The following is a 56,470-nucleotide window of genomic DNA, read 5'->3' on the forward strand; positions in this document are numbered from 1 at the left end:
ACATCAACGTCGCACCCGACGGCACCGTCACGGTGCTCGAGGGCACCGCCAAGACCGACTCGATCCGCGGCAAGATCCGCATGGCTGCGTTCGACGATCCGGCGAAACTGACCAAGCTCGGCGCCAACCTCTACGACGTAGGCTCCGCGACCCCGCAGGCCATCACCAAGTCGACCGTGCGCCAGGGCTACATCGAGAAGTCCAACGTGAACTCGGTCGGCGAGATGAGCCGCATGGTCGAGGTCATGCGCAGCTACACCGCCATCGCCAACCTGCTTCAGCAGCAGAGCGACCTCCACAAATCGGCGATCGAGAAGCTCGCCGACGTTCCGGCCTGATTAGGGGATCACTGACATGCAAGCGCTCCACACCGCTGCGACCGGAATGGCGGCCCAGGAACTCAACGTCCAGGTCATCTCCAACAACATCGCCAACCTGCGCACCACCGGCTTCAAGAAGCAGACGGCGGCGTTCCAGGACCTGATCTACGAGCACGTCCGCCGCGTCGGCGCGCAGGCCTCGGACCAGGGCACCATCGTGCCTGTCGGCGTCGACATCGGCGGCGGCGTCAAGACCGTCGGCACGCCGCGCAGCATGACGCAGGGCACGCTGTCGCAGACCGGCAACGACCTCGACCTCGCGATCTCGGGCGAAGGCTTCTTCAAGATCCTGATGCCCGACGGCACCTTCCAGTACACCCGCGACGGCACCTTCCAGATGGACAACCAGGGCCGCGTCGTCACCGCGCAGGGCAACCCGGTGCAGCCGACCATCACCATCCCGAACAACGCCTCCGGCCTCGCCGTCAACGAGCAGGGCCAGGTCTCGGTGACGCTGCCGGGTTCGTCGACGTCGGCCGTTCAGGGCCAGATCGGCGTGACCCGCTTCATCAACAAGGCGGGCCTCCAGCCCGTCGGCAACAATCAGTTCGTCGAGACGCCCTCTTCCGGCCCGCCGCAGGACGGCACCGCGAACTCCGAAGGCTACGGCAAGGTCACGCAGGGCAGCCTGGAGCAGGCCAATGTCGACGTTGTCTCGGAGATGAGCGACCTGATCGCTGCGCAGCGCGCCTACGAGATGAACGCCAAGGTCATCAGCGCCGCCGACCAGATGATGCAATCGACCACGGCGTTGTTCCGCTGAGGTAATGACGATGATCCGCACCACCCTCGCCACGATCTCCGCTCTCCTGCTGCTGGCGCTGCCGGCGCAGGCCGCCGACGATTTCATCGCAGCGCCGACGCTGCGCGCGAGCGTCACCGTGACCTCGGACGTGGTGCGGGTCGGCGATCTCATCGACAATGCCGGCTCGGCGGCGCTGATCCCGGTCTACCGCTCGCCCGATCTCGGCACCACCGGCGCGCTGCCGGTCGCACATGTGCTGTCGGTGCTGCGCGCAAAGCAGGTGATCGGCGTGATGACCGGCGACATCAAGGAAGTCCAGGTCAGCCGCCTCGCCCGCACGCTCGCCAACAAGGACCTCGAAACCGCGGTGGCCTCGGCGCTCGAGCGCCGCTTCGGCCTTGGGGAAGCCGCCAACATCGCCGTCACGTTCGACCGCGGCGTCGCCGACATGCGGCTCGACGCCTCCAACACCGGTGCGCTCCAGCCAGTCGCAACCCGCTATGACGCCCGCAACGGCCGTTTCGACATCGCCTTCGAGATCAACAACGACAACAATCCGACGCCGACCAAGCTGCGCTTCACCGGCACCGCGATCGAGACGCTGGAAGTGGCCGTGCTGACGCGCGACATCGACCGCGCCGATCTCCTGAAGTCATCCGACATCACGCTGGAGCGCCGGCCCAAGGCCGAAATCACCGGCGAGCCCGCCTCGCGCGAGCGCACGCTCGGCATGCAGCTCCGCCGGCCGATGCGGGCGGGCATGCCGATCCGCGTCGCCGACATCGTCAAGCCGGACTTCGTGTCGCGCGACCAGAGCGTCACCGTCATCTACCAGGTCCCCGGGATCTACCTCACCACGCGCGGCAAGGCGCTCGAGAGCGGCGCCGACGGCGACACCGTGAGCGTGCTCAATCTCCAGACCAAGCGCACGCTGGCAGGCATTGTCACCGGTCGCGGCCAGGTGACGATCCAGGGCGCGAGCCAGTCCGCGCCGATGGCGCCTGCGGTCGAGCAGACCTCCTCGCTCAAGCGCGACGAAACGCCCACCCCCGCGGCCGCTGCTGCAGCGCTCGCACAGAGCCTGGTCCAGGCCCCCGCGTCTCCTGCTCAGATCGCCCAAGCCCATATTCCGCAAGTTCGGGTCCCGCAAGCTCCAGCCAAGTCAGAGTAAGTTATGTCCAGGTTCAGTTCGGCTTCCCGTCTTCGTCGCGTCGCGATCTCTGGTCTGCTGCTGGCAGTTTGCGCGCTGGCGAGCGGCTGCTCCTCGATCGACCGCCTGTCGCAGATCGGCGAGCAACCGAAATTGTCGGCGATCGACAATCCGACGACGCAGCCCGGCTACAAGCCGGTGCAGATGCCGATGCCGAAGCCGGAAGTCGCCTCCTACAATCCGAACTCATTGTGGCGCAACGGCAGCCGCGCCTTCTTCAAGGACCAGCGCGCGACCCATGTCGGCGACCTCCTGACCGTGACCGTGAACATCACCGACAAGGCCAACATCGCCAACGAGACCCAGCGCAGCCGAACCGCCAAGGAGGATTCGGGGATTACCGATTTCATCGGCAGCAAGACGGTCACGCAGCCGCTCAAGATCCTGCCCGGCCGCCTTCTCACCACCGACTCGACATCCTCCGCCGACGGCAAGGGCTCGGTCAATCGCACGGAGGCCTTGCAGACCAACGTCGCCGCGGTCGTGACCCAGGTGCTGCCGAACGGCAACCTCGTCGTCGAAGGCAAGCAGGAGATCCGCGTCAACTACGAGATCCGCGAACTCATCGTCGCCGGCATCGTCCGCCCCGAAGACATCCAGAGCGACAACACCATCGATTCCAGCAAGATCGCACAGGCCCGCATCGCCTATGGCGGCCGCGGCCAGATCACGGACGTGCAGCAGCCGCGCTACGGTCAGCAGGTCATGGACGTGCTGTTGCCCTTCTAAGCCTCTCCCGAGCTCCCACATCGTGTTCGCGAACCTAGGCGCGAACGACGATGTACTACGCGGCCCTCGCTAGCTCCCCTGGCGAGGGCCGCATGTATTTTGTAAAGCCGATTGGGACGACTGACGGCGGGGATTGCCGTGGGAGCCTCACGTAAACTCCGCCTCCACCACGCCCAGCCCGTCCAGCTCCATCCGCACCTTGTCGCCGGCCTTCAGCCACAGCGTCTTCACCAGGCTCCCCGTCAGCACGAGTTGCCCCGCGTGCAGACCCTTGCCTTCGGCGGCGAGGTGGTTGGCGAGCCAGGCGAGTGCATTGTGGGGATGGCCGAGCACATCGGCGCCGGTGCCGTGGCTGACCTCTTCGCCATTGACGATGGCGCGGCCCTTGACCGCCTTCAGATCCGGCACCGACGAGCGCGGCACCGCCTCACCCAGCACGCAGCCGGCGGCGAAGAAATCGTCGGCGATCAACGTCGGCGCGCCCATCGATTCCCACTTCACATAGCGGTCGTCGACGATCTCGATCGCGGGATGATAGGCCTCGACGGCCTCGCCGACCCATTCGGCCGTGAACGGCGCCTCGCCGGCGGCGAGGTCGCGCTGCAATCGCACCGCGATCTCGCACTCGACGCCGACACGGACATAGTCGGCAGCCGCGAGCTTGGCCCCGCTCTCGTGCACGCCCTTCTGGAACACGCCGCCGCCGCAGGGATGCGGGATGCCGATATAGTCCTGCATCACCTGACTGGTGCAGCCGATCTTGTAGCCGACCAGCGGCCCGACATGCGGCAGCAGCAGATCGTGCAGCGCGCGCTGGACCTGATAGCCCTCGGCTTCGTCGGCCGGCGGATGGTCCAGGGCCGCGAGCGGCGCGCGGTTACGGCGCGCGAGCGCAATCGCCTTTGCGGCTTTGAGAATCTTGTCCATTGGCGCCGGCTCCCACGCTACGCAATTGAGGTCGGCACTTCAGCATTCCCGCCGGGGCGTGACAAGCGCGGGCCAAGGGACGGCCCACGGGGCGCCTCAGCCCTTGACGAGGCCAAGCCGGATCAGGCTTTCGGCCGTCGCGAGGATCGCCTCGTCGTTGGAACGGGCCTGCCAGCCGAGCAGCGACCTCGCCTTGGCGCTGGTGGAATGCCGAACCCTTCCAAGCATCGGCACGACCGCGCGCAGCAGCGGAATCCGGTTGGCGGCCAGCCGCACCAGCCAGTCCGGGGCCTGGAGCCGCGGAACCCGGCGCGCCCTGGGTCCGAGTTCCCGCCGCAGCACCCTGGCGATATCGAGGATCGACATCGTCTCACCGGAGACCGCGATAAAGCGCTCGCCTTTCGCTTCGGGCGCCGTCATCGCGCGCAGGTGCAAATCGGCCACGTCGCGCACGTCGACCACGCCGAAATAGACCCGCGGCACCGCCGGCATGGCGCCGTCGAGCAGCGATTTGACGATCTCGATCGAGCCGGAGAAGTCCGGCCCCAGCACGGGGCCAAAAATGCCGGCGGGATTGACGACGGACAATTCGAGCCCACCGCCCTCGCGCGCAACGAAATCCCAGGCCGCCCGCTCGGCCAGCGTCTTGGATTTGATGTAGGGCTGCACGTCGGCGCCGTCGAGATTGGTCCAGTCGGTCTCGTCGAACGGCCTGTCGCGCGCCGGATGGCCATAGCCGATCGCGCCCAGCGACGAGGTGACGACGGCCCGCCTGACGCCGGCCTCGCGTGCGGCACGCAGCACCCGCAGCGTGCCGTCGCGGGCCGGGATGATCATCTCGTTCTCGTCCTTGGGAACACTGGTCGACAATGGCGAGGCGACATGGAGCACGTAATCGCAGCCGGCGACGGCGTCGCGCCAGCCGTCGTCCGCGGTGAGATCGGCGGTGAAAAAGGACAGGCTTTCCGGCGACGCAGCTCCGCCCTCGTGCAACATCGCGAGCACGTCGGCCTGCCGGTCCGGGCGGCGCACCGTGGTCCGCACCTGATGGCCGGCGGCCAGAAGCTGCAGGACGACATGGACGCCGACGAAGCCGGACCCGCCGGTGACCAGAACCATGCTCATTGCCGAATTCCCCTCATTGCGCGGGCTGGGCGAATTGGTTCCGCCACCCTGCTCAAGGCCGCATCTGGTCACTATCTCCCGGGGAACAAGTAGAATGGATTTCGAGACCGATATGGAAAACCTGACCAGCGTTTGCGACGGCGACTGCGATTGCAGCCCCGACCCTGCCCTGCTCGCCGACTTCAAGCGCGCCATCCATGCACTTGGTGGCAAGTGGAAGCTGGAGATCCTGTTTGCGCTGATGAACGGCGCCGTTCGTTTCGGCGCGTTGCGGCGATCGATCGGCGGCACCACCCAGCACATGCTGCCACGCAGCTGCGCGAGCTCGAGCAGGACGGCCTGGTGTCGCGAACCGTCTTCGCGGAGAAACCCTTAAGAGTCGAGTACGAGTTGACGAATGCGGCCTACGGCCTGTTGCCGGCGTTTAAGGAAATATTGAGCTGGTCCAGGCTTTATGGCGATGCGCGCCTTGTGGCGTCGCAGCAAGCCTGATTGCAGCCGAGCCTGATTGCAGCGATGTGTGAAGCTGCCGGATCGTTGCCTCAGCCTTCGAGTCGATCTCGTTGATGCGACTCGCAAAACCTCCCGCACCTGAAGTGAAGGCTGTTTCTCATCCGAACTTACGTGAGCTCGGAGGAAGTGACTCTAGCCCATTGATCGCGATTCACTTTTCGTGATCGCGCCTGCGCTTATGCGCATCACGGCAAGCGGCAGACAAAATGCTGATCACGGCGCTCAAGCGGCACCGTGAGTCCAAAAACAAAGAGCCGCATCGCTGCGGCTCGGACTCTATTCGTCGCGGTAGACCTTCTCGCGTTTCTCGTGGCGCTCCTGCGCTTCCACCGAGAGCGTCGCGATGGGCCGGGCTTCGAGCCGCTTCAAAGAGATCGGCTCGCCGGTGTCCTCGCAATAGCCGTAGGTGTTGTCCTCGATACGCTGGAGCGCGGCGTCGATCTTGGCGATCAACTTGCGCTGGCGGTCGCGGGCGCGGAGTTCGATGGCGCGGTCGGTTTCGGACGATGCCCGATCGGCGAGATCGGGGTGGTTCACGTTCTCCTCCTGCAGAGCCTGCAGCGTGAGCTTGGACTCTTTGAGGATCTCATCCTTCCAGGCGAGGAGCTTCAAACGGAAGTACTCCTTCTGCCGGTCGTTCATGAAAGGCTCTTTTTCGGTCGGTCGGTAGTTTTTCAACTTTTCCAAGGGCGGCCTATCTGTCTAAGCAACGACTCGCAACGGAACGGGGTCCGTTAAGCCGGGCTTATATAGCGGCCTCCTGTGACAGACAATATTTCCCTGATCGTTCGGTTAGCGCCCCCAAGCCCTTGCACAGGAAGGTTTATCCTGGAGAACCCGGGGGCGGCCGAAGGCCTAGTAACCGACCGTGAAACGCTGCCTCGGATGGGCCGGCCGCTCGATCTCGTCGGCGAGCGCAATGGCGTAGTCGGCGAAGCTGATCCAGCTTTTCCCGTTCGCATCTGCGAGAAGCTGATCGGTCCCGAGCTGGAACTTGCCGGTTCGTTCCCCCTCGATGAAGAGGGCCGACGGCGAGATGAAGGTCCAGTTCAGGTCCTTTTCCTGTCGCAGCAGCTCAAGGAAAGCCCCGCCCGCCTCCGCTTCGGCCTTGTATTGGGCGGGAAAACCGGGGGTTGTAACCAGTTTGACGCCGGGAGCGACTTCCAGGCTGCCGGCACCGCCGACAACGAGGTAGCGACCAACGCCGGACGCCTTCGCCGCGCCGATCAGCTTGAGCGGGTCGCTGGCCAGGAAGTGCACGGAACTCACGGCGACGTCGTGCCCGGCCCACAGCCTGGCAAGGCCGGCCTGGTCGAGCACGTCGCCCTTGGTGGACGTGACGTTCGGCAGGGTCGCGATCTTCTCGGGGTTCCGGGCGATTGCCGTGACGGCATGGCCGCGGCGCGACAGTTCCTTGGTGATCTCCGACCCGGCCCGGCCCGAGGCGCCGGCGACTGCGATTTTCATGGAAGGCTCCTTTGCTTCTTTTGGTAACTATCGGTTACTAGATATCGCAAGGGATGCTGGTGTTAAGAGAGCACTTTGTGCTTACCTGATTACGCAAGAGTAACCGGGACCCGTCACCGGCGCACGAGCCGGCAAGGGGCCAAACGGATCGTGAGGAGTTGACGATGAAGCCAGACGTCTATGCTGCGAACTGCCCCACGCGCCAGATCCTCGACCGCGTCGGCGACAAATGGGCGGTGCTGATCCTGCTGCTGCTGCGCGAGGAGCCGATGCGCTTCAATCAGTTGCGCAGAACGATTGAAGGCATTTCGCAGAAGATGTTGAGCCAGGTTCTCAAGTCGCTCGAGCGCGACGGCCTGATCAAGCGTCACGCCATCGCAACTGTACCGGTGACGGTGGAGTATTCGATCACGCAGCTCGGGGTGACGCTCGCGGCCGCCGTCGATCCCCTGCGCGATTGGGCCGAGCAGAACCTGAAGGACGTGCTCGCCGCCCAGCGCCGCTACGACACGCAGCAGAAGGACGAAGCGGCCTAAGCCTGCCCGGCCTTGGCCAGCTCGACCTCGACGCGCAGCTCGATCTCGGACAGCAGGGAATCCAAACCAGGATCGCCCGAGGATGATTTCAGGTTCGCCGCGGCATCGCGCAGCCGCATCACGGTCGAGGCGTCAAGATTCCCGGACAGTAGTCCCATCTTGAGATCGTCGAGCACGTCGAGCGCGGTCCTGCCACGGGCGACCGAGCGCTTGCGGCGCTCGACCGGATCTTCCTCGATGCCTTGCAGTGCGAGCAGCCCGTCGATGTTCGCGGCGGCCTTCGGTGCGGCAGCGCCCCGCGTCTCCTGCGCCGGCGAGGTGTCGGGCAGCACGAAGGTGCCGGAGCTCGTCCGCCTGGCCTGGCTGGCCGGCGTACCAAGCGTGGTGCCGTTCGGTCCATAGATGCGCATCGCAGGAATCCGGGTGATCGATGCCGTCACCTTCGCCGTCTTATGGTTAACGGCGCGTAAACGGCCCGGCAAAATCTGCCGACAGGCGGCAGTTTCGCTCCTCAGGGAGAACGCTCCCTGACACCGGTGGAAACAGGTTTATTCAACCTATTCAATCGCATAACCCCGCTGCCCCGCGTTGGCACAGCACTCGCAAGGAAAGCGTCGGACCAGCTCGTCATGGGAGTGTCGTGGATGGTCCGAGATGTGAGGAGCCTCGGGGAGCAGAGGATGCCAGGCGTTCGTTGGGTGAGGATTGTTGGGGTGGCCTGCGCCGCGCTGTCAGCGCTGGCGCTCTCGGTCACGTCTGCAAGCGCGACATCGCGCATCAAGGACCTCGCCAATATCGAGGGCGTGCGGCAGAACCAGCTCATCGGCTACGGCCTCGTCGTCGGCCTCAACGGCACCGGCGATACGCTCAACAACATCCCCTTCACCAAGCAGTCGCTGCAAGCGATGCTCGAGCGCATGGGCGTCAACATCCGCGGCGCCACCATCCGCACCGGCAACGTCGCCGCCGTGATGGTCACGGGCAATCTGCCGGCCTTCGCCACCCAGGGCACGCGCATGGACGTCACCGTCTCCGCGCTGGGCGACGCCAAGGATCTGCGCGGCGGCACCCTGCTGGTCACGCCCCTGCTCGGCGCCGACGGCAATGTCTACGCGGTCGGACAGGGCTCGCTCGCGATCTCCGGCTTCCAGGCCGAAGGCGAAGCCGCGAAAATCGTGCGCGGCGTTCCGACCGTCGGCCGCATCGCCAACGGCGCCATCATCGAGCGCGAGATCGAGTTCGCGCTCAATCGGCTGCCGAACGTGCGGCTCGCGCTGCGCAACGCCGACTTCACCACAGCCAAGCGGATCGCGGCTGCGATCAACGACTATCTCGGCGTCAAGACCGCCGAACCGATCGATCCCTCGACGGTGCAGCTTTCGATCCCGCCGGAGTTCAAGGGCAACGTCGTCGCCTTCCTCACCGAGATCGAGCAGCTCCAGGTCGATCCTGATCTCGCCGCCAAGATCGTCATCGACGAACGCAGCGGCATCATCGTGATGGGCCGCGACGTTCGCGTCGCAACCGTCGCGGTGGCGCAAGGCAACCTCACCGTCACCATCTCCGAGAGCCCGCAGGTCAGCCAGCCCAACCCGCTGTCACGCGGGCGCACCGTGGTCACGCCGCGCACCGGCGTCAGCGTCGTCGAGGACGGCAAGAAGTTCGCCGTCGTCAAGGACGGCGTCTCGCTTCAGCAGCTCGTCGACGGCCTCAACGGCCTCGGCATCGGCCCGCGCGACCTCATCAGCATCCTCCAGGCGATCAAGGCCGCCGGCGCGATCGAAGCCGACATCGAGGTGATGTGATGCAGACCAGCATGATCAACACCCCGCACGTCGTCACCTCCTCGGCCTTCTCGGTGGAGAGCCGCAACGGCCGGCCCGACTTCGAGCTCGCCGCCGCGTTGCAGAAGGTCTCGCCGCAGCAGCAAGCCAAGGCGCAGAAGACCGCCACCGATTTCGAGGCGATGTTCCTCAACAGCATGTTCTCGCAGATGACCTCGGGCCTGAAGGGCGAAGGCCCGTTCGGCGACACCCCGGGCACCGGCGTGTGGCGTTCGATGCTGACCGAGCAATATTCCAAGAACTTCGCCAAGGCCGGTGGCGTCGGTGTCGCCACCGAAGTCTACCGCACCCTCATCATGCAGCAGGCGAAAACGATCCGCACGGCATAAGGTCAACCAAGATGAACCATTTCAACGCCTCACGTCAGCCGGTGCAAGCGCAGCGCCCCAACACCGCACCCGGCAACGCCGAGGCGCGCAAGGTCGCGGAGCAGCTGATGGATGCGATGAACGCCCTGCTCGGACTGGTCGAGCGCGAGACCGAGCTCGTCCGCGCCGGCCAGGTCCGCGAAGCGATGACGCTCGAGAGCAAGAAGCAGGAGCTGTCGCGCAACTATGTCAGCGCCGTCAGCGAACTGAAGACGAACCAGGCCCAGCTCGCGAAATCCGCGCCCGAGCTGCTCTCGACGCTGCATCGGCACCACGATGCGTTCCGCGCGATGCTCCAGGTCAATCTCACCGTGCTCGCGACCGCACACGCCGTCTCCGAGAGCGTGGTGCGTGGCGTCAACGCCGAGATCCAGAAGCGCAACGTGCCCAACACCTACACGGCGGCGGGACGCCGCGCGGCTCCAGGCCCACGCCACATCACCCCGCTCGCGGTCAGCCGCTCGCTCTGAGCGTGCGCGAAAACTCCCCGCAATTTTACGAAAAACCGCGCGGCGATATCGTCGCGCGGTTAGGCACGTTTGCTTACCCGGTCTTCAATCCTGGTGTTCCATGGTTGCGTATTGAGAGGGGTTGGGATTTGACTCAGACGAGGCAACCAGGAGGCTGCCATGAGTACAGATTTCAGCATCAGGCCGGTGGGGATACCGGCCCCCGTGCAGATCATAACGACGTCCAATGCGGCGGCGAACGAGGCCGTGCAAACTGATCTGCCGGTGAGCCAGACGGTCGCCGCGAGCGATACGAGCGCGGCTACGCGCAATGATTTGCAGAGCACCAACGACAGCGTTTCACGCCAGGTCGTTTTCAACCAGCCCGCCGCGTCCTTCGTGTTCCAGGTCGTGAACGAAAGGACCGATGCGGTTGTCGATCAGTTTCCGGACGAAGCGATGCTGCGGCGGCGGGCCTATTTCCACGCACTGGACATGAAGTCCGAGCCCCCGCGTCCACTCAGCACCGATCGCAGCGCCTGACGTTTACGCCGCGGGTCGCGACGGCCGTATCGAGGTCGCTCGAACCGGTCGCGTTACGACCGTCCCGAAAGACCGGCGGCGATATTGCGATTGATCTCGATCAGCGGGCGGAAGTGATCGAGCTGCGGGCTCATCAGCAGCGCCGCAGTCTGGCTCAGCACGAACACGCTGATGTTGGCGATCCTCTGCCGAACGTCGAGCGGCTGCGGATTGGTGTCGCGCATCGCCTCGCTCAGGAAGATGGTCCAGAGCTTGCGGTTGAACATCAACGCCTGCGTCGTCTGCTCGTTGAAGGGATCGGCACTGTTGATGGCGTCCTGCAGCTTGTTGGCGGCCTTCAGGAGCGTCTGCGCCTCGATATCGCGAGGAGACGCAGTGGTCGTGGCTACACGCGCGTAGGCCGAAGCAGCAGAACTCGACATCGATCACCCTGGAGGTTTCCTCGCCCGTTGTACAGGCTTAAGGATTTCTTTCCCAACCCTAGGCAGCACCGCTTAAGATTTGCTTACGTGAGAGTGCGGACGAGCTCCGGACAAGTACGGGTCGCGGCATCCACCTTCACCTCAAGGCTAAATCCGAGTGCGCGCACTGTAAACGATTGCATCCATCATGCGCTGATCTGAGCTAATCGACAGTTAGCGATCTCGCTCAAAACAACGGCGAAGCCTAGGCTTCGCCGTTGAATGATTCATCGTGTACGTCAGCGTCGCGGTTAGCGGAGGAGCTGAAGCACGCTCTGCTGCGACTGGTTGGCGAGCGACAGCGCGGAGACTGCGATCGACTGACGCGTCGAGAGCGCCTGGCTGTTGGCCGCTTCCTCGTTGGTGTCCGCAAGCGTCAGGCTCGACGAGCCGGTCTGCAGCACGTTGATCAGGTTCTTGCTGAAGTCCTGACGGATCTGCACGATCGACAGGTTCGAACCGAGCGTCGACGCCTCGGCACGCAGCGTGGTGCTGGCCGAGTTGAGCGAAGTCAGAATAGCGTTCGCCGATTTCGAGTCCAGGAAATCAACGCCCGAGGTCAAGGGAGCAAGGTTGAGGCCGGCGTCGTTGAAGGTGACGCCCTGAATGTTCAGCGTCGAACGCCCGGTTTCGTTGAACACGAGCTTGAGCGTATCGCCGTTCAGCAGATTCACGCCGTTGTAGGAAGAGTCCTGCGCCGTGGTGTTGATTTGCGCGAGCACGTTGTTGTACTGCCCGACCAGATTGGCGCGCGTGGCTTGCGAATCCGGGTCGACGGTGGGCGCCTGCGCGATCAGGCCATAGAAGGGCTGGCCGCTCGCCGCGGCCGTGCCGCCGATTGCGCCGATCGTCGAGGACGCCGAGTCGTTGGAGGTCACGATGTTGAGATGACCGGTCGTGTCGATCGTTGCCTGCAGGTTGTTCGCCGCCAGCGCCGCGTTGAGTTGATTGAGCGTGGAAACCTGCCCGACGCCGGCACCGAAGGTGATGCTGGTGGCGGTGCCGCCGCCGGTCGGACCGATCGTCAACGTCTTGCCGCTGAGCGGGGGCGGAACGCGGGCGGTGGTGCCGGCAGTGAGGCCGAGCGCCGTGAGCACGTTGCCCGAGCCGGAGATCGCCAGATCCTGGCTCGTGCCGGTGCTGAGCACGAGCTTGCCGCCGGAAACTGTCGAGGCCGTGCCCGTACCCGTGATGCCGTCGATCGCGCTCAGTACCGACTGCACCGTGAGTGTGCTGCCCGCACCGATGCCGATCGTGACGTTGCCGAACGAGTCGGTGGTCGAGGTGGTTTGCGCGGTCGAGAAGGTGATCGTCTTGCCGTCGACAGTCAGGACCGAACCGTTGGTGATGGTCGTACCGAGATCGTCCGAACCTGCACCGGCGGTACCGACCAGCTTGGTCGCGCCCGTGATCGGCGCCGCGCCGCTCGTATCGTCATTGTTGACGACGGTGCCGGTGACCGTGTTGTTGGTGTATGCCGTGCCCAGCAGGTTGTTGGCGGTCGCACCGGGGACCGCGGCCGACGTCACGTTGGATTTGGGCGAGTACCCCGTCGGGCTCTGCAGTACCTGGCTGGCGATCGATTTGGCGCTGTCGACCAGCTTTTGCAGCGAGGTGATGCCGGTGTTGGCGGCCTGCAGCACCTGCACGCCGTTGCTGATGCCATCCAGGAGATTGCTGATGTCGCTGGCGCGATTGTCGAGCCCCTGTGCGGTGAAGAAGTTGGTGGGGTTATCAAGCGCCGTGTTCACCTTCTTGCCGGTCGAAAGGCGTCCTTGCGTGGTAGCGAGCAGGTCGGCTGTCGACTGCAGCGACAACAGGTTCTGGCGGACTGATGCCGAGAGAACGATGTTGGACATTGGCAGATCTTCCTCTTGGAGCGCGACGCGTACGGATCGGAGCCCGCCGGTCTGGCAAATGGGCTTTTGTCTAGTTCTAGACGCACTCCTTTAAATTAAGGTTAATGGCGGCTTAAGCCACAGGGTTAACAAGGTATTAACCGGCCAGGGTTCCCTGAAACCCGGCTCACGCCGCGTCACGCGCAAAAAAACGGCGGGGCAAAAGCCCCGCCGTAATGCCTTGTTTGACGATTTTCGTCGCGTATCAGCGCAGGAGCTGCAACACGCTCTGCTGCGACTGGTTGGCCAGCGACAGCGCCGAGACCGCGATCGACTGGCGGGTCGACAGCGCCTGGCTGTTGGCCGCTTCCTCGTTGGTGTCGGCCAGCGTCAGGTTTGACGAACCGGTCTGCAGGACGTTGATCAGGTTCTTGTTGAAGTCCTGACGGATCTGCACGACCGACAGGTTCGAACCCAGCGTCGATGCTTCCGAACGCAGCGTGCTGCTGGCGGCATTGAGCGAGGTCAGGACCTTGTTGGCCGAAGCGTTGTCCAGGAAGTCGGTGCCCGAGGCGAGGGTCGAGATGTTGAGACCCGCGGTGTTGAAGGTCACACCGGTGATGCTCAGCGTCGACTTGCCGGTTTCGTTGAACGTCAGCTTCAGCGTGTCGCCGTTGAGCAGGTTGACGCCGTTGAAGGAGGCATCCTGCGCGGTCGTGTTGATCTGCGCGAGCACGTTGTTGTACTGCGCAACCAAGCCTGCACGCTGCGTCTGCGAGGTCGGATCGGCAACCGGAGCCGCGATGGCAGCGCTGTGGAACGGACCGGTGGCGGTAAAGGCCGAGCCGCCGAGCGTGCCGATCGTCGAGGAGGCCGCGTCGTTCGTGGTCGTGATGGAGATCACGCCGGTCGAGTCGATCGAGGCCTGCAGGTTGTTGGCCGCCAGCGCCGAATTGAGCCCGTTCAGCGTCGAGACCTGGCCGGTGCCGGTGCCGAAGGTGATGCTGGTGGGCGTGCCGCCGCCGGTGGCTGCGATCGTCAGCGTCTGGCCCGAGATGGCGGGCGGGACGCGGGCGGTGGTGCCGGCCGTGAGACCGAGCGCGGCGAGCACGTTGCCCGAACCCGCGATCGTGAGATCCGAGGTCGTGCCGGTGCTCAGCGTGAGCTTACCAGCCGCGACGGTCGAGGCGGTGCCGGTGCCGGTGATGCCGTCGATCGCGCTCAGCACGCTCTGCACCGTCAAGGTGCTGCCCGTGCCGATGCCGATGGTGACGTTGCCGGCGGTGTCGGTGGTCGAAGTGGTCTGCGCGGTCGAGAACGTGATGTTCTTGCCGTTGACCGTCAGGACCGAGCCGTTGGTGATGGCCGTAGCAAGGTCGTCGGACGTCGCGCCCGCGGTGCCAACCAGCTGGGTGGAAGCGGTGATGTTGACCGCAGTGCCGGTGTTGTCGTTCAGCACGGCGGTGCCGGCGACGGTGCTGTTGGTATAAGCGGTACCCAGCAGGTTGCTGGCGGTCGCGCCGGTGATGGCGGTCGAGGTCACGGTCGACTTGGTGGAGTAGCCCGTCGGGCTCTGCAGCACCTGGTTGGCGATCGACTTGGCGCTGTCCACCAGCTTCTGCAGCGAGGTGATGCCGGTGTTGGCTGCCTGGAGAACCTGAACGCCGTTGCCGATGCCATCGAGCAGATTGCCGATGTCGCTGGCGCGGTTATCAAGGCCCTGGGCGGTGAAGAAGTTGGTGGGATTATCCAGAGCCGAGTTCACCTTGCGGCCAGTCGACAGACGGGACTGGGTGGTGGCGAGGAGGTCGGCGGTGGACTGGAGGGAGAGCAGGTTCTGGCGAACCGATGCGGAGAGAACGACGGACATACTGTTACCTTTCTGGTAGCTACGCGTCCTATCTGACCAATTGATCAGACGACCGCCGGACCGTGCGTCCAAGCCTCTAACAATCCGTGAAATGAAACCCGCAGTTTTTCCCGCCGCGACGCCGGAAGCCCCCTTCGAGGCCGCGGCAGACGGCTGGACATGCCGCTATCGGCCTTGAAATTGTTGCATTTTCCGTCCCCGGCGCCGTCGTTTACGACCTGTTAACCATGTTGCGCAAGGATCGGCTCCAAATCACGAACGATCGCCCTCATCGCACGAACGCCGCGACGGATCGTTGTAAAAGGGTTGATGGAGAACAGGCATGGCTCTCAAGGTTGAGCTCAAACCGCACGAACGCATCATCGTCGGCAATTCGGTGATCACCAACACCGACCAGCGCGCCCGCCTCCTGATCGACGGCGACAACGTGCCGATCCTGCGCGAGCGCGACATCCTCACGCCGGAGACCGCCGACACGCCGGCCAAGCTCGTCTATCTCGCGGTCCAGCTCATGTACATCTCGCCGGATCCGCAGAGCCAGCACGGCACCTACTTCAACCTGGTGCGCGACATCGTCACCGCGGTGCCGAGCGCCTGGCCGATCATCGAAAGCATCAACAACAACATCATGAGCGGCGATCTCTACCGGGCGCTGAAGGATGCCCGCAAGCTGATCGCCTATGAAGAGAAGCTGCGGGACCAGTACCAAGCGACGCATCCCAAGGGCGACGTCAGCTCGGCCGCCTGATCGGCACGCATCAACCTGCCCAAATGACAACGGCCCCGGATCATCTCCGGGGCCGTTGTCGTTTCGGCTGCGCTCCTGGTCACTGCGCCGCCAGCGGCGGCGCCTCGACCTCGATCAGACCACCGCCGGTCCGCCGCGCGCCGAACTCGAGCACCGCGGCCACAAGCGCGTCGATGTCCGTCTCGTCGGTACGGTGATTGACGATGGCAGCGCGGATCGCGAACCTGCCGTCCAGCGTCGTGCTCGAGGGCGCCGCAACGCCGGACTCCTGGACATCGGCGACGATCTCGCGATTGACCGCATCGTCGGCGCGGTAACGGAAGCAGACGATGTTGAGGTTCACCGGTGCCAGCAATTCCAGCCGCGGCTCGGCCAGCACGCGCGTCTCCAGATACTTCGCCAGCGCGCAGCTTCGCGCGATCACCGCACCCAGCCGGTCGGTGCCGAACGTCTTCAGCGTGAACCAGGTCTTCAGCGCGCGGAAGCCGCGCGACAGGTCGGGGCCGAGATCGCAGGGCCAGACTGCACCCGCCGCAAGCCCCCTCGCCTCGCGGCGCAGATAGGCCGCCGGCTGCGCAAAGGCCTGCCGGTGCTGCTCGCCGTCGCGCACCAGCAGGAAGCCGGCGTCGTAGGGCACCTGCCCCCATTTGTGGAAGTCGAGCGCAATGGAATCGGCGAGCTCCATGCCGCCGAGCATGGGCGCGAGCTCGGGCGAGAAGATCGCGAGCGCCCCGAAGGCGCCATCGACGTGAAACCAGATTCCTTCCTCGCGGCACAGCGCAGCGATCGCCTTGAGGTCGTCGATCGCGCCGATATCGACCGTGCCGGCGGAAGCGACCACCAGGAACGGCTTGAAGCCGACTTCGCGATCGATCGCGATCTGCGTCCGCAGCGCAGCGACGTCGATGCGATGATCGGCATCGACATCGATCTTGCGCAGCGCATCGGTGCCGATCCCGGCGATGTCCATCGCCCTGGAGACACAGCCATGCGCGGCCCGCGACGTGTAGGCCGTGAGCAGCGCGCCGTCATTGCCGATGCCGTGCTGCCGCGCCAGCGTGCCGAGCGCGCTCGTGCGCGCCACCAGCACCGCCATCAAATTGGCCATCGACGTGCCCGTGACGAAGATGCCGCTCGCACTCTCCGGGAAATCAAACAGGCGCCGCATCCACGCGACGATCTGGCGCTCGACTTCGATCGGCATGTGATCGCGTCCGCCGAGATTGGCATTGAGGCCAGCTGCGAGCATCTCCGCGAGCATGCCGACCGCGGTGCCGCCGCCATGCACCCAGCCCATGAACCCGGGATGGACATTGCCGGTCGCATAGGGTGCGACATGCTCGGCGAATTCGCGATAGACATCGGCAAGGTCGCTCGCCTCGCGCGGCACGTCGGCCTTCAATGCCGCGCGGATGCCGTCGGGAATCGGCTGCCACACCGGCCGCGTGCGGACATTGGCGATGCCGTCGATCGCCTCGTCCAGCATGCGATGGGCGAGCGTGCGAAATTCGCTCCAGTCCTGCGGATCGAGCGAAGCCTGCGCGACGGAGCTTTGCGCGTTGCGGATGATCTCGTTCATGCTGCGCTCGCCTTGCCCTCTCCTGCGTGCCGCGACAGCATCGCCGTGAACGCGGCAAAGATCTTGCGCATCTGCGGCGGCTTGTACGGAAACACGACCGGCGGATCCATGTTGTGCACGACGGCGGTGTTGTCGGCTTCGAAGACCAGCAGCTCGCGGTTTTGGTTCTCGGCGCAATCGACGATGAAATAATCGAGGCCGACGCGCCGGCTCATCTCGTCGAGCGCGGCCTTGTGGCGCGCGGCGAAGGCGTGGTCGAAGTCCAGCATGAAGACGGCCTCTTCAGCCCGCTTCTCCTCGCTGAACGCCATGTAGGCGTTGAGATACCAGATGTCCCAGCGATCGGCGATCGCCATGTGGCAGGCGTAGGGCTTGCCGTCGACCATGGCGAGACGATATTTGCGATAGAGCCCGTCGGGGCTCGCATAATCGACGAAGCGCGCGACGAAGAAATCCTGCTCCTTGCGCTCGGCGAGATAGGCCGCGAGTGCCGGCGCATCGTCGAGCTTCGCGAGCCCGACACCGGCATGCGTGCCGCGCGGCCGCGCGATCATCGGAAAGCGTAATTCGCCGGCGATGTCCTCGCAAGCGACCCGGCCCTGCGCGAGATCCGTCAATTGCGCGCGCGTCGCGTGGATGGTCGATGGAATCTCGAGACCAGGGATGCCCGCCAGCAGCCGATACAGCTTGTCGCGATCGAGGTTGCCGATGAGATCGGGGCGATTGAGCAGCGGCCGCGGCCAGCGCGGCGCCGCCTTTTCGATCACGGCCAGTGTTTCCCGGCATTCCTCGGAATCGGATGCAACCACGATGGCAACGTCGTGATCGGGCAACGTTTCAGGCAAGCCGACATCCTTGGTCACATAGAGCGTCAGCAGCTCGAAATCGGAGCCTTCGAGCAGGAATTCGATCGGCGTGTTGCCGCCCATGTCGATGTCGGCCGCAAGGGCGAGCACGCGCAAGCCGGGCTTCGGAGCCGCAGCGGGCGTGCGAAACAATTGATGGAAGGTCAGCACCTCCGACTGGATCGCCAGCCCCGCCGCCTTGTCGCCGAGTAGCTGGACGATCAGCGATAGGTCAAGGCCTTCGCCCGCGTGCGCCGTTCCTTCCGTGATCCGCGTGACGAGCTGATCGCGCAGTGGCTGCAGATCGACACCTTCGAAGGCCTGGCGCGTCAGCTGCGCGAAGCCGATGCGGTCGGCATAGTTCGGCACGGTCACGTCGATCGGCGCGGAAACTGGATGCTGCATCTCATACCTCGAACGCGGACTTTTCCGGTGCGGTTGCGGCTGCGCCGCGGTCAAGCAGCAGCTCGATCTTCACCAGGACATGGGCGATGCGATCGAGCAGGTGCTGCACATTGCGTCGCGCCTGCGCCATATCCGGCGACCAGGCCTCGGTCACGAGCCGGGCGCCGACGCAGAGGCGCAGCACGGCTTGCGGCGCATCGTCCTGCCGCTCCAGCCGGACCGGCTGGCCGATCAGGCTGCGCTGGACGGCGATCTGCCGGTCCGCCGCGCTGCCACTGATTTCGTCGTTCATGTCACGCCGCAGCGCCCGGTGGACGGCGCTGGTCTCGGCCATCGAGACCGGCTTGCCGTCGCGCAGCAGCATGAACGGAAAGATCGTGGCGTGCGTGAACTCCTCGTCGTCATCGGCAGTCTTCTCGGTTGCCGTTGGAACGGACTGAAGCGACGGCGACAGCGCGATCATGCTGTCGATACCGGCGGCAAGCTGGGCCAGCGCCCTGACGCGGAAAGCTCCGGGCACGGCGTAGTAGCTGCCGATCTCCGCAAGCGCCGCCTCCCAGCGCAGCCATTGTCCGAAATTCGGCCGGCGCTCGAAACGTGAGCGCAGCGCCGTCCAGGCCACCGGCCAATCGCAGCGGCCGGCATAGTCGAAGAAGCCCGGCGCAATCCCCTCAATCCGGTCGAGCGACCGCGAAAACCCCTTCGGCACCAGCAGCGCGCCGCTGAAGGCAGGGCCGCCGAAGAATTTCGAGCCGGTGATCAGCACCATATAGCCGCGGTCGAGATAGGAGCGCAGCCGGCGGCGGCCGAGCCGCGCCTGACAGGCGTCGACGACGACCTGAACCTTGCGCGGCCAGCGCCGCGCGATCTCGTCGAGACAGGCCACGCCCGGCGCGCGCCAGCCGAGCTTGGAGGAATCCATGATCTGAAGCAGCACGGGCGCACCTTGCGCGATCGTCGCTTCGATCGCACCCAGCACCGCGGCATCGGTGTCGGCGCGCATCGCGATCCCGGGCCCGGCCCGAAGCAGCGGCAACGTCACGCTGGCGCCGGCGAGTCCGGCAACCGCGCCATCCTTGCGCACGGCAAGGCCGCTCGCCGTCATGGAGCTGAAATGGTGACCGCGCGCGGTATGGGCCGTGCCGCTACCGGTCTGGTCGGCGCCGACCACGATCGTCACTGGCGGGGCGCCGAGCACCGCACGCGCCAGGAACAGGGCGTGAAGCTGGGAATCGGTGCCAGACGGCGAGAACACGACGTCGACCCGCGGCGAGAGCTGGAGATGGCCGCGCAACTCCTCGCGCATGTCCTCGCAGCGCGCATCGAAGGCGATCTCGACCTCGTCGAACAGGCACCTGTGCATCAGCTCTTCGCGCGCCAGCGCGGCGCGGTCATAGGCGAGTTGCGAGATCGTCGATGCCGTCGATGAGGCGAAATTCCAGATCTCCGGTTCCGGCGAGGCTGCGCAGCCATAGGCGTTGACGCGATCCCCAGCGTCGAGCGCCAGCCGCGGATCTCCACCGGAGACGAGCAGCGTGTCCAATGGTGTGAAGAGATCGCGCAGGCGGTAGCGCGAGCCGCCGTCGAATGTGCGCTCGGGGACTGACAGACCGGATGCGCCGGCGCTCATCCCGGAAGGCTCACGCCGCATCGGCAGCTGCCGCGGTCGCGGCTGCGAATTGCGAGGCGATGTCGCCGTGGAACACCGACGGCCCGACGTGATCCAGCGAGCTCTCGATGTCGGCCCAGATCTCGCCGCCGATGTCGGTCCAGCGCTTGCAGAAGGCGAAGTCCTCGGAAAGATAAGTCCCCGTCGCCGGATCGATCATGCATTCGAACAGCGCGAAGCGGTTCTGGCTCGCCGCCAGCGTATCGTGCGAATGCTCGCGAAAGAATTGCAGACCGACATAGTTGGGATGGCGGCACATCGCCTCCAGCACGTGGCGGCGGATCATCAGGAAGCCGGTGCCGGCGTAGCGCACGCGGGTAAAACCGTTGACCACCACGATGCGGTCGGGATCCTCGATCTCGAGCACATAATCGAGCGAGGCCGCCGGCACATCTGTGCGGCCGGACTCGATCGCCCGCCTCGCCTTGTCCCAGTTGACCCGCTTGATCGGATAACAGCCGGCGACGACATCCGCGCCGCATTCGATCAGCCGGAACACCTGCTCGGGCTTGAAGCCGATGTCGGCGTCGATGAACAGGAAATGGGTCGCCTTTGGATCGTCGAGGAACATCGCGGCCAGATTGGCCCGCGCGCGCGTGATCAGCGCGTCGCCGTCGCGCAAGACCACCTTGAGCTCGAGGTTGGACATGCCGTGCACGGCGCGCTGGAGCGCGAAGATCGAGCTCGCATAAATGCTCGAGACCTGCCCGCCGAAGCACGGCGTGGCCACCACCAGCTGCATCTTGTCCGACATCGACGGCCCCCGCCCCGCTCAACTCCTCACCAAAAGGTAAAGAGGCATGGTTAACGGCGTCTTAATGCGCCGTTACAGGAACTTGACGAGCGACAGCTGCGCGAGTTTCGAGGTAACCTGGTAGGACGCTTGAAGCGCATTCTGCAGCGACAGGAGCTCGCTCGCCACCTGATCCGGCGAGGCCGATTCCGCCTGGTCGATGATGGACTGGAGCTGCGCCTTGGCCTGGGTCTGGCGCGTGCCTGCGTCCTTCATCGTGTTCTGGGCCATCGCGAGGTCCGTCTGGATGTCCTCGATGTGCTGCTGGCCGGGCTGCTTCGTCAGCGACTGCGTCACCCGCAGGCTCAGCGCGGAGACCTGCCCGCCCGCATACTGGCTGGTCGGCGAGGTCGAGAACGTCCCGAACACGGCGATCGCCTGCAATTGCTGGCGGATCGCGTCCTCGTTGGCCTGCGCGCCATATTGCACCGTGACCGAATCATCCACCCGCGCCATCGCCGTGGAGCGCGGCGAGCCGGGCCCGTCATTGCCGGTGTACCATTTCACGGTATTGGCCGAGCCGTTGACCAGCGTCGTCGCCGAACTCGCCGGTGAAGAACCGACACGCAATGGCGGCTGCGTCGCGGTGACCGGGGTCGAGCCGAAACCGAGCGCGTTGAGTGCGCCCGAGTTCGAGGTCGTGATGTTGAGGCTCGCCGCGTCGTCCGTGTTGATCGTGATCGAGCCGCCATGCACGGTCGAAGGCTTCGACGTGCCCGTGATCTGGTCGATCTTGCTCATCAGCGTCTGGATGCTGTCGCCGACATTGAGCTGGTTGCCGGTCGCGCCCGAATTAACGAAGGTCAGCGTGGTGCCGTTCACGGTGATGGTGTCGCCGGCGGCGAAGCCCGGCGAGATCGAATTCGAGGGGCTCGCGCCGGACAGCGCCGTTGCTCCGCTGATCGGAGCCGGCGGGGCCGCCTGGTTGTTGACGGGCGCACCGATCGCGGAGCTTGCGGTGTTGAAGAAATTGTCGCCAGCCGTGATCGCGGATGCCGCGACAAGCGAGGTGTTGGCGAGCTTCGTGATCGCGGTGTTCAATGCCGTGTTAAGATTCGTGGCGGTGTTGCCGGGAGTCGTCGCGTCAATCGCGAAGCTGCCGATCGGCGTCGGCGTGGCCGAGGACGCGGTCAGGTCGACCTGCCCGGTGGTGCCGTCCGGCAGCGTGAACTGGACGCTCAGCTTGTCGCCGTCGTTCGGGTTGAGGCCGTTGAGATCGACCGAGAACGACACCGGCGAGCCGCTCGGGCCGGTGACCGTCGCACCCGTCAGCGTCGAGGACACCGCCGCGATCTTCATTCCGAACGGCGATCCGGCGACGTCCTCGGATACCCGCACCGAGCTCGGCGTCGGCTGCGTCTGCACCAGCCGTCCCATGCCGTTGGCACCGAGGTCGGCGGCCTGGCGTTCCGCCATGACGGTCTTGAAGCCCGCCTGCGTGGTCGTGCCGTTGATGATGTCGCCGGCATTGGCAACCGACTGCGTGTTGAACGCCGTCCCGGAGAACAGATAGCGGTTGCCCGACTGCGTGTTGAGAACACCGACCATCGAGCCGAATTGCGAAGCGGCCGTGTTCTGCGCGACGGTCTGTCCGTTGACGTTGAGATCCTGCGCGGTGCTTGCGGAGCCGGTCTGCACCGTGTTGCGGATCGTCGTGAGCGACTGGAGCGCGGTATTGGCGAGGTTGATGTTCACGTTCACGTTCGTGATCGTGTCGGTATAGGCGGCGATGTTGGAGAGCTGCGAGCGCCCGGCGATCGCAAAGCCCTCGTTGGTGCCCATCCCGGAATAGTTCTGCGACAGCTTGCCGGTCGCGAGCTGCGTCGACAGGTCGGTAAGCTGCTGATTGATGTTGCGGATCTGCGCGCCGAGGACCGACGAGGAGTAGTTGATGCTGCTGATCGACATCTTTCAGAACCCTGTACTGGTTACACTTGAGCCTGGATCAACGTGTTCATCATGCTCTGCACCACCGACATCACGTGGGCGTTGGCGGCATAGGCATTCTGGAGCTGGATCAGGTTCGACATCTCCGAGTCCAGATTGACGCTGGAGGTCGAGTCGAACTTGGCCTGGAGCGTCGAGACCACGACGCTCTGGCCCTGCTGGAGCTGGGTGGCCTGGGTCGAGGCGTTGGCCTGGATGCTCAGGAACTGCTGGAGGTAGTTCGAGACGCTGCCGGTGAAGGGCTGGTTCGCCGAGCCGAGGCCGGTCGTCGGCGAATAGGAAAACACCGCATTGGTGAGCTGCGAATAGAGATAGTCCGAGCGCGTGGTGTCGCCGGCGGGCGTCACCGGCGACGTGTTGTAGACGGACAGCCGTGTGGGATCGCTGACCAGCTGCGTGTTCACGGCGATGCGCCCGGCAAGGCCGGTCATCTGCGAGCCCGAGGCGGTGATCGCACCGGTGTAGAGCGCCTGCCCGCCGTCGGTGAACACCGCCAGCTGCGGGCTGCCCGAGGTCAGCGACGAGATCGTCTTGGTGGTCGAGGCCGAATTGACCTGGGCAAGGCCGGTATTGTCATCGGTCACCCGCAGCGTCGTGGCCGTCGCCGGCGACGGAGCGGCGGAGAACGTCAGGTGCGAGCCTGAGAGCGCGGTGTTGAGCGCAGCGGCGATCGCATTCATGCCGCCGGAGAAATTGACGCCCACCCGCATCGGGTTGGCATTGGTGGCGTTCTGGAGCGGCAGCGCCGCCGGGTCGGTCACGTTGACGAGCGTGATCTGGCGCTGGGTGTTGGTCGCCGTGTCTTTGTAGGTGATGTTGACCGTATTGCCCGGCTGCGCACCGGCAAGGTCGAGATCGAATCCGGCCGGCGGGCCCGAGACCATGCTGCCGGCCGTGGTCTTGTCCGACAGCGCGCTCGACATCGTCGCGGCGAGTTGGTCGATCTGGTTCTGCGCCTGCACCAGCGTCTGGTCGCGCAGCTTGAGATCAGCCGCGATCTGGCCGGAGGAGACCACGTTGTTGGCGACGACGTCGACCTGCGACCCGTTCGGCAGCTTGATGTTGAGCGCGCCGACGCCGGACTTGGCCGGGTCGGCGTTGTAGAGCGAGGTCGCCGACAGCGCGCCGGCGGAGGCAAAGGAGAATTGCGAGGCGAGCCCGGCGCCGACCAGCTGGACGCCGGTGGTCGTATAGATGTTGGCCTGGTTCGAACCGTCGGTGGTAACGCGCACGTCGACGAATTTCGACAACGTGTTGATGGCCTGGTCGCGCTGGTCCATCAGCGTCGCGGCGGACGGGTCGTTTGCCGACAAGCCCTGAAGCTTGGTGTTGATGTCGGCGACCTGCTGCATCGCCGCGTTGGCCTGCTGTGCCGAGGTGCCGAGATCCTGCTCGACGTTGGAGCGCAGCGACTGGATGCCGTTGGTGGTGACGTTGAGCTGCTTCGCCAACGCCTGCGCCGCGCCGAGGGCAACCGTCTGCGCCGACGACGAGCCGGCGCTGGTCGACAGCGCCTGCAACGCCGTGGTGAATTTGTTCAGCGCGGTTTCGAGCGTGCCGCTGTTGCCGGGCGTGCCGTAGACACTCTGAAGCTGCTTCAGGATGTTGGCCATCTGGTCGGCGTAACCGCTGCCGCCGGTCTCGGTGCGCAGCTGGTTCTGCACAAAGGTGTCGAGCTCCCGGCTGACGCCGGTCGTCATCGCCGTCGAGCCGAAATCGCCGGTGGTGACCTCGATCTGGTTCGGCCTCTGGACGACGTAACCCGGCGTCTGCGAGTTGGCGACGTTCGAGGAGACGATCGAGAGCGCGGCCTGGTTGGCACGCAGACCGCTCATCGCACTGGCGAGGGCTGAACTCAAACCCATATCACTAGCCGCCTTTGGTTACGTCACGCGCCGATCAGCGCAACACGTTCAAGAGATCCTGCACCATCGAATTCGCCGTCGTGATCACCTTGGTGTTGGCCGAATAGGCCTGCTGGGTCACGATCAGCTTGGTGAATTCGTCGGCGATGTCGGTGTTCGAGCCTTCCAGCGACGAGCCGCTGATGCTGCCCGACGCGCCGTCGATCGCTGTGCCCGACTGTTCGGTCGCGGCGTAGGCGCCGCCGTCGAGGGCCTTGAGGTAATTGGTGCCGTTGAAGTGCGACAGCGTCACCTGGGCGAGGTTGAGGTTCTGGCCGTTGGAGAAGGTGCCGACCACGAGGCCGCTGTTGTTGACGGCAACCGAGCGGAGCTGACCGGCGGCGTAGCCGTTCTGCGTGATGGTGTTGATCGTCACCGCGCCGCTGGTGCTGGCATATTGCGTCAGCCCGCCCGAGGACATGTTGAAGGCGACCGAGCCGAGCGACTGGCCGCCGACGCTGACGTTGTTGATGGTGATGCCCGATCCGCTCGGCGAGGTCAGCGAGCCGTCGCTGGCAAAGGTGAAGGCCTGCCCGGTGTTGACCCAGCCGACCGTCGTGCCGGTCGCATTCGGATCGGTCTGGTAGAACAGGTTCCAGGTGTCGGAATGGCCGGTGCCCAGCGAGACGCTGTCGGTCTTGGCCCAACGCAGTTGCAGGTTCACCGGCGTGCCCGCGGCGTTGTAGGCGGTGACCGCACCGCCGCTGATCGATTCCTTCGTGAACGTGGCGATGTCGTTGCCGATCACGCCGCCGGTGCCGGCAGTGCCGCCACCGCCGCGGTTCTTGGAGATGGACGACGTGAAGCCGAGCGCGGCGAAGGCGCTGCTGTTGTTGGGGCTCGTCACCGTCAATGTGGGATTAGCGATACCAGTATTCAGGGTGATCACGCCGTTGCTGATCGAAGAACCGCTCGCACCGCTGAGCGTGTCGATCTGGCTGAGCAGAGTCGCTATGGAGTCGGTGATGTTGATCTGGTTCGGAGGGGTAGCGTTGGAGGCCACGAAGGTGATCGTATTGGCAGCTCCCGTGCCGTTGACCTGGATCGTGTTGCCGACCACGAAGGGCGTCGAGAGGACTTCCGCCCCGCCGGGCGTCGCGGTGCCGCCGAGCTGTGTACCACTCGTAATCGCGGGAGTGGACAGCACGTTACCGCCGCGCGTCACGCTGCTGACGCCGAGCAATCCTGCCGCGGTGCCGCCGATCGTCACGTCGGCCGTGGTGCTGGTCGTGATCTGGATGTTGCCGCTGGCATTCATAGTCACGCTGGAGGCGGGAACGCCGGCTCCAGACGCGATCGCGCTGAGGACATCCGACATCAGTGCGCTGGTGGGCGACTTCAGACCAATCGTAGTGACCGCCGGGGGGCCCGCAACCGTCGAAACGCCCGAGACGGTGTTGTCGAAGTTGATTGTTTGGCCGTTGACCGTCAACGACTTGCCGGCCAGGTTGGTGAGAAGGCTGGTGTTGAGATGCGTGGCCAAGCCCGCATCGAGAGACGTGCTGCCAGTTGCCACCGCCGAAGCGTTGTCCTGCAGCGCCACCGTGCCGGTCGCAGTCGTCGCCGTATAGGCCGAGCGCAGATTGCCGGTGGCCGCCGCGCCGGAGACCGTCGCATTCGAATAAGGCGGCGGCGGCGTGCCGACGATCAGCGGGTTGGCGGCGAAATCGGACGGGTTCAGGCCGCCGGCCGCCAGCAGCGTGCCGCTCGCCGCGGTCGAGCTCGCCCCCGTGTTCGGCACGCTCGGCAGGTTCGCGGCGTACTGGATCGAGGTTGTCGCCTGTGCCGGGATGAAGTTGTTCTGGAATTTCAGGACGGACGCCACATTGCCGGTCGGGTTGCCGGTCTTGGGGTCGACCGTGACGCCCATCAGGTAGTAGCCGGCGCCATTGACGAGATTGCCGTTGGAATTGAGCTGGAAGTCGCCGCGGCGGGTGTAGTAGGTGACGCCGCTGAACTGCGGCAAGTTGTCGACGACGTTAGTCGCCTTCTGGATCGAGAAGAAGCCGTCGCCGGTGATCGCCATGTTGGTCGCGACGGAGGAGGACGAGATCGTACCCTGGGTGGTGATGGTCGCCTTGGCGTTGGCCGTCACACCGCCCGCGACCTGCTTGCTCGGGACCGAGGCGTCGGGGATGAGATCGACGAAGCTGGTGCCGATGCCCTTGTAACCGGTGGTGGATGAGTTCGCGATGTTGCCTGAAATGTTCTGCAGCGCGTAGGACTGCGCCTGCAGGCCACCCACCGAGGTGTTCATTGCATCGAAGATACCCATAACTTTGTCTCCAGATCCGATCTCGGCGGCCGGTCGACCATGGCCGCAGTCGGAAGAGACAGTCGCAAGGGCTATGCCAATGCGGGTATTCTCAGGAAATCAATGACTTGAATGGGCAAGCCCAGGTCCGATGACCGGGGCACAATTGCCGGGCCGGCAACAATTGCCGGGGCATCGGGTCATTCTGGGGCGGCCCGCAGCACCGAACTCAGGTGCGCAATTGCGCACCTGAGAAGCTCGAGATTCCGGATTCGATGCTCACGCTTCGCTCCGGAATGTCTCCAGCGAGACCTACGTTGCCGACGCGGCGGCCGGGTGGAAGACCAGCCCGAAACCGTCGATGCAATAGCGCAATCCGGTCGGCTTCGGACCGTCGTCGAAGACGTGGCCGAGATGGCCGCCGCAGCGCCGGCAATGCACTTCGGTGCGCATCATGCCGAAGGTGCGGTCCTCGGTCTTGCCGACATTGCCTTCGATCGGCTGGTAGAAGCTCGGCCAACCCGTGCCGCTCTCGAACTTGGTGTCGGATGCGAACAGCGGCAGGTCGCAGCCGGCGCAGGCGAAGATGCCCTTGCGGTGTTCCTTGAGCAGTGGGCTGGAGCCTGGCCGCTCGGTGCCCTCCTTACGGAGGATTTCATATTGCTGCGGCGTGAGCTGGGCGCGCCACTCGGCGTCCGTCTTCTCGATCTCGAATTTCTGCGCGGCCTTCTCTCCAGCCTCGGCAGGCGTTCCTCTCAGCCAGCGGAAGGCAGAAAGGCCGAACAGGCCGGCAACAGTCGTCAGCAGGATGCGGCGGTCAAACATCTGATTCTCCGTGCGCGGGGGAGTCCACGCTCTGAGATACGGGCTCTAATGGCCGACGTTACACGTCCGGGCAGGGTTTTTCTCAACTTATCGCGAGACACCCTGGTCCTACGAGGCCGGTTCCACATCCTCGGCCACAGGTTTCGGCGGAGGGGCCGGCCGCGGCCGGACGCCGGGCGGCGGACGGCGAGGACCAGTGCCGGCGGCCCGGTTGGCTTCGGCGAGGCGCGCCTCGCGTTCCCCGTCCTTGACCCGCGCACGCTCGCGGTAGCGGGCGAGCGAGCCTGCGGCGGCGGAACTCGCCCTGCCCCAAACTCCCACCAATTGGCCCGCGACCCGCCCGGTCGTGCCGCCCGCCCAGACCAGCTCGAATGGCGAGAACAGCTTCCAGCGGTCGTCGCCCCACAAAATGCTGCGCGCGATCAGCTGCCCGGCCATGGCCGAGGTGTTCATGCCCTGGCGGCCGAACCCGCTCGCCACCCACAGGCCTTTGCGCAACTGGCCGATCTGCGGCATGCCGTGCACGGTCTGGCCGGTGGCGCCGCCGAACATGTCGGTGATCTCGACATCGCCGAACTGGGGGAAAATCGATCTGATCCGCCGCCTGACCGCGCCCGCAAAGCGCTGCGGACGCGCGGCCCAGGTGGTCTCGGGGCTTTCCCACATCAGGCGGTCACCGTCGACGACACGGAAATGGTCGACCCCGTCGGAATCCATCACCGATCCCTTGAACGCCACGATCTCGTGCACGCGTTCGCCGAGCGGCCCGGTAATCCCGGCATAGCGCCAGACCGGCAGCAGCGTCTCCGACAGGCGCCTCAAGGGCGCGCCGAGGTGGATGTTGCCGGCAAGCACGATGTGGGTGGCGCGCAGCCGCGCCGAGGGCGTGACGATGCGCTTGCGGATGCCGGAATGATCGATGCTGACGACCGGCGTATCCTCGAATATGCGCGCTCCCGCTCGCCGCGCCAGCGCTGCGAGGCCGTGCACATATTTGCGGCCGTCGAGCTGGAATGCCCGGGGATAATAGACGCCGTGGAAGTAGCGGTCGGTCTTGAGCGCCTCGCGGACGCGATCCACCTGCCAGCCCTCGACCTCCGTGTCGAAATCCTCGTGGAGCATCTGCAACCGGCTGATCAGCCGGTCGCCGGCATCGACGTTGGAGACCTCCAGCACGCCATCGCTCGGGCCAATGCCGGGCATGTTCTCTTCGGTGGCGTTGGCCCGGACGAACTCGGCGCCCTCCTTCGCCAGCGTCCACAATTCGCGCGCGTCCTCGAAGCCGATGCGCTCGATCAAATCGGCGAGCGGCAGCGCAAAGCCCGGCATCACGGTGCCGAGCTGGTTTCCGGAGGCGTTCCAGCCGACATGGCGGCCCTCGAGCACCGCGACGCTGGCTCCGAGCCGGGCTGCCTCCAGCGCGATGGAGAGCCCGGCAAGCCCGGCCCCGATCACGCAGATGTCGGCATCGAGATCAAACGACAGTCGCGTGCGTTCACGAAAGCCGGCTTCTTCCTGGGACACGCTTGTGAAAGTCTCGCTCATGTCGTTTCCTTAAAGGACCGATCGGGCCCTTGTCACCTTGTCCTCAACCGGCGCCTGTAGATTATTCTGGACGCGTAACGATTCGAGAATGCCATGCGCCGTTTGATGCTGCTGCGTCACGCCAAGACCGAGACTGACGCGCCGAGCGGCCGTGACCAGGATCGTCGCCTCGACGACCGCGGCCACAAGGACGCCGCGCAGATCGGGGATTGGCTCGCCACCCATCCCCCCTTCCCCAAGGCCGTGCTGGTGTCGCATGCCGTCCGGGCCCGGCAGACCTGGGACATTGCCTGGGAGACGATGAAGGACCGCGTCGCAGCGCCGCAGGTGGAGGTCCTGCCCGAACTCTACGGCGCCGATCCCGCCCAGATCCTGGAATCCATTCGCACTGCAACCGTTCCGGCCAACCCGAAGCAGTTGCTGCTGGTGGGCCACAATCCCGGCATGCACGAGGCCGCGCTGATGCTGATGGGCGGCGGCGATCCGGCCGGCGCCAAGGCGCTCGCTCACAATCTGCCCACGTCGGGGCTTGCGATCTTCGACTTTGACGTCAAGGATTGGGGTGACGTGGCCTACCGCCGCGGCAAACTGGTGCTGTTCGTCAGCCCCAAGCTGCTTCGATCGGGTTGAGACGCGCGGGGCGCGCCGTCTCGACCGGTTGATCCCAGCTTGGTCAATTGGGAGGCGCAGATGTTCAAGTCCATCCTCGTGCCCATCGACCTCGCCGACACCGATCTGGCCAAGCCGGCGCTCGCGACCGCGATAACGCTGTCGCAGACCTGGAGCGGATCGATACGACTGCTCAACGTGCTGCCGATGACGCCGGTGATGCTCGCCGAATACGTCCCGGCCGATTTCGACGAGCAGCAGCGCCAGACCTCCGAGGAAGCGCTCGCCATCGTCGCGCGGGAGTCAGGCATCGAGACGGGGCGCATTTCCAGCGTGGTGCGACAGGGCGGCATCTATCATGAGATCCTGGAGGAGGCCATGCACATGAAGGCCGACCTGATCGTGATGACCTCGCACCGGCCGGCGATGCGCACCTATTTCCTCGGCTCGAACGCCGGGCACGTCGTGCGCTACGCCAAGTGCTCGGTGCTCGTGGTCAGGCACTGAGCGCCACAACAAACGCTGTCATTGCGAGCGCAGCGAAGCAATCCAGAGTCTTTCCGCGGTGGCAGTCTGGATTGCTTCGCTCCGCTCGCAATGACGACGCGGAGGCATTGTCACCACGCCCGGACTTGCGGGCGTGGCGGCCGAACAAACTCACAGATACCGCGTCAGCTCGGCCTTGAACTGCCCGTAGACGGCGTCCTCGATCTGGCTGCGCGTGATCCCGATGTCGCGCAAGGCGTGGTCGTCGAGCTCGTTCAGCGTCTTGACGGCAGAGCGGCGCTCCAGGCGATCGAACAGCGCATGGGCGGCGTTGGCGAGCGTGCTGAAAAATCCGCCCGACGAGGATGGGCGTAAACTCCGCCCGGCAGTTTGCGAGATCGTGGTCATTTTTCTTCTCCGGCCTATTGTCCGCGCAGCGAAGCAGGTGCCGTTGGCGCGGACGCTGTGAGCGCCTGCACCTCATTTGCCGTCGGATTGCTCTCGCTCTCCTCGGCTCAATCGCGGAACTTGATGGAACTTAAATGCTCCAGTACACTACTCGGAGCAAGTAAAACATTGCTCTCGGTGCAATAATGTCCAAGTTCGAATACGTGAAGCTTGCCGATGCCATTGCGGCCGATATCACTAAAGGCACGTTAAGGCCCGGCGACCGGCTGCCGCCACAGCGCAACTTTGCCTATGACCGCGGCATCGCGGTCTCGACCGCGAGCCGGGTTTATACGGAGTTGCTTCGCCGCGGGCTCGTCGTCGGCGAGGTCGGCCGCGGCACGTTCATCTCCGGCGACATCAAGCGCGAGGTCGAGGCGTTGAGCGAGCCGCGCGACGCGCGGATCGATTTCGAGGTCAATTATCCGTTATTGCCGCAGCAATGGGCGATGATCGCCAAGAGCCTTGCCGGGCTCGAGCGCGTCGACGCGCTCGAATCCGCCCTGCGCGTCTCGACCAGCATCGGCACCAAGAGCGCGCGCAATGCGGCCGTCGCCTATCTCGCGCGCAAGGATTTTACGCCGCAGGCCGAGCAGATCGTCTTCACCGCCAACGGCAAGCAGTCGCTCGCCGCCGCGCTCGCCGCCCTCGTTCCCACCGGCGGCCGCTGCGGCGTCGAGGCGCTGACCTACCCTTACGTCAAGAGCATCGCCGCGCGGCTCGGCGTGACGCTGGTCCCGATTCCGATGGACGAATACGGCGCGAGGCCCGATGCGATCCAGAAGGCGCATCGCGAAGCGCATCTGTCGGCGCTGTATCTCCAGCCCATCATCCAGAACCCGCTCGGCGTCACCATGAACGCGACGCGGCGCGCCGACATCATGCGCGTCGCCGAGAAACTCGATCTCACCATCATCGAGGACGCCGTCTACGGCTTCCTCGCCGACGACACGCCGCTGGCAGCGCTCGGGCCGGACCGTTGCATCGTGATCGACAGCCTGTCCAAGAAGGTCGCACCCGGCCTCGCGCTCGGCATCCTCGTCACCCCGCCGCATCTGCGCGAGAGCGTGATGAGCGCGGTGCGGACCGGCGGCTGGATCGCCTCGGGCCATGCGCTGGCGTCCGGGCAGCGGCTGATGGCCGACGGCACCGTCGCCGAGCTGACGCGGCTGAAACGGATCGACGCTGCGCGCCGGCAGCAGACCGCGGCAAGGCTGCTTGCCGGCTACCAGATCGCGGCCGACGCCCGTTCCTATCATTTGTGGCTGACGCTGCCGCCACACTGGCGCTCGCAGACCTTCGTCGCCGCAGCGGCCCGGCGCGGCATCGCACTGACGCCATCCTCGACGTTTGCAATTGCGCATGGACACGCACCGAACGCGGTGCGGCTCGCGCTCGCCCCGCCCTCGCTCGAGCAGCTCGATTCCGGCCTGCGCACGCTCGTGTCGCTGCTCGGCACCAAGGAAGAGGATTTCGACTCGACGGAGTAAGCCAGCGCGTTGCGAGCGAAGTGATACCGGTTCGAAAACGCGTCACGACAAAGATCCGGCCCTTCGCTGCTCAGGCCGCCGGCCATTCCGCGATAAAGCCTTTCGCTTTGTACGGCTCGATCTTGTCCCATTCGTGCAGGACACGCCGGCGAAACTCGACATCGGTGTGCCAGAGCGCGCGCGGCGTCGCAAAGCTGTCGACGGTGAGCAGCATCTTCTCGGCTTCAGGCCAGTGCCGGTGCAGCGTCATCGGGTAGCGGCGCGCCGTCCAGGTGTTGCCGAGGCAGATCACGCTCCGGATGTTTCGCAGTCCAAGCGCTGCATCAATGATCGGCAGCGAGAAGATCACGTTCTCGCCGGTGTTCATTGCGCGATGTTCCTCGAGGATGAGGTCCGCCGGAATGCCGGCCGCAACCATCGCTGCCTTGATGATGGTGCACTCAGATTGCTCCGATCCCGGCGTCACGCCACCGCTGACAATCGACCTGCGGAAAAGGCCCTCGCGCCACAGCGTCGCGGCGGTGTCGGCGCGCAAGCCAACGTCCTCGCGGGTGCCGAACATGAACAACAGATCGGCCGGCCGCGGCGGCGTATCGATCAGATGCGTGCGGTTGATTTCGACGATCTCATCCGCTGTAGGCTGGCGCCTGTTGCGATCCATGGTTGGCATGACAGCACGATGCGACACCGGCGCGGGAGCGCGAAGTCACGTTTGATTGCGGCCGATTGCACCTAAGGCAGCAACGCCTTCGGCACACGATCAAAGCTGTAGCTGTGCGGCTGGTTGCGCCGCACGAAGCCGCCGACCTGCCAGGCGAACAGTGCGGCAAAGCCGATGATGAACAGGGCGCCGGCGAACTCCCCGATCATGAGCGCGCGGATCAGAAGCCCCGTCATCGCCACCGTCAGCACCGCCAGGAAGGCCAGCACCGCCGCATAGGTCTTGCGGCCGAGGCCTGCGGTCAATTCGGCGCGGCTGCCGGCTTGGGCCATCCGTGCGTGCAATTCGATGATGAAATCGCGAAAACCGTTGTCCTGCGGCGCCATCAGCGCCGCGGTCTGCCAGCTCGTCGACAGGATCCTGATGCGGCCGCCGCCGGCGTGGCTGACATCGGCGCGAAAGCGGTGCTGCTGCATCGACACCGGGCGAAACGACAGCCGGATCGCCGAGATCTCGTCATAGCGCCACAGGCCGGAGCGGCCGGCGATGTGCCAGGACAGGCCCGCGTCCGTCAGCTCGAAACGATGCGCCGAGCCGATCAGCGACGCCTTGTAGGCGTAGCTCGTGACCGACGGGCCTTGCGCTCCCGAAACCTGCATCCCCACAATCAATCCCGTCCGCGCAATCCCGCCTGCGATCGGCTTGCGCGATCGCCCTCGCCCATCCTACAAGCGGGGCATGGCTGAGACGACCTTTTTTCCGCGCCGCCTGATTCTCGGCGCTGCCGTGATCTCCGGAGTGCTGCTCGCGCTCGCGGTGCACATGCTGGGCGCGCGCTACGGGCTCGATCTCGGCGGGCTCTGGCATTCCGACACGCACGAATTCATACCCGCGGGCGCAGCGATCGCCTGGTGGTTGATTGCCACGGTCGGTTTCTCCGGCGGCTATTTCACGGCGACATTGATGCAAAGCGCCGTCTCCGGGCAGATCCCGCAGCGGATGCGGCAATTCCTGATCGCGGTCGGCGTGCTGCTGCTTGCCGGTGCGGGCCAGGTGGCCGCGGCGCCGAGCCCGATCCCGTCCGTCTCGGGCGTGCTCGCCGGGCTGGCCGCGCTATGTCTTGGCGCCGTGATGGCGTTTTGCGGCGCGCACTTCGCGCTGCGCCGCGGCTAGACATCAGGCCGAGGCGAGCAGCCGCGGCCGGTTCAGCATCAACGCGACATCGGATGCGGGCCGCGGCTTGCTGAAAAGATAGCCCTGCGCCTGGGTGCAGCCCTCGCGCCGCAGCAGCTCGAGCTGCGCGTCGTTCTCGACGCCTTCCGCCGTGGTGACGATGCCGAGGCTGCGCCCGAGGCCGGTCACGGCGCGGATGATCGCCATGGAATCCTCGCGCGTCGCAAGCTCCGACACGAAGGAGCGGTCGATCTTGATCTTGTCGAACGGGAAGCTGCGCAGGTAGCTCAGCGACGAATAGCCGGTGCCGAAATCGTCGAGCGAGATCCGCACGCCCATGGCGCGCAGCTCGTGCAGGGTGGTCAGCGTCGCCTCGCTGTTCTGGAGCAGCACCGATTCGGTGATCTCGAGCTCGAGCCGCCGCGCCGCGAGCCCTGATGCTGCCAGCGCATCGGTCACGGATGCAATCAGGTTCGGGCTCTTGAACTGCACCGGCGACAGGTTGACGGCGACATCGACATCGTCCGGCCAGGTGGCGGCGTCACTGCAGGCGCTGCGCAGCACGAACTCGCCGAGCTGAACGATGAGGCCGGTCTCCTCGGCCACCGGAATGAAGTTGATGGGGGCGATCAGGCCGCGCTGCGGATGGTTCCAGCGCAACAGCGCCTCGAAGGCGACGACGCGACCGCTGGCGACGTCGCGGATCGGCTGGTAGTACGCCTCAAACTCGTCGCGCAGCAACGCCGCCCGCAAGTCCATCTCCAGCAGCCGCCGCGCCTGCGCGCGCGCATCCATGCCGGTCTCGAAGAAGCGATAGGTGCCGCGGCCGTCCGCCTTGGCGCGGTACAGCGCGAGGTCGGCGTTCTTCAACAGCTCGTCCGGATTGTCGCTGTCCTGCGGCGACAGCGAGATGCCGATCGAGACGCCGATCACGATCTGATGGTCGTCGATCTCGTAAGGCGCAGAGATCACCTCGACGAGGCGGCCGGCAAGGGCTCGCGCCGCGGCTTCCTCGGAGCGCCCGATCTGGACCACGGCGAACTCGTCGCCACCGAGGCGCGCCACGGTGTCGCTCGCGCCGACAGTGGCCTTCAGCCTGCGACCGACTTCCTTGAGCAGCGCATCGCCGATGGGATGACCGAGCGAGTCGTTGATGTCCTTGAAGTGATCGAGATCGAGGCACAGCACCGCGAGCTGGTCGCCCGACTTCGCCCGGCCCAGTCCCTGCTCGAGCTGCTCGTGGAACAGCACGCGGTTCGGCAGATTGGTCAGCGCGTCATGGCGCGCCATGTGCGAGATCTTGGCCTGCGCCTCCAGCCATTCGGTGATGTCCTCGAAGGTCGCGACCCAGCCGCCGCCTTGCATCGGCTGGTTGACGACGCGGATGGAACGACCGAACCGGGTGACGACCTGGCTGGTCGTGCGGCCCTCGCGCGCGTCGGCCACGAGGCGCGCGAAGAATTCGCCCGCATCGCCCTGCCACTGGCCCTTGGCCTGCTCTTCCCGCAGCACGTCGACGAGCAGGCGGCCGGCGAGCGGAATGTCGGTGCGGCCGAGCAACGCTGCGTAGCGCTCGTTGAAGAGCTGGATCTTGCCATCCGCATCGAACATGCACAGTCCCTGCGACATGTTCTCGAGCGCGGTATCCAGCACGACCTGCTGGCGTCCCAGTTCGCCCTTGGCGCGGCGGTCGAGCAGAGCCGCCGCGAGCGCAATCGCGATGATCGCAGCGGCGGCGCTGGCGGTGAGGATCGACAATGAGGCCGGCGGGATCGACAGGCCGCTGATCACGACCGCAGGATCCGGCGTCAGCTCCACGGCGCCCATGGCGGTGAAATGATGTGAGACGATGGCAAGCGTCAGCAGCACCGTCGCGCCGAGCGCGCCCGCAAGGCTGTCGCGCCGGCCCGCAACCACCAGGGCAAGCGACCCGAGAACGATGCCGAGCACGATCGAGACCGTCACTGTGCCGGTCGTCCAGCCGATGTGCGCGGGAATCTCGAGCGCCATCATGCCGGTGTAATGCATGGCGGCAACGCCGCCACCAACGACGGCGCCGCCGAGCGCAACCAGGCCCGCCCGCGTCACCGACACCGAGATGCTCAGCCCGATGAAGGTGACCGCGATCGCGAAGATCAGCGACAGGACCGTCAACGGAATGTTGTAAGCGCCGCCCGCACCAGGACCGTAAGCCTGCATCGCGATGAAATGGGTTGCCCAGATGCCGCCGCCGGCGACGACGGCATCAAGCGCGACCCACGATACGCGAGCTCCCCCGCGCGCCGCACGCGCGCGGTGGAACAGGCTGATCGCCGCCGCGCTGGCGAGCAGACACACCGCTCCGCCGAGTGCGACCAGACGCCAATCATGCTGATCCGTCAGGCAGTAAAGAACTTGATACATTGCCGGCCCCTATTCCAACCGCACTAGAGCCGGCAGAGATGGACAGTCGGTAACCGGCTATGCGCCGGTTTCGGGAATGGTGAACAGAGAATGTGTGGGATCGCTCACATTGAGCGCCCTTGCGCCTTTGCGTCAGGTGCATTTGCGCCGAGGCCGATCACGGCGGCGGCGAGCAGCAGGACGGCCGCCGATATGATTAGCGACTGGTGAAGGCCCGTCATGAATGCACTGTCCGAAGCCACCAGCGAGCCGAACAGCGCGACGCCGAGCACGCTGCCGGTCTGCCGCGTCGCGTTCAGGACACCGGCGGCGATGCCGGAGCGCGCCTTCTCGATGCTGCCAAGCAAGGTGGAGGTCAGCGGCGGCACCAGCAGGCCAAGTCCGCCGCTGATCGCGATCATCTGCGCAAAGATCGCCCAGTAGCTGGTCCCGGCTTCGGTCCAGAGCAGCCCGAGACAGCCGAGCGCCGAGATACAGCGCCGACCACGATGGTCGGGCACGAGCCGATGCGCTCGGCCAGACGCGGCGCCAGCAGGTTGACCGGCAGCACTGCGCCCATCATCGGCACGAAGGCGAGCCCGGTCCACCAGGCCGACAGCCCGTTGATCCTCTGGAAATACAGGCTCAGCACGAAGATCAGGCCGTAGATCGCGATGTTGACGAGGAGGCCGACGATCGTGGTCAGGGTAAACAGCCGGTGACCGAACAGCGACAGCGGCAGCATCGGCTGCACGGTGCGGCTCTCGCGCCAGACGAAGAGCACCGCGAATGGGGCTGAGGCGACGAATGCTGCGATCACGGCTGGATGGCTCCAGCCGAGCGCGCCAGCTTCGATGATCGCGCCGGCAAGCGTGCCCAACGCAGCGATCGCGGCGAGCTGGCCGGGCAGATCGATCTCGCGCGCGCGCGACCGCGTGGTCTCGCTGGCGTAGCGCCAGCTCAGCCACAAGCCGGTAAGACCGATCGGCAGGTTGACCAGGAAGATCGCGCGCCAGCCGACCAGCGTGATCAGTGCGCCGCCGACGAAGGGACCGGCAGTGAGCGCCAGGCTGGCGCCGGCGGCCCAGACCGCCACGGCGCGGCCACGCGCGCGGTCGTCCGCATAGGCATGATTGAGCAGCGCCAGGGAATTCGGCACCAGGATCGCCGCTGCCAGCCCCTGGACCAGCCGCGCTGCGATCAGCACGGCCGCATTGGGCGACATCGCGCAGGCGAGCGAGGCCGCGGTGAAGATGGCGAACCCCGCCATGAAGATGCGCTTGGCGCCGATGCGATCGCCGAGCGCGCCTGCGGTCAAAATGAAAGCGGCAAAGGCGATGGTATAGGCGCTGACCACCCATTGCAACTCGGCGACGCCGCCGCCGAGCGATTTGCCCATCGCGTCCAGCGCAGTGTTGACGATGGTGACGTCGAGCTGGACCACGCCATAGCCGAGGCTCATCGCGGCAAGCGTGAGGGACGTTGCAAGGCGCGAGCCGGCACGCTGCGCACTGGCTCCACCGTCGAGAGGTTCATATTTGATGGTGCTGGCTCGCATGCTGCCGCCTCGGTTGCAGCCCCATGCGAAACATACGCTTCCAGCCCGCCGTCATGCTTCGACAATGACCGAATGATGGATGCGTCATACGCGAACGCCGCGCGGATGACCGCGCGACGCCTTGCGCGGCTACGCCCAGCCCTAGCTCGCCGCGCGCAGGTTGACCTTGCTCTCGGCGAGCGTGGTCAGCTTCCTGTCGGTCGCCTTCTCTTCTTCCAGCGTCTTGGCGAGCACGGTGGCGCAGTCGTTGCGGCCGAGCTGCTTGGCCCAGGCAATCAGGCTGCCGTAGCGGACGATCTCGTAATGCTCCGCGGCCTGGGCCGCATTGATCAGGGCGGCGTCCAGCACCGCCTTGTCGGCGACTTCACCGGCGGTCTCGTCGGCTTCCTCGATGATGCCGTCGATCGCCGGGCAGTCGACCGCCTTTACCTGCGAGCCGTGCATCTTGAAAACTTCCTCGAGCCGCTTGACGTGCTGCCTGGTTTCTTCGAGGTGCGTCAAAAAGCCCTGCTTCAGCGGCGGATCGGTAGCCTTATCTGCCATTTTCGGCAGTGCCTTGGTGAGCTGCTGCTCGGCATAATAGATGTCCTGAAGCTGGTGCACGAACAGGTCGCTCATGGTCTTGATGTCTTTTGTGAACAGTCCCATCGTTCCGATCCTCTCGGTTTCGGGAACACGGAGGCGTCGGCTCACACGAAAAAGCCGATGATTCCGCCATGTTCGATTGCTGATGGAGCGCTAACCAGCGCACAGTACCGACGGTCCAAAAAAGCTCGCATCGCTTGCGTTGGAACAATGCCGACTGCGGGCGGACACGAAATCATGTCAAGATGCGGACGCGCGTTCCAGGCAAGTGCCTCGACTCATATGCTTAACGCGCGCCCGATATGAACCACATATGACAAAAGCGGCGGTCCACCGCAGAACCTATCGGTCGAACGCAGAACCAATCGTTGTCAAGGGCTGCACAAGTCGCTGTTTTTGCCTTAAATGAGCTACATCATGCCTAGCGGTCGAAGCCCATTTCGGGCAGTGATCGCACCCGACCGGCCAATGTCTGGCCGATCGGTCTTGCCCCCCGCCGGGAGGATGAATGCACGGACTGCTGCCCGCGCTGAAGCGCGGCTTCAAGAGATGGATCGGCTGGCGACGGCTCGGTGTTGCTGCGAGCGTCTTCATCATCGCCTTCGCGATCACCACGCTTGCGCGCACTCTCAAGGACATCGATACCGGCGTCATCCTGACCGCGTTGACCGAGATTCCCCGCGGGAATATCGGGCTGGCGGCGATCTGCGTCGTCTTCGCGTTCTGTACGCTGACCTTCTACGACTATTTTGCACTGCGAACGATCGGCAAGAAGCATGTGCCCTATCGCATCGCAGCACTCTCCAGCTTCACGTCCTATTCGATCGGCCACAACATCGGCGCCACCGTCTTTACCGGCGGCGCGATCCGCTTCCGGATCTATTCGGACTACGGGCTGAACGCGATCGACGTCGCGAAGATCTGTTTCCTGTCAGGCCTGACCTTCTGGCTCGGTAACATCTTCGTGCTCTCGATCGGCATGGTCATCCATCCGGATGCCGCCTCATCGATGGATCAACTGCCGTCGTCGATCAACCGGCTGATCGGGCTCGGCGGCCTCGCCTCGATCGGCGCCTATCTGGTCTGGCTCTGCATGGGCGAGAAGCGCCGCGAGCTCGGCCAGAAGGGCTGGAAAGTGGTGCTGCCCTCGGCGCCGCTGACGCTGGTCCAGATCCTGATCGGCGTGGTCGATCTCGGCTTCTGCGCCACGGCGATGTACCTGCTGATGCCGGCCAATCCGTCGATCGACTTCATGTCGCTGGCGGTGGTGTTCATCCTGGCGACGCTGATCGGCTTTGCCAGCCACGCGCCCGGCTCGATCGGCGTGTTCGATGTCGCCATGCTGGTCGCGCTGCCCGAATTCGGCCGCGAGCAGCTTCTGGCGACCCTGCTGGTCTTCCGCATTCTCTATTTCGTGATCCCGTTCGGCCTCGCCATCTCCATCATGGGCGCGCGCGAGCTCTGGATGAACGTGGTCGAGCCCTGGCAGGAGCGGCGGCGGCTGGCCGAGGCCTGCGCGCAAGGCAACCTGCCCAAGCAGGTAGCAGCGATGGAACGCGAGCGGTCGTTGCGACAGGCCAGCAAGCGGTAAGGCGGGCGGGCGACCGTCAGACAGAGGTTGCGGGCGGGGCAGCAATGCTCTCTTATTTCCGCCTCAACTTTGCCGTTGAACACGCGGGCCATGATCCCTTTTTCCTTTCGTACCCTCCCCGCAGGCCTCCTGCTGCTTGCCGGGATTCTGACGTCTTTGCCGCTCGAGCGCGCCGCCGCGCAGAACGCCGGTGCGATGCAGATATCCTGGGAGGTGCGCAACCGCTTCCGCCTGTTCCGCGAGGAGCGCGACTTCCAGCTCCATGTCGAGAACGCGCGTAACCGCAGCATCCTCGCCGCCGAGCAGTCGCTGGAGCTCCAGAGCGAGGGCCGCGGCTGGGCCCGCAACATGGTCAACCGGCTCTGCATCGACCTCCAAGGCCGGGTCAACCAGCCCTGCACCCGCGACAACGTCAAAGAGAATTACCTCACCCCGACCGACCATCCGGTGACCGTGCGTCTGACCGGCGCGGTGCCGGTCGGCGCCACCTGCGCCTGGTCGTTCGACGACGGCGACGGGCCGCAGACCTCGACTTTCGATTGCGCCGAGCCGATCAACCTGCGCGTCCGCTACGGCAAGCAGACGGTCGCGAGCGTCGACGTCTCCTCCGGCTCCGATCCGACCCAGCGCGTCCAGGCCGAGATCCAGGTCCGCGACATCTTCGTCGCCGGGCTCGGCGACAGCATCGCCTCCGGCGAAGGCAATCCCGACCGGCCGCTGGCGCTGTCGGACGAAGGCTTCTGCTTCCGCTCCTATCTCGGTACCGCCGGTGCGCAATACTACCGGCCGAGCCGTGCCGGCTATAAAGGTGGCCGCGCCTGCGAGGCACCCGACACGCTCGCCAACTGGCAGCATTACGGCGCGCTCTGGTTCAACTCGCCCTGCCACCGCTCGCTCTACAGCTACCAGGCCCGCACGGCTCTCGCGCTCGCGGTGCGCTACACCCACATCGCGGTGACCTTTCTGCCGCTCGCCTGCACCGGCGCCAGCATCGGCGACGGACTGCTGGGCTCGCAGCGCGCCCGCGAATGCCCGCCCGGCAAGACGGGCGTCTGCAACACCAGCGTGAACGCCCAGGTCGCCGAGCTGCGTGAGGCGCTCACCGCGGCGAAAAAGCGCCAGCCGGACCGCACGCTCGATCTCGTGCTGCTCTCGGTCGGCGCCAACGACGTCTATTTCTCCGGCCTCGTCGCCGACGTCATCGTCGACACCGCGACCGAGCGCGCGCTGTTCCGCCGCTCCGGCGTGATGGCGAGCGTCGATGATTCCCGCGATGCGCTGGCGCGCGAGCTGCCGCAGAATTTCGTCAAGCTGCGCGAGGCGCTGAAGCCGCTCGTCGGCGGCGACCTCTCGCACGTGCTCTATGTCTCCTACGCCAATCCCGCGCTCGCCGATGGCGGCGTGCCCTGCCGCGGTGGCCGCGCCGGGTTCGACATCCATCCGTCCTTCAACGCCGATCCGCAGCGCCTGGCTCGCGTCTCGACCTTCGTCGACACCGAATTCCTGCCGCAGCTGAAAGGCCTCGCCACCTGCACGCGCGGCGCGCTGTGCCGCGATCCCGAAGCCGATCGCATGACCTTCGTGGACTCGCACCAGGCGGCATTCGCCGATCACGGCTTCTGCGCCCATTCGGGCAACGATCCCGAATTCGACCGCACGTGTTTTGCCGAGAACGGCCAGAGCTTCAATCCCGATATCGTGAGCGCAGCCAGCCAGCCGATGCTGTGCGGCCGCGGCGCCTCGGAGTATCGCGCCTACCTGCCGCGCGCGCGCTGGGTCCGCGATGCCAATGACAGCTATTTTGCCGCGATGACCTATCCGCAAGGTCTGCCGGCGGCGAGCCAGCCGACCGACATCCACGACGCCACCTGGGGCGTGCTCTCCGCCGTCTACGGCGGCGCCGTGCATCCAAGCGCGGAAGGCCACGCCGCGATGGCGGACGCCGCACTGCCGGCCGCGAGCAGCGTGCTCGGCCTCGATGCCGTGCCGCCCGGCGTGACACGCGGACTGTTGGCGCCGCTGCTGGGCACGCAGCAGTAGCACGACACTGCTCCCACATACTCGGTGTCATCGCCCGCGAAGGCTGGCGATTCAGTACTCCGTGACAGCGGTGATTGAATCGAGAAGCTGCGGCGTACTGGATTCCCCGCTCTCGCGGGGAATGACAGTGGTGTGCGGAGCACGACCTCGCGCATCACGATCGCACATTCTCGTCACCTCACGATCGTTCCCCGCACCTGCCGTTCCATCGATCCAAAAACGGCATCGATCGATACTCCCTTGAACTTGGACACTTTGCCGCGCGCGCCTCTAGGAGTCGCAGTGAGGAAACATTTCGAGTTCTAAGGAGGCGCGTGATGAGCGCAGTGGTGTCGTCCGCAGCGGACGTGAGGAGGTCTCGCGTCAGGCTGTTCATCGTGACCATGTTGTTCCTGGTCACGACCGTGAACTATGCCGACCGCGCCACGCTGTCGATCGCGGGCCCCGCGCTCTCGAAGGAGCTTCATCTCGATCCCGTCGCCATGGGCTGGATCTTCTCGGCCTTCGGCTGGTCCTATGTCGCGGCGCAGGTGCCGGGCGGCTGGCTGCTCGACCGCTACGGCTCGCGCCTCGTCTATGCCTTCAGCATCATCGTCTGGTCGCTGTTCACGATGATGCAGGGCTGGGTCGGCTTCCTCAGCGCCGGCGCTGCCATCACCGTGTTGTTCGCGCTTCGCCTGCTTGTCGGCGTCGCGGAAGCGCCCTCGTTCCCCGCCAACGCCCGCATCGTCGCCGCCTGGTTTCCCGGCAATGAGCGCGGCACCGCATCGGCCTTCTTCAATTCGGGACAGTATTTCGCCACCGTGATCTTCGCGCCGCTGATGGGCTGGATCGCGCATGATTACGGCTGGCGCTTCGTGTTCTTCGTGATGGGTGGGCTCGGCGTCATCATGGGCCTGGTCTGGATCAAGACCGTCTACGGCCCGAAGGAGCATCCCGGCATCAACGAGGCCGAGTTCGATTACATCAAGGAAGGCGGCGCGCTGGTCGATCTCGATGCGCCCAAAAACGATCTGATGCAGGAGCGTGCGCCCGAGTCCGGCTCCGGCTGGGATCACATCCGCCAGTTGCTCTCCAACCGCATGATGCTCGGCGTCTATCTCGGCCAGTATTGCATCAATACGTTGACCTATTTCTTCCTGACCTGGTTCCCGGTCTACCTCGTCAAGGAGCGCGGCCTGTCGATCCTGCAAGCCGGCTTCGTCGCGACGCTGCCCGCGCTGTGCGGCTTCATCGGCGGCGTGCTCGGCGGCGTCATCTCCGACGCCATTCTGCGCAAGACCGGCTCACTGACGATGGCGCGCAAGATCCCGATCGTCGGCGGCATGCTGCTGTCGATGTCGATCATCGCCTGCAACTATGTCGACGGACAGGCGCTTGTGGTCGGCTTCATGGCGCTCGCCTTCTTCGGCAAGGGCATCGGTGCGCTCGGCTGGGCGGTCGTCTCCGACACCTCGCCCAAGGAAGCCGGCGGCGTCTCCGGCGGCCTGTTCAACACCTTCGGCAACCTCTCCTCGATCAGCACCCCGATCGTGATCGGCTACATCCTGGCCGCGACCGGCTCATTCAACGGCGCACTGCTGTTCGTCGGCGCCAATGCGCTGGTGGCCGCGTTCGCCTATCTCGTGGTGGTCGGCAAGATCGAGCGGGTGGTGCTCAAACGTTCCTCCTGAGGGCTCCCACGGGAGCTTGACCAGGCAACTCAACGGCGGCTCCTCAGCCGCCGTCTTTGTTTTGGGGATGATCGATGCTAGAAGTGCCCGGGAAACGCCTTATCCATCTAAGGCATGTATCGATGTTCGACCTCAACCAGCTCCGCTGTTTCGTCACGGTGGCCGAAGAACTGCATTTCGGCCGCGCCGCCGCGCGGCTGAACATGACCCAGCCGCCGCTGTCACGGCAGATCCAGGTGCTCGAGCACATCATCGACGCGCCCTTGCTCGAACGCACCAGCCGCTCGGTGCGCCTGACCCCGGCTGGGCGCAGCTTCCTGCCGGAGGCGCGGCGCATCCTGAAGCTCGCCGAAAGCGCCTCGCAGGTCGCCCGCCGCATTGCGCTCGGCAAAACCGGCTCGCTGAAAATCGGCTTCACGGCGGCTGCCGCCTACGGCTTCCTCCCGGAGCTCGTCGCCGCCTGCCGCGCCAAGCTGCCCGAGGTCGATTTCTCGCTGAAGGAGATGGTGTCCGGTGATCAGTTCGAGGCGCTCAGCTCCGGCCAGATCGACGCCGGGCTGTTGCGGCCGCCGATAGCGCGCCCCGAAGTGGCCAGCCGCCGTGTCGTCGCCGAACCCCTGCTCGCCGCGATCCCGAAGAAGCATCCGCTGGCGAATGCCGAGACCATCACCATCAAGGACTTCGACGACCAGCCCTTCGTGATGTACTCGCCCTATGAGAGCCGATATTTCCACGATCTCCTGGTGGCGCTGTTCACCCGCGCCGACGTGCTGCCGCGCTATGTGCAGCATCTGAGCCAGATCCATTCGATCCTCGCCATGGTCCGCGCCGGCCTCGGCCTTGCCATCGTGCCGGCCGCGGCCGCGAGCCTGAAGATCTCCGACGTGCGGCTGCGGCCGCTGAAGCTGCGCACGCGCGTTCCCGTCGAGCTGTTCATGGTCTGGCGCCGCGACGACGAGAATCCGCTGCTCTCCGCGCTGGTCAAAATCGCAGGCGAATTGTCCTCCGCGGAGGTGATGGAAGATTGATGCTCAATCCGCATCGGTCGATATAGGCTTTGGCTTGGACGCGCATCGAACGGTCTCCTAAACAACGGCGCATGGACGCGCAGGCTTCGGCCCGCGTCCTCCACAACACGCAATTAAGGGAGCAGCGCCGATGAGCAAGATGACCCCGCAGGAAATGGCCCAGAAGATCGGTTCGGGCCTCCTGTCCTTCCCCGTCACGCCCTTCAAGGCGGACTATTCGTTCGATGAGGCGACCTACCGCGCCAATATGGACTGGCTGTGCGGCTATGACGTTGCCGGCCTGTTCGCCGCCGGCGGCACCGGCGAGTTCTTCTCGCTGACGCCGACCGAGGTTCCGCAGGTGGTCAAGATCGCCGTCGACGAGACCAAGGGCCGCGTGCCCGTGCTCGCCGGCACCGGCTACGGCACCGCCACCGCGCGCGAGATCGCGATCGGAGCGGAAAAGGCCGGCGCCGACGGCCTGTTGCTGCTGCCGCCCTATCTGACCCATTCCGAGCAGGACGGCCTTGCCGCCCACGTGGAAGCGGTGTGCGCCGCCGTGAAGATCGGCGTCATCGTCTACAACCGCGACAACGCCATCCTGCAGCCCGATACGCTGGCGCGCCTCGCCGAGCGGTGCCCGAACCTGGTCGGCTACAAGGACGGCATCGGCGACATCGAGCTGATGACCCGCGTCTACACCAAGCTCGGCGACCGCCTCACCTATATCGGCGGCCTGCCGACCGCGGAAACCTTCGCACTGCCTTATCTCGACATGGGCGTGACGACCTATTCCTCGGCCGTGTTCAATTTCGTTCCGGAATTCGCCACCAACTTCTACGCCGCGGTGCGCAAGCGCGACCATGAGACGATCCATGCGGGCCTGAAGAACTTCATCCTGCCGCTGATCGCAATCCGCAACCGCAAGAAGGGCTATGCGGTCTCGATCATCAAGGCCGGTATGAAGGTGATCGGCCGCGATTCTGGCCCGGTCCGCCCGCCGCTGACCGATCTCACCGAGCAGGAGGTTGCGGAGCTGACCGCGCTGGTGAAGAATCTCCCCGCCATCCGATCGTCACAACAAGCTGCAGAATAACAGACAACAACAGGGAGGAGCGTGCAATGGCCCAGACTGAGGTCTCCGGCGCACCGGTCGTCACATCGATGCAGGTGATCCCGGTCGCGGGCCGCGACAGCATGCTCCTCAATCTGAGCGGCGCGCACGCGCCGTTCTTCACCCGCAACATCGTCATCCTCACCGACAATTCCGGACACACCGGCGTCGGCGAGGTACCGGGCGGGCAAAAGATCTGGCAGACGCTCCAGGATGCCCGCGATCTCGTGATCGGCAAGACCGTCGGCGCGATGAACAACATCCTTGCCGACGTCCGCACGGCGTTCGCCGACCGAGATGCCGGCGGCCGCGGCAAGCAGACGTTCGACCTGCGCGTGATGATCCATGCGGTCACGGCGATCGAGTCCGCACTGCTCGACCTGCTCGGCCAGCACCTCAACCTGCCCGTCGCCGCGCTGCTCGGCGAAGGCCAGCAGCGCAAGAGCGTCGAGACGCTCGGCTATCTCTTCTTCGTCGGCGACCGGCGCAAGAGCAAGCTTGACTACGTCAGCGGCGAGACCGGCAAGCCCGAATGGTTCAACCTGCGCCACCAGGAGGCGATGACGCCGGAGACCGTGGTGCGGCTCGCGGAAGCCACCCACGACCACTATGGCTTCGCCGACTTCAAGCTCAAGGGCGGCGTGCTCCGCGGCGAGCAGGAGATCGAGGCCGTCACCGCCATCGCAAAACGCTTCCCCGACGCACGCGTCACGCTCGACCCCAACGGCGCATGGTCGCTCGACGAGGCCATCAGCCTCTGCAAGGGCATGCACGGCATTCTTGCCTATGCCGAGGATCCCTGCGGCGCCGAAGCCGGCTTCTCGGGTCGCGAGATCATGGCCGAGTTCCGCCGTGCCACGGGCCTGCCGACCGCGACCAACATGATCGCGACCGACTGGCGCCAGCTCTCCCATGCGCTGCGCCTGGGCGCGGTGGACATTCCGCTGGCCGATCCCCACTTCTGGACCATGCAGGGCTCGGTGCGCGTCGCCCAGACCTGCCGCGACAATGGCTTGACCTGGGGCTCGCACTCCAACAATCACTTTGACATTTCGCTCGCGATGTTCACCCATGTCGGCGCCGCCGCGCCCGGCAAGGTCACCGCGATCGACACCCACTGGATCTGGCAGGACGGCCAGGCGCTGACCAAGGAGCCGCTCCAGATCAAGGGCGGCAAGATCGCCGTGCCCGAGCGGCCGGGCCTCGGCATCGAAATCGACCGCCCGGCCATCGAAACCGCGCATGAGCTTTACAAGAAGCATGGACTCGGCGCCCGCGATGACGCTACTGCCATGCAGGACCTGATCCCCGGCTGGACCTTTGACGACAAGCGTCCCTGCCTCGTGCGTTAAGAAAATCTCGGAGGACTACATGACTGCGATCCTGAAGAACTTCATCGGCGGCGAATGGGTCGACGGCTCCGGCGTCACCAAGAACATCAACCCCTCCAACACCAACGATCTCGTCGGCGAGTACGCCAAGGCCGACAAGGCACAGACCGAAAAGGCGATCGCGGCAGCCAAGGCCGCCTTCCCGGCCTGGGCGCAGTCGACGCCGCAGGTGCGCTATGACGCGCTGAACAAGATTTCGCTCGAAATTATCGCGCGCAAGGAAGAGCTCGGCCGCCTGCTCGCCCGCGAGGAAGGCAAGACGCTCCCCGAGGGCATCGGCGAGGTCGCCCGTGCCGGCCAGATCTTTGCATTCTTCGCCGGCGAGGCGCTGCGCCTGATCGGCGAAAAGGGTGCCTCGGTGCGTCCCGGTCTCGACGTCGAGCTCACCCGTGAGCCGGTCGGCGTCATCGGCATGATAACGCCCTGGAATTTCCCGATCGCGATTCCCGCCTGGAAGATCGCGCCCGCGCTCTGCTACGGCAACACCGTGGTGTTCAAGCCGGCCGAGCTGGTGCCGGGCTCGGGACATGCGCTGTCCGAGATCATCACCCGCTCCGGCATTCCGGCCGGCGTGTTCAACCTCGTGGTCGGCTCCGGCTCCGTGGTCGGCCAGACCCTGCTCGACCATCCGGATGTGGCCGCGATCTCCTTCACCGGCTCGGTGCAGACGGGACGTAAGATCGCGCAGGCCTGCGTGCTGTCGAACCCGATGAAGAAGTTCCAGCTCGAGATGGGCGGCAAGAATCCGCTGGTCGTGCTCGACGACGCCGACCTCAAGACCGCCGTCGAGGTCGCCGTCAACGGCGCCTATTTCTCGACCGGCCAGCGCTGCACGGCGTCCTCCCGCCTGATCGTCACCGAAGGCATCCACGATCGTTTCGTTGCGGCGGTGGCCGAGCGCCTGAAGGGCCTGTCGGTGGACGACGCGCTCAAGGCCGGCGTGCATATCGGCCCCGTCGTCGACCAGAGCCAGCTCGACCAGGACCTGCGCTACATCAAGATCGGCCAGGACGAAGGCGCAAAGCTTGCTTGGGGCGGCGAGCTGCTCAAGCGCGAGACGCCCGGCCACTACCTCCAGCCGGCGCTGTTCACCGAGGCCAACAACAACATGCGCATCGCGCGTGAGGAAATCTTCGGCCCCGTCGCCGCCGTCATCCGCGCCAAGAACTACGAGGAAGCGCTGGCGATCTCCAACGACACCGAGTTCGGCCTCGCCTCCGGCATCTGCACGAGCAGCCTGAAATACGCCTCGCACTACAAGCGCAACAGCGAGTCTGGCATGGTGATGGTCAATCTGCCGACCGCCGGCGTCGACTATCACGTGCCGTTCGGCGGCCGGAAGGGTTCGAGCTACGGCGCCCGCGAGCAGGGCTCCTATGCGCGCGAGTTCTACACCACGGTGAAGACCGCCTATACCTATCCGGGCTAACCACGGGGAAGATATCGTAGGGTGGGCAAAGCGAAGCGTGCCCACCGCTTACGTTCGGTGTGAAGCATGGTGGGCACGGCGCGTTGCGCCTTTGCCCACCCTACGACTTCAGCTTCTGAGGCAAAGCAGATGGACCAGGACGTCGCAGCGAAAGAGCAGCCCCGCTACATCAAGCTCAACGAGCGCGACAATGTCGCGATCGTGGTCAATGATTTCGGGCTTCCCGCCGGCTCCCGCTTCGCCAGCGGGCTGACGCTGCGCGCCTTCGTGCCGCAAGGGCACAAGACGGCGCTGGTCGACATCGCGCAAGACGCGCCGATCGTCCGCTATGGCGAGGTGATCGGCTACGCGCTCTCGCCGATCCTGGCCGGCGAATGGGTGGACGAAGCGCGCATCCGCATGCCGGAGGCCCCTGCCCTCGACAAGCTGGAAATCTCCACCGCCGTCCCGGCGCCGCTGCCGCCGCTCGAAGGCTTCACCTTCGAAGGCTTTCGCAACACCGACGGCTCGGTCGGCACCAAGAACATCCTCGGCATCTCCTCCTCCGTGCAATGCGTCAAGGGCACGATGGAATACGCCGTGAAGCGCATCCGCGCCGAGTTGCTGCCGAAGTACCCGAACGTCGACGACGTCGTGCCGCTGACGCACGCCTATGGCTGTGGCGTCGCCATCAATGCGCCCGATGCGGTCGTGCCGATCCGCACGCTGCAGAACATCGCGCAGAACCCGAATTTCGGCGGCGAGATTCTGGTCATCAGCCTCGGCTGCGAAAAGCTCGCGCCCGAGCGACTGGTGCCCGAGGGCGTCAGCGACGCCATCGTGCGCATGCAGGACGAAGCCTTCGACGGCTTCGGCGCCATCGTCGATGCGATCATGACCCAGGCCGAAGCCCGCCTGAAAATCCTCAACACCCGCACCCGCGAGACCTGCCCGGCCGCCGATCTCGTCATCGGCCTGCAATGCGGCGGCAGCGATGCCTTCTCCGGCGTCACCGCGAACCCCGCGGTCGGCTTCGCCGCGGACCTGTTGGTGCGTGCCGGCGCGACCGTGATGTTCTCGGAAGTGACCGAAGTGCGCGACGCGATCCAGCTCCTCACGCGACGCGCCATCAACGAGGACGTCGGCCGCGCGCTGGTGCGCGAGATGGCCTGGTACGACTCTTATCTCGCCCGCGGCGGCGCCGATCGCAGCGCCAACACTACGCCCGGCAACAAGAAGGGCGGCCTTGCCAACATCGTCGAAAAGTCACTCGGCTCGATCGTCAAGTCCGGCTCGTCCGCCATCACCGGCGTGCTCTCGCCCGGCGAGAAGGCGACGCAAAAAGGCATGCTGTTCGCGGCAACGCCCGCGTCCGACTTCATCTGCGGCACGCTCCAGCTCGCCTCCGGCATGACGCTGCAGGTGTTCACCACCGGCCGCGGCACGCCCTATGGCCTTGCGGCTGCGCCTGTGATCAAGGTTGCGACCCGCACCGAGCTCGCGCGCCGCTGGAAGGACCTGATCGATTTCGATGCCGGCGGCATCGCCACCGGCGAGAAGACCATCGAGGAAACCGGCTGGGACCTGTTCCGCCTGATCCTCGACGTCGCCTCTGGCCGCACGAAACCGTGGTCGGACCGCTGGGGCATCCACAACGACCTCACGCTGTTCAATCCGGCGCCGGTGACCTGAAGCCGGGCCAACCCGGCTTCACTGGCTGTCGATCAGATGCATGTCGCCGAGCGTGACCGGCAGACTGCGCGTAATGAGATCCGCGACCGCCGCGCGTAGCCGTTCGTTCGCGGCCGGCCCCTCGAACGTCGCGTCGATCGGCCCGCTGGGTCCGGCGAGCCGCATGGTCCCCGTGTTATCGAGCGGCGCGGCCGCCCGCTTCTCGATCACGTCGAACGACTTGCCGTCGATCACGCGCACCTCGTAGAGCGCGTGGATCAGGCCGTAGTCCGCAAGCAGCGTCCGATATTGGGCGAGCCCGATGCCCTCGACGTTGCGGCCGTTGCCGAGCTTCGATCTCGCCCGGGTGATGACGATGTACGCATCCAACCCCTGGGGCGCTACATCGCTGCGAACCAGCTCCTTGAACGGATCGCTGCGCAGGAGATTGACGGGCGCAACCGCCGAATCCCTGATCGCGGCAAACGCGGGACGCCGGTAGCTCACCGCCTGCACGCGAAAGCGTCCGCCGAGCAGCTTCGTCGCCTGCTGGACGATCAGCTCATCCAGCCCCCATGCGCTGATCGAGAGGCTTTGCCCGGCGTTGCCGAGCGCAATCAGGCCGGCTTGCGTCAGGCTCATCTCCTCGCCGATGGCCGAGACGATGCCGACGGTCTTGACCGCCTGGAGCCGGGTCGCGCGCGTCTCGAACGCGGCGGCCGCGCCGAGGGCGATGCAAGCGACCGCCAGGCCAACCCATAGAAAAGCAATGCAGCGCATGGTGATCTATCGAATCCTGAAATCGAACGAATAGGACGCACCGAGGCCGACCGTCGTCTGGTTCGACGATCCCCGCAGCTTCACGAGCGGGCTGTCTGCGGCGTCGCCCAGCAGCTTCTCGTACTCGACATAGGCATGGACTTCCCACTGCGGATTGATGCGATAGGAGATCTGGCTGCCGAAGCCGACCGAATGCGCACCGCCCTTGGCGTCGTACATCGGCAGCCCGGACGCCACGGACTGCACGGCGTCGACGCCGAAATAGGGCGCGGTCGCCTTGGTGCTTTTCCAGGTGAAGCGCGGGCCGGCCGAGATCGTGAGCCTTTGGATCAGCGGCATGATGATGTCGGCGGAGACATCGGCGACCGTGCCGGTATGACCGCCCATGCCCTGGCGCAATTCACTGCGCAGGCGCAGCCAGTCGACCGGGAAATATTCGACGAACCCGCCGAGCTCGTATGCGGCCTTGACGTCGCCAAGGCCGGTCAGCTCGGCATATTTGTCGCTCTTGCGCGACGCGACGTATTTGAACGCGGGGCCGGCGCGAAAATTGCCGACGTCGAGCAGCGCGATGCTGGCGCTGTCGCGGGGCCCGCGAAACTGGTCGACCGATCCGGCACGACGGATGGAGAAGATCGGGATCGGCATGAGTTTCCCGTTCTTCGATCCGACGAAATCCGGAGTGTACTCTCCGCCGATGCCGACCATGACGGTCCAGTTGCCGGAGAGCGAAGGCAGCATCGGCACGTCGAACGGCGGAGCCGGCAGCGTGAACGCCGTCTGCGCCGATGCGGACTGCGCGATCACCATGATTGTACCGAGTGCGGCAAGACACGCGGTCGTCCGCCGCGCATTCACCGTGAGGCGGAGAGCGGCTTCGTCAAAATGCTTCATTACGGGGCCCCGGACCGGCCTTGCTGGCCTGGTCGACTCGTGTGGTTAGGAGCCACAGCATGTGGTCCGGCAAAATTGCCCCAAGATTGCAAGGCGCAGACAGCGCCCTGATCCATTCGCGGCGCATGCCGGGCGCGCCGCCGGACCAATATTGCCCGAACATTGCCGGGCCGCGCTCACCCTCCCAAACTTTGCGCGCTAGAGCCGATCAGCGCCCTCGTTCCTGCCTTTTATTCGCCAAGCTCGCTGCCTTAATGGGAACCCTGCGCACGAGCCGGAACGCCAGACTTCGGCCAGGGAGCGTCACGCTCAGGGTCTTGTTGCCCCAGCAGAGTCAAGGACGTCCCGTGCGCTCCCTCGTAATCGAAGACGAACCGCAGATCGGCGCCTATGTCAGCCGCCTGCTCGGACAATTGCACGGCATTGTCGACGTCGTCGGCTCGATTGCCGATGCCCGTCAGGCGCTGGACAATTTCAAATATGATCTCGCGATCGTCGACCGGATGCTGCCCGATGGAGATGCGCTCCAGGTGGTGACGGCGCTGAGCCGATCGGCGGACCGTCCCGCGATCATCATGCTGACCTCCAAGGACGCCAAGGAGGATGTCGTCGACGGTCTCAATGGCGGCGCCGACGACTATCTCGGCAAGCCGTTCGAGCCGCAGGAGCTCATTGCGCGGGTGCGCGCCGTGTTGCGGCGGCCCCGGCAGCTTGCGCCCTCGGTGCTGTCGCTCGGCAATGTCGAGCTGCATCTCGGCAGCAACGAAGCGGTGGTCGCCGACACGAAAATCCTGCTGCGCCGGCGCGAGGCGCTGATCCTCGGAGCGCTCCTGATGCGCCGCGACCGCGTCATCACCCGCGCCGCCCTGATCGAGGAGATCTACGGCTTCGACGACGAGATCGAATCCAACACGCTCGAAGCGCAGGTCTCGCGCTTGCGGAAGAAACTGACCGAGCTCGGCGGCGATGTCGAGATCCGCAGCATGCGGGGCATCGGCTACATCCTGCGGCTGGCAACACCGCGATGACGTCGATTGCCCGAACGTTTGCGCTGTCGCTTGGCATCGCCGCGACGACGATCTTCCTGATCATGCTCGGTGTCTTCATCTGGCGTTACCCGATGGAGGAACGCGAGTTCAGGGCTTGCCGCATTGTGGTCGCCGTTCTCGATCGCGCCACGGTGATCGAGGGGCAAAACCTGACGGTACGCCCGACTCCCGCCCTCGAGGAGCTTAAAGCGGACAGCCCGAACCTCTGGTACGTCTTGTCCGCGGGCGATCTGGTCAGCGAATACGGGAGCGAACGCCGGCCCACCCTCCCCTTCGCGTTTCCCTATCACGGGCCGATCGGCTCGTCCGTCTTCAGCACACTCGACCAGAAGAACACCTTTTGTCTCGCCGTCGTGCAACGGGGCTCGTTGCAGCTTACGATGATGGTCGGCGAACCCAAGGTCCGCTTCGGCCGGATTGCAAGGAACTTCCTTGTCCGCAGCATTTTCGCGATCATCACGCTGGCGCTGGCCTTTGCGGCGACGGTCGCCATCGGCTCAATGCTGGCCGCACGTTTCGTCTCGCACGGCATCGAACGGGTGGCGCGTCGCGCGCTCGCGATCGACCCATCGGCCCCGCAGGGCCTGATATCCCTGTCCGAAGTCCCCACCGAGCTGAAGCCGCTGGTCGCGGCGCTGAACCGCGCCTTCGGCGAGATCGACGCCTACATCAGGATGCAACGCCGCTTTCTCGGCAACGCCGCCCATCAGCTGCGCACGCCGCTCACGCTGCTGCGCGCGAAAATCGAGGACGTGTCCGAGCCGGCGCTGAGGGTGGAGTTGGTGCGCGACGTCCGCCGCCTGACGTCGCTGGTCTCCGCCATGCTCGACCTGGCGCGATTGCAAAATCATGCGATCGAGAAGCGACCGATCGATCTTGCCGAGATCACGCTGGACGTGCTGGCCGATTTCAGCCCCTCGGCGCTGGACGCCGACATAGAGCTTGCGCTGGAGCACGCCGAAGAAGGTCCGTTCCTGGTGCAGGGCGTCGACGCCGCGGTACGCAGTGCGCTTGCCAATCTCGTCGGCAACGCGCTCATCCACGCCCATGGTGCGCGGCGCATCGTTGCGACGCTCAGCCGCGGCGACATCTCGATCGACGATGACGGCGCGGGCCTGCCCGACGGCGCGGAGCAGAGGCTGCTCGAGCCGTTTCAGACCGGCAACAGCGCGGGCGACGGCGCCGGCCTCGGCCTGTCGATCGTCCGCGAGATCATGGCCGCGCACGGCGGCGAGTTGGTCATCTCCTCCGCGCCGGGCCGCGGCACGACGATGAGCTTGCGCTTTCCCGAGGCCACCGCGACGAGCAGATCGCCGCACCTCGATCTGCAAACGGGCTGACAAGTCGTTTCGAGCCTCGGCGAAACCGTCCGGAAACATTGGCGCGGAAAACTTCTTCCGCGTTTCGTCCTGTCGCATCACGCAATCAAATAGATCCGCCGGCGGCGGTCGAATGTTCGCACACAAGCGAACCTGGCGCGGTATCGCCGCGACCAAACCTCCGATTGCCATCTTCCACGGAGATTTTCCAATGCGCGTTCTTTCGATGATTGCCGTTGCCGGCGCCATGATTGTGAGCTCGGCCGGCGCATTTGCCGGCGAGCTTCCCTCTTACGAAGTGAAGTCGTTTCCGATTTCGACGACCCAAGTGCAGGTTCTCGGCGGCGCCGGGGTCGAGGAGCAGTCGATTGCGCCCGCGATGATCGTCGCCGGCATGCCCGCCTCGCCCGCGCAAGTGTCGGTGCTGTCGCCGCGCGTCAAGCGGCTGGCGAGCGCCAACGCCACGAGCGAAGAACGCTGAGATACAGTTTTCGACCCCGGCTGCGCTTGCCGGGGTCGTCGCTCCCGCCGTCAGCGTGAGATATAGCCTGCTGCGATCGGCTTGAACCGATAGATCAGATACGGCGTCTTGTTTTCCGCCTTGCCGCCATGGAACATGGCGGCTGCGGAGACCTGAGACGCGGACACGTACATGTACCCGTCGGGAGAGGCAGTAATCCCGTCCGGCCACACCATGTCCGGATCGCTCAAATAAGTGCGAAACTTCCGGTCGGCTCCTATGATTCCAATCGATTTGGTCTCGACCGCAGTCAGGTAGATGTTGCCCGCATAGTCGATCGACAGGCCGCCATTGTTCGGCTTGTCCGAGTAGCGTTCCACCCTCCCGCTCAGCTCTTCGGCGGGCAGCTTCTCGTTGCCGAGGTCGGTGGCCTTGATGCGGTACAGCGACTGGCCGCTGAGTGGCGCGAAATAGACCCATTCGGACCTGGCATCCATCGTGATGCCGTCGCAGCCGACCTTGATGAGCGAAGGCTTGCCGTCCTTGCCAGGCACCGTCAGATCATTGCCATCCACGGTGATCGGCACATTTTCAGGGACGGTGGATCGATCGCCGTCCAGCACGCGCCGGGCGGCACCCGTATCCATGTCGATGACGATGATCGCAGCGTGAGAGCCATCGCCACCGGGCCCGATGTTTTCGTCGGCGATGTAGAATTTCCGGTTCTTCTGGTCGATCACGATGTCCTGCGGCTGCGAGCCTTTCACGGTCACGGGCTCCGGCATGTAGTAGATGCGCTCCAGCCTGTTCGCGCGCGTGTTCCAGCCGACCAGCTTCGGCGTGATCTGCGTCCGGAATCCCATGTCGATGATCCACACGACACCGCTTTCGTCTGAACGAAGACCCAGGACGTTATCCAGGTACTGATCGGTGCCCTTTCGTGGCGTATTCCATTCCGCATTTGGAAACGGCTCGAACGTCGTCGGCGATGTCAGCCGCGCCACACGAACGTCGGGACTGAAGAATGGATGGTGACTGAAGATCAGCTGATTGTCCGGCGTAAACGCAATGTTGCCGACCGACTGAGGGAGCTTCGCGAAGATTTCCGCGTTGCCGCCTCCGCTCTCCGCACAGGCTGCGCCCGTGACGATTGCCGCCGACAG

At 65.3% G+C, this 56,470-nt stretch carries 50 protein-coding genes and 2 pseudogenes (2 of these 52 only partly in view); 26 read left to right on the plus strand and 26 right to left on the minus strand.

The annotated features are described in order from the left end of the window. The 4 genes in view from flgF to flgH are tightly spaced (at most 16 nt apart) and all read left to right on the plus strand, a layout consistent with a single transcriptional unit that may run on beyond the window. Positions 1–338: the 3' portion of a flagellar basal-body rod protein FlgF gene (gene flgF / locus ABIB95_RS10090; protein WP_071912210.1), read on the plus strand. 424 nt of this gene lie to the left of the window's left edge; 338 of the gene's 762 nt are visible here — the last part of the coding sequence; its start codon lies off the left edge, out of view; the stop codon is at positions 336–338. A 16-nt stretch (positions 339–354) separates the two neighbouring features. Then, positions 355–1,143, plus strand: a complete 789-nt coding sequence (gene flgG, locus ABIB95_RS10095; RefSeq protein ID WP_014494004.1) for a flagellar basal-body rod protein FlgG — start codon at positions 355–357, stop codon at positions 1,141–1,143. Positions 1,144–1,153: 10 nt separating this feature from the next. Further along, entirely contained in the window at positions 1,154–2,296 is a 1,143-nt protein-coding gene (gene flgA, locus ABIB95_RS10100) for a flagellar basal body P-ring formation chaperone FlgA (RefSeq protein ID WP_354239025.1), read from the plus strand. Between the two features lie 3 nt (positions 2,297–2,299). Then, positions 2,300–3,064 (plus strand): flagellar basal body L-ring protein FlgH, encoded by a 765-nt coding sequence (gene flgH, locus ABIB95_RS10105; RefSeq protein WP_063982276.1) that lies wholly within the window; start codon positions 2,300–2,302, stop codon positions 3,062–3,064. Between the two features lie 147 nt (positions 3,065–3,211). Here flgH and ABIB95_RS10110 read toward each other — a convergent pair whose 3' ends face one another. After that, positions 3,212–3,991, minus strand: a complete 780-nt coding sequence (locus ABIB95_RS10110; RefSeq protein ID WP_354114870.1) for a 2-keto-4-pentenoate hydratase — start codon at positions 3,989–3,991, stop codon at positions 3,212–3,214. A gap of 96 nt (positions 3,992–4,087) precedes the next feature. Then, positions 4,088–5,116 carry an SDR family oxidoreductase gene (locus ABIB95_RS10115; RefSeq protein WP_354239027.1) on the minus strand — a complete coding sequence of 343 codons (1,029 nt, stop codon included), beginning with the start codon at positions 5,114–5,116 and terminating at the stop codon, positions 4,088–4,090. A gap of 94 nt (positions 5,117–5,210) precedes the next feature. Between ABIB95_RS10115 and ABIB95_RS10120 the strand changes: the two are divergent. After that, positions 5,211–5,608, plus strand: a pseudogene (locus ABIB95_RS10120) (winged helix-turn-helix transcriptional regulator). Between the two features lie 297 nt (positions 5,609–5,905). Here ABIB95_RS10120 and dksA read toward each other — a convergent pair. Continuing rightward, the gene (dksA, locus tag ABIB95_RS10125) at positions 5,906–6,271 is read right to left on the minus strand and encodes an RNA polymerase-binding protein DksA (protein ID WP_008554760.1); all 366 of its coding nucleotides are present in this window, start codon (positions 6,269–6,271) and stop codon (positions 5,906–5,908) included. Between the two features lie 213 nt (positions 6,272–6,484). Further along, on the minus strand, positions 6,485–7,096 hold the full coding sequence (locus ABIB95_RS10130) for an NAD(P)-dependent oxidoreductase (protein WP_354239029.1): 612 nt from the start codon (positions 7,094–7,096) through the stop codon (positions 6,485–6,487). A 164-nt stretch (positions 7,097–7,260) separates the two neighbouring features. Here ABIB95_RS10130 and ABIB95_RS10135 point away from each other — a divergent pair, with 164 nt between their 5' ends. Continuing rightward, positions 7,261–7,632: a winged helix-turn-helix transcriptional regulator gene (locus ABIB95_RS10135; RefSeq protein WP_071912203.1), complete on the plus strand. Its 372-nt coding sequence runs from the start codon at positions 7,261–7,263 to the stop codon at positions 7,630–7,632. Here the strand turns inward: ABIB95_RS10135 and ABIB95_RS10140 are convergent. Continuing rightward, the gene (locus ABIB95_RS10140) at positions 7,629–8,042 is read right to left on the minus strand and encodes a flagellar assembly protein FliX (RefSeq protein ID WP_354239032.1); all 414 of its coding nucleotides are present in this window, start codon (positions 8,040–8,042) and stop codon (positions 7,629–7,631) included. The genes ABIB95_RS10135 and ABIB95_RS10140 overlap by 4 nt on opposite strands. 270 nt (positions 8,043–8,312) lie before the next feature. On the opposite strand from ABIB95_RS10140, the gene ABIB95_RS10145 reads away from it, so the two are divergent. The 4 genes from ABIB95_RS10145 (at position 8,313) to ABIB95_RS10160 (ending at position 10,836) form a co-directional block, all read left to right on the plus strand. Continuing rightward, positions 8,313–9,437, plus strand: a complete 1,125-nt coding sequence (locus tag ABIB95_RS10145) for a flagellar basal body P-ring protein FlgI (RefSeq protein ID WP_028148517.1) — start codon at positions 8,313–8,315, stop codon at positions 9,435–9,437. Beyond that, positions 9,437–9,805 (plus strand): flagellar assembly peptidoglycan hydrolase FlgJ, encoded by a 369-nt coding sequence (gene flgJ, locus ABIB95_RS10150; protein ID WP_212489498.1) that lies wholly within the window; start codon positions 9,437–9,439, stop codon positions 9,803–9,805. The genes ABIB95_RS10145 and flgJ overlap by 1 nt, the downstream gene beginning before the upstream one ends. A gap of 11 nt (positions 9,806–9,816) precedes the next feature. Then, positions 9,817–10,314, plus strand: coding sequence for a hypothetical protein (locus tag ABIB95_RS10155; protein ID WP_028158316.1), 498 nt, complete (start codon positions 9,817–9,819; stop codon positions 10,312–10,314). A 159-nt stretch (positions 10,315–10,473) separates the two neighbouring features. Next, positions 10,474–10,836, plus strand: coding sequence for a hypothetical protein (locus ABIB95_RS10160; protein WP_354239035.1), 363 nt, complete (start codon positions 10,474–10,476; stop codon positions 10,834–10,836). 53 nt (positions 10,837–10,889) lie between these two features. On the opposite strand, the gene flaF is transcribed toward ABIB95_RS10160, so the two are convergent. The 3 genes from flaF to ABIB95_RS10175 form a co-directional block, all read right to left on the minus strand. Further along, positions 10,890–11,258: a flagellar biosynthesis regulator FlaF gene (gene flaF / locus ABIB95_RS10165; protein WP_014493991.1), complete on the minus strand. Its 369-nt coding sequence runs from the start codon at positions 11,256–11,258 to the stop codon at positions 10,890–10,892. 290 nt (positions 11,259–11,548) lie between these two features. Beyond that, positions 11,549–13,156, minus strand: coding sequence for a flagellin N-terminal helical domain-containing protein (locus ABIB95_RS10170; RefSeq protein ID WP_071912196.1), 1,608 nt, complete (start codon positions 13,154–13,156; stop codon positions 11,549–11,551). A gap of 244 nt (positions 13,157–13,400) precedes the next feature. Continuing rightward, positions 13,401–15,005 carry a DUF1522 domain-containing protein gene (locus tag ABIB95_RS10175; RefSeq protein ID WP_063982267.1) on the minus strand — a complete coding sequence of 535 codons (1,605 nt, stop codon included), beginning with the start codon at positions 15,003–15,005 and terminating at the stop codon, positions 13,401–13,403. 322 nt (positions 15,006–15,327) lie between these two features. Here ABIB95_RS10175 and flbT point away from each other — a divergent pair, with 322 nt between their 5' ends. Continuing rightward, the gene (gene flbT, locus ABIB95_RS10180) at positions 15,328–15,753 is read left to right on the plus strand and encodes a flagellar biosynthesis repressor FlbT (RefSeq protein ID WP_071912194.1); all 426 of its coding nucleotides are present in this window, start codon (positions 15,328–15,330) and stop codon (positions 15,751–15,753) included. Positions 15,754–15,832: 79 nt separating this feature from the next. Here the strand turns inward: flbT and ABIB95_RS10185 are convergent, their stop codons facing one another. From ABIB95_RS10185 to ABIB95_RS10225, 9 genes are all read right to left on the minus strand, one after another. After that, positions 15,833–17,332 (minus strand): pyridoxal phosphate-dependent decarboxylase family protein, encoded by a 1,500-nt coding sequence (locus ABIB95_RS10185; RefSeq protein ID WP_354239037.1) that lies wholly within the window; start codon positions 17,330–17,332, stop codon positions 15,833–15,835. After that, positions 17,329–18,582, minus strand: a complete 1,254-nt coding sequence (locus tag ABIB95_RS10190) for an ATP-grasp domain-containing protein (RefSeq protein ID WP_354239039.1) — start codon at positions 18,580–18,582, stop codon at positions 17,329–17,331. The genes ABIB95_RS10185 and ABIB95_RS10190 overlap by 4 nt, the downstream gene beginning before the upstream one ends. Position 18,583: 1 nt before the next feature. After that, positions 18,584–20,233 (minus strand): hypothetical protein, encoded by a 1,650-nt coding sequence (locus tag ABIB95_RS10195; RefSeq protein WP_354239041.1) that lies wholly within the window; start codon positions 20,231–20,233, stop codon positions 18,584–18,586. Then, a complete protein-coding gene (locus ABIB95_RS10200) occupies positions 20,223–21,005 on the minus strand; it encodes a methylenetetrahydrofolate reductase (protein WP_354239043.1) in 783 nt (260 codons plus the stop codon). Before ABIB95_RS10200 ends, ABIB95_RS10195 begins: the two co-directional genes overlap by 11 nt. 72 nt (positions 21,006–21,077) lie before the next feature. Then, a complete protein-coding gene (locus tag ABIB95_RS10205; RefSeq protein WP_354239045.1) occupies positions 21,078–22,952 on the minus strand; it encodes a flagellar protein in 1,875 nt (624 codons plus the stop codon). A 20-nt stretch (positions 22,953–22,972) separates the two neighbouring features. After that, positions 22,973–24,856 (minus strand): flagellar hook-associated protein FlgK, encoded by a 1,884-nt coding sequence (flgK, locus tag ABIB95_RS10210; protein ID WP_354239047.1) that lies wholly within the window; start codon positions 24,854–24,856, stop codon positions 22,973–22,975. A gap of 34 nt (positions 24,857–24,890) precedes the next feature. Continuing rightward, positions 24,891–27,170 carry a flagellar hook-basal body complex protein gene (locus ABIB95_RS10215; protein ID WP_166342621.1) on the minus strand — a complete coding sequence of 760 codons (2,280 nt, stop codon included), beginning with the start codon at positions 27,168–27,170 and terminating at the stop codon, positions 24,891–24,893. A gap of 291 nt (positions 27,171–27,461) precedes the next feature. Then, on the minus strand, positions 27,462–27,974 hold the full coding sequence (gene msrB, locus ABIB95_RS10220) for a peptide-methionine (R)-S-oxide reductase MsrB (RefSeq protein WP_354239049.1): 513 nt from the start codon (positions 27,972–27,974) through the stop codon (positions 27,462–27,464). Between the two features lie 108 nt (positions 27,975–28,082). Next, positions 28,083–29,519 carry an NAD(P)/FAD-dependent oxidoreductase gene (locus ABIB95_RS10225; protein ID WP_354239051.1) on the minus strand — a complete coding sequence of 479 codons (1,437 nt, stop codon included), beginning with the start codon at positions 29,517–29,519 and terminating at the stop codon, positions 28,083–28,085. 93 nt (positions 29,520–29,612) lie between these two features. On the opposite strand from ABIB95_RS10225, the gene ABIB95_RS10230 reads away from it, so the two are divergent. Together ABIB95_RS10230 and ABIB95_RS10235 are read left to right on the plus strand one after the other, a co-directional pair. Then, on the plus strand, positions 29,613–30,149 hold the full coding sequence (locus tag ABIB95_RS10230; RefSeq protein ID WP_038956013.1) for a SixA phosphatase family protein: 537 nt from the start codon (positions 29,613–29,615) through the stop codon (positions 30,147–30,149). Between the two features lie 60 nt (positions 30,150–30,209). After that, the gene (locus ABIB95_RS10235) at positions 30,210–30,635 is read left to right on the plus strand and encodes a universal stress protein (RefSeq protein ID WP_071917342.1); all 426 of its coding nucleotides are present in this window, start codon (positions 30,210–30,212) and stop codon (positions 30,633–30,635) included. 150 nt (positions 30,636–30,785) lie between these two features. Here ABIB95_RS10235 and ABIB95_RS10240 read toward each other — a convergent pair whose 3' ends face one another. Then, entirely contained in the window at positions 30,786–31,022 is a 237-nt protein-coding gene (locus ABIB95_RS10240) for a DUF1127 domain-containing protein (RefSeq protein WP_038933822.1), read from the minus strand. A 185-nt stretch (positions 31,023–31,207) separates the two neighbouring features. Between ABIB95_RS10240 and ABIB95_RS10245 the strand changes: the two genes are divergently transcribed. Next, entirely contained in the window at positions 31,208–32,551 is a 1,344-nt protein-coding gene (locus ABIB95_RS10245; RefSeq protein WP_354239053.1) for an aminotransferase-like domain-containing protein, read from the plus strand. Positions 32,552–32,621: 70 nt separating this feature from the next. Here ABIB95_RS10245 and ABIB95_RS10250 read toward each other — a convergent pair whose 3' ends face one another. Both ABIB95_RS10250 and ABIB95_RS10255 read right to left on the minus strand, forming a co-directional pair. Continuing rightward, positions 32,622–33,221, minus strand: a complete 600-nt coding sequence (locus ABIB95_RS10250) for a YdcF family protein (protein WP_354239055.1) — start codon at positions 33,219–33,221, stop codon at positions 32,622–32,624. 62 nt (positions 33,222–33,283) lie between these two features. Then, positions 33,284–33,871: a hypothetical protein gene (locus ABIB95_RS10255; protein WP_247309196.1), complete on the minus strand. Its 588-nt coding sequence runs from the start codon at positions 33,869–33,871 to the stop codon at positions 33,284–33,286. Positions 33,872–33,950: 79 nt separating this feature from the next. Here ABIB95_RS10255 and ABIB95_RS10260 point away from each other — a divergent pair, with 79 nt between their 5' ends. After that, positions 33,951–34,385: a hypothetical protein gene (locus tag ABIB95_RS10260; protein WP_028148540.1), complete on the plus strand. Its 435-nt coding sequence runs from the start codon at positions 33,951–33,953 to the stop codon at positions 34,383–34,385. Between the two features lie 3 nt (positions 34,386–34,388). On the opposite strand, the gene ABIB95_RS10265 is transcribed toward ABIB95_RS10260, so the two are convergent. From ABIB95_RS10265 to ABIB95_RS10275, 3 genes and pseudogenes are all read right to left on the minus strand, one after another. Further along, positions 34,389–36,788, minus strand: a complete 2,400-nt coding sequence (locus ABIB95_RS10265) for a bifunctional diguanylate cyclase/phosphodiesterase (RefSeq protein WP_259256804.1) — start codon at positions 36,786–36,788, stop codon at positions 34,389–34,391. A 104-nt stretch (positions 36,789–36,892) separates the two neighbouring features. Continuing rightward, positions 36,893–38,325, minus strand: a pseudogene (locus ABIB95_RS10270) (MFS transporter). Positions 38,326–38,466: 141 nt separating this feature from the next. Next, a complete protein-coding gene (locus ABIB95_RS10275; protein ID WP_354239058.1) occupies positions 38,467–38,973 on the minus strand; it encodes a YciE/YciF ferroxidase family protein in 507 nt (168 codons plus the stop codon). 445 nt (positions 38,974–39,418) lie between these two features. Between ABIB95_RS10275 and ABIB95_RS10280 the strand changes: the two genes are divergently transcribed. From ABIB95_RS10280 to garD, 8 genes are all read left to right on the plus strand, one after another. Then, positions 39,419–40,501, plus strand: coding sequence for a lysylphosphatidylglycerol synthase transmembrane domain-containing protein (locus ABIB95_RS10280; protein WP_063982249.1), 1,083 nt, complete (start codon positions 39,419–39,421; stop codon positions 40,499–40,501). A 90-nt stretch (positions 40,502–40,591) separates the two neighbouring features. Next, positions 40,592–42,541, plus strand: a complete 1,950-nt coding sequence (locus ABIB95_RS10285) for an SGNH/GDSL hydrolase family protein (RefSeq protein WP_354239060.1) — start codon at positions 40,592–40,594, stop codon at positions 42,539–42,541. A 317-nt stretch (positions 42,542–42,858) separates the two neighbouring features. After that, positions 42,859–44,214 carry an MFS transporter gene (locus ABIB95_RS10290; RefSeq protein WP_259256801.1) on the plus strand — a complete coding sequence of 452 codons (1,356 nt, stop codon included), beginning with the start codon at positions 42,859–42,861 and terminating at the stop codon, positions 44,212–44,214. 122 nt (positions 44,215–44,336) lie between these two features. After that, positions 44,337–45,242, plus strand: coding sequence for a LysR family transcriptional regulator (locus ABIB95_RS10295; RefSeq protein ID WP_354239062.1), 906 nt, complete (start codon positions 44,337–44,339; stop codon positions 45,240–45,242). 130 nt (positions 45,243–45,372) lie between these two features. After that, positions 45,373–46,317: a 5-dehydro-4-deoxyglucarate dehydratase gene (kdgD, locus tag ABIB95_RS10300; protein ID WP_038952797.1), complete on the plus strand. Its 945-nt coding sequence runs from the start codon at positions 45,373–45,375 to the stop codon at positions 46,315–46,317. A gap of 26 nt (positions 46,318–46,343) precedes the next feature. After that, positions 46,344–47,687, plus strand: coding sequence for a glucarate dehydratase (gene gudD, locus ABIB95_RS10305; RefSeq protein ID WP_354239064.1), 1,344 nt, complete (start codon positions 46,344–46,346; stop codon positions 47,685–47,687). A 19-nt stretch (positions 47,688–47,706) separates the two neighbouring features. After that, entirely contained in the window at positions 47,707–49,155 is a 1,449-nt protein-coding gene (locus ABIB95_RS10310; RefSeq protein WP_354239066.1) for an aldehyde dehydrogenase family protein, read from the plus strand. A 129-nt stretch (positions 49,156–49,284) separates the two neighbouring features. After that, positions 49,285–50,826 carry a galactarate dehydratase gene (garD, locus tag ABIB95_RS10315; protein ID WP_354239068.1) on the plus strand — a complete coding sequence of 514 codons (1,542 nt, stop codon included), beginning with the start codon at positions 49,285–49,287 and terminating at the stop codon, positions 50,824–50,826. A gap of 18 nt (positions 50,827–50,844) precedes the next feature. Here garD and ABIB95_RS10320 read toward each other — a convergent pair whose 3' ends face one another. Further along, positions 50,845–51,585 (minus strand): hypothetical protein, encoded by a 741-nt coding sequence (locus ABIB95_RS10320; RefSeq protein WP_354239070.1) that lies wholly within the window; start codon positions 51,583–51,585, stop codon positions 50,845–50,847. Positions 51,586–51,591: 6 nt separating this feature from the next. After that, a complete protein-coding gene (locus tag ABIB95_RS10325; RefSeq protein ID WP_354239072.1) occupies positions 51,592–52,479 on the minus strand; it encodes a MipA/OmpV family protein in 888 nt (295 codons plus the stop codon). A gap of 347 nt (positions 52,480–52,826) precedes the next feature. Here ABIB95_RS10325 and ABIB95_RS10330 point away from each other — a divergent pair, with 347 nt between their 5' ends. The 3 genes from ABIB95_RS10330 (at position 52,827) to ABIB95_RS10340 (ending at position 55,328) form a co-directional block, all read left to right on the plus strand. Then, complete coding sequence (locus ABIB95_RS10330; protein WP_166342649.1) at positions 52,827–53,507, plus strand: response regulator transcription factor; 681 nt, start codon at positions 52,827–52,829, stop codon at positions 53,505–53,507. Further along, entirely contained in the window at positions 53,504–54,868 is a 1,365-nt protein-coding gene (locus ABIB95_RS10335) for a sensor histidine kinase (protein WP_354239075.1), read from the plus strand. Before ABIB95_RS10330 ends, ABIB95_RS10335 begins: the two co-directional genes overlap by 4 nt. A 190-nt stretch (positions 54,869–55,058) precedes the next feature. Beyond that, complete coding sequence (locus ABIB95_RS10340; RefSeq protein ID WP_354174942.1) at positions 55,059–55,328, plus strand: hypothetical protein; 270 nt, start codon at positions 55,059–55,061, stop codon at positions 55,326–55,328. Positions 55,329–55,378: 50 nt separating this feature from the next. Here ABIB95_RS10340 and ABIB95_RS10345 read toward each other — a convergent pair whose 3' ends face one another. Then, positions 55,379–56,470: the 3' portion of an L-dopachrome tautomerase-related protein gene (locus ABIB95_RS10345; protein ID WP_354239077.1), read on the minus strand. It continues 30 nt past the right edge of the window; 1,092 of the gene's 1,122 nt are visible here — the last part of the coding sequence; its start codon lies off the right edge, out of view — the gene reads right to left on this strand; the stop codon is at positions 55,379–55,381.

The sequence above is a fragment of the Bradyrhizobium sp. LA2.1 genome (genome assembly GCF_040547725.1).
GTDB classification, from domain to species: domain Bacteria; phylum Pseudomonadota; class Alphaproteobacteria; order Rhizobiales; family Xanthobacteraceae; genus Bradyrhizobium; species Bradyrhizobium barranii.

Coding starts and splice junctions, on each gene's coding strand:
- flgG (WP_014494004.1), top strand. CDS start 355: ATGCAAGCGCTCCACACCGCTGCGACCGGAATGGCGGCCCAGGAACTC.
- flgA (WP_354239025.1), top strand. CDS start 1,154: ATGATCCGCACCACCCTCGCCACGATCTCCGCTCTCCTGCTGCTGGCG.
- flgH (WP_063982276.1), top strand. CDS start 2,300: ATGTCCAGGTTCAGTTCGGCTTCCCGTCTTCGTCGCGTCGCGATCTCT.
- ABIB95_RS10110 (WP_354114870.1), bottom strand. CDS start 3,991: ATGGACAAGATTCTCAAAGCCGCAAAGGCGATTGCGCTCGCGCGCCGT.
- ABIB95_RS10115 (WP_354239027.1), bottom strand. CDS start 5,116: ATGAGCATGGTTCTGGTCACCGGCGGGTCCGGCTTCGTCGGCGTCCAT.
- dksA (WP_008554760.1), bottom strand. CDS start 6,271: ATGAACGACCGGCAGAAGGAGTACTTCCGTTTGAAGCTCCTCGCCTGG.
- ABIB95_RS10130 (WP_354239029.1), bottom strand. CDS start 7,096: ATGAAAATCGCAGTCGCCGGCGCCTCGGGCCGGGCCGGGTCGGAGATC.
- ABIB95_RS10135 (WP_071912203.1), top strand. CDS start 7,261: ATGAAGCCAGACGTCTATGCTGCGAACTGCCCCACGCGCCAGATCCTC.
- ABIB95_RS10140 (WP_354239032.1), bottom strand. CDS start 8,042: ATGCGCATCTATGGACCGAACGGCACCACGCTTGGTACGCCGGCCAGC.
- ABIB95_RS10145 (WP_028148517.1), top strand. CDS start 8,313: ATGCCAGGCGTTCGTTGGGTGAGGATTGTTGGGGTGGCCTGCGCCGCG.
- flgJ (WP_212489498.1), top strand. CDS start 9,437: ATGCAGACCAGCATGATCAACACCCCGCACGTCGTCACCTCCTCGGCC.
- ABIB95_RS10155 (WP_028158316.1), top strand. CDS start 9,817: ATGAACCATTTCAACGCCTCACGTCAGCCGGTGCAAGCGCAGCGCCCC.
- ABIB95_RS10160 (WP_354239035.1), top strand. CDS start 10,474: ATGAGTACAGATTTCAGCATCAGGCCGGTGGGGATACCGGCCCCCGTG.
- flaF (WP_014493991.1), bottom strand. CDS start 11,258: ATGTCGAGTTCTGCTGCTTCGGCCTACGCGCGTGTAGCCACGACCACT.
- ABIB95_RS10170 (WP_071912196.1), bottom strand. CDS start 13,156: ATGTCCAACATCGTTCTCTCGGCATCAGTCCGCCAGAACCTGTTGTCG.
- ABIB95_RS10175 (WP_063982267.1), bottom strand. CDS start 15,005: ATGTCCGTCGTTCTCTCCGCATCGGTTCGCCAGAACCTGCTCTCCCTC.
- flbT (WP_071912194.1), top strand. CDS start 15,328: ATGGCTCTCAAGGTTGAGCTCAAACCGCACGAACGCATCATCGTCGGC.
- ABIB95_RS10185 (WP_354239037.1), bottom strand. CDS start 17,332: ATGAACGAGATCATCCGCAACGCGCAAAGCTCCGTCGCGCAGGCTTCG.
- ABIB95_RS10190 (WP_354239039.1), bottom strand. CDS start 18,582: ATGCAGCATCCAGTTTCCGCGCCGATCGACGTGACCGTGCCGAACTAT.
- ABIB95_RS10195 (WP_354239041.1), bottom strand. CDS start 20,233: ATGCGGCGTGAGCCTTCCGGGATGAGCGCCGGCGCATCCGGTCTGTCA.
- ABIB95_RS10200 (WP_354239043.1), bottom strand. CDS start 21,005: ATGTCGGACAAGATGCAGCTGGTGGTGGCCACGCCGTGCTTCGGCGGG.
- ABIB95_RS10205 (WP_354239045.1), bottom strand. CDS start 22,952: ATGTCGATCAGCAGCATCAACTACTCCTCGTCGGTCCTCGGCGCGCAG.
- flgK (WP_354239047.1), bottom strand. CDS start 24,856: ATGGGTTTGAGTTCAGCCCTCGCCAGTGCGATGAGCGGTCTGCGTGCC.
- ABIB95_RS10215 (WP_166342621.1), bottom strand. CDS start 27,170: ATGGGTATCTTCGATGCAATGAACACCTCGGTGGGTGGCCTGCAGGCG.
- msrB (WP_354239049.1), bottom strand. CDS start 27,974: ATGTTTGACCGCCGCATCCTGCTGACGACTGTTGCCGGCCTGTTCGGC.
- ABIB95_RS10225 (WP_354239051.1), bottom strand. CDS start 29,519: ATGAGCGAGACTTTCACAAGCGTGTCCCAGGAAGAAGCCGGCTTTCGT.
- ABIB95_RS10230 (WP_038956013.1), top strand. CDS start 29,613: ATGCGCCGTTTGATGCTGCTGCGTCACGCCAAGACCGAGACTGACGCG.
- ABIB95_RS10235 (WP_071917342.1), top strand. CDS start 30,210: ATGTTCAAGTCCATCCTCGTGCCCATCGACCTCGCCGACACCGATCTG.
- ABIB95_RS10240 (WP_038933822.1), bottom strand. CDS start 31,022: ATGACCACGATCTCGCAAACTGCCGGGCGGAGTTTACGCCCATCCTCG.
- ABIB95_RS10245 (WP_354239053.1), top strand. CDS start 31,208: ATGTCCAAGTTCGAATACGTGAAGCTTGCCGATGCCATTGCGGCCGAT.
- ABIB95_RS10250 (WP_354239055.1), bottom strand. CDS start 33,221: ATGCCAACCATGGATCGCAACAGGCGCCAGCCTACAGCGGATGAGATC.
- ABIB95_RS10255 (WP_247309196.1), bottom strand. CDS start 33,871: ATGCAGGTTTCGGGAGCGCAAGGCCCGTCGGTCACGAGCTACGCCTAC.
- ABIB95_RS10260 (WP_028148540.1), top strand. CDS start 33,951: ATGGCTGAGACGACCTTTTTTCCGCGCCGCCTGATTCTCGGCGCTGCC.
- ABIB95_RS10265 (WP_259256804.1), bottom strand. CDS start 36,788: ATGTATCAAGTTCTTTACTGCCTGACGGATCAGCATGATTGGCGTCTG.
- ABIB95_RS10275 (WP_354239058.1), bottom strand. CDS start 38,973: ATGGGACTGTTCACAAAAGACATCAAGACCATGAGCGACCTGTTCGTG.
- ABIB95_RS10280 (WP_063982249.1), top strand. CDS start 39,419: ATGCACGGACTGCTGCCCGCGCTGAAGCGCGGCTTCAAGAGATGGATC.
- ABIB95_RS10285 (WP_354239060.1), top strand. CDS start 40,592: ATGATCCCTTTTTCCTTTCGTACCCTCCCCGCAGGCCTCCTGCTGCTT.
- ABIB95_RS10290 (WP_259256801.1), top strand. CDS start 42,859: ATGAGCGCAGTGGTGTCGTCCGCAGCGGACGTGAGGAGGTCTCGCGTC.
- ABIB95_RS10295 (WP_354239062.1), top strand. CDS start 44,337: ATGTTCGACCTCAACCAGCTCCGCTGTTTCGTCACGGTGGCCGAAGAA.
- kdgD (WP_038952797.1), top strand. CDS start 45,373: ATGAGCAAGATGACCCCGCAGGAAATGGCCCAGAAGATCGGTTCGGGC.
- gudD (WP_354239064.1), top strand. CDS start 46,344: ATGGCCCAGACTGAGGTCTCCGGCGCACCGGTCGTCACATCGATGCAG.
- ABIB95_RS10310 (WP_354239066.1), top strand. CDS start 47,707: ATGACTGCGATCCTGAAGAACTTCATCGGCGGCGAATGGGTCGACGGC.
- garD (WP_354239068.1), top strand. CDS start 49,285: ATGGACCAGGACGTCGCAGCGAAAGAGCAGCCCCGCTACATCAAGCTC.
- ABIB95_RS10320 (WP_354239070.1), bottom strand. CDS start 51,585: ATGCGCTGCATTGCTTTTCTATGGGTTGGCCTGGCGGTCGCTTGCATC.
- ABIB95_RS10325 (WP_354239072.1), bottom strand. CDS start 52,479: ATGAAGCATTTTGACGAAGCCGCTCTCCGCCTCACGGTGAATGCGCGG.
- ABIB95_RS10335 (WP_354239075.1), top strand. CDS start 53,504: ATGACGTCGATTGCCCGAACGTTTGCGCTGTCGCTTGGCATCGCCGCG.
- ABIB95_RS10340 (WP_354174942.1), top strand. CDS start 55,059: ATGCGCGTTCTTTCGATGATTGCCGTTGCCGGCGCCATGATTGTGAGC.